We start from the raw sequence: 54846 nt of genomic DNA, 5'->3' as shown, positions 1-54846 counted from the left end.
CTCTGCCAAGTGATCAGAATCTGCCTGCAACGCGTCACCCACTACAACAAGTCACCATATAGAGCCGATCTGATCGAACCATGGCAAATGAAAATCAGGCTGGTATAAAAAAATGGGGGAATGCCAGTCCGCTTTTTCATTGACAGCATTGGGCGGGGGAAAACAATGAGCAAAAGAGTATTTGGTTCGAGGTGATCCGATGAAAAAGCCTGCCCTGATCTTCATGGCCCTCACGGTGGCCGTTCTGAGCGCCGCTCCGCGCGGGCTCACCAGCCGGGAAATAGTTATCGAAGACGCGATTGCGGTGGTGCAGCCGGAAGCGGTTTTGAGCATTCCCGATCCGGCGCAAACCTCCCCGGGAGCTGAGATCCGGGATGACTGGTGGCTTCTGTGGCAGATGCCGCTGGATTATATTCTGCCGGCCGGAGAGCAGTTCGGCCTGATCTTTGTCAACAATGAGCAGTTTGCCTATCCTTGGTTTTCCGGTGGCGCAGAATCGAACAACGTTGGTTATGTCCTGGCGGCCCTGGAAAGGGCGCCGGACTGGATCCGGGCCGAGCTGTACAAAACCTTGTCCCAGGTTGGCGAAATGCAGCAGCAGACCTATTCCCTGCTGATCGTGCAAGCGCCTGACCCCATCGTGGATGAGATCGCCTTCTGCGTGGCGACGGCCTCGCCGGAATACCTCAATTCGGATTTCGCCCATCCCCAGCTGTTCACGGAGAACGCCCAAAAGATCTATGCCGCGGCGGCGGAACTGCCTTACGTGGAGATCGTGGACACCGGTTCCGCTGACGCGGGAGGAGACTATTGGTCCACCACCCGCTACTGGAAAAAGGACGCCGGCGGGCAAATGATGCAGGTAACCGTACCCAAAGAGATCTATTACTGGTATCTGGTGAATCCCAAGCTCACAGACGAGATCCAGGCCTACATCGATCCCGCCATCGTGGAAAACAACAGCACGCACGCCAACAACATCGCGGCCCCCTGGGATGGGGGAAAGTTCTGGCGCTCATACCTTTACGATTACGATGACGACAGCCATCCGGTGCTGCGCGACACCCTGGTCCAGTGCCAGAGCGTGTTCAACCGCGACGGATCGCCCGGAGACGCCATCCGCGCCGCCACCTGGTGGATCAACCAGAACATGAGTTTCACCTCGAACAACGAGCGCCCGCATCAGCCGGTGCGCATCTTCGCCAAACGCTTTGGACGCTGCGGAGAATACGCCGACCTCAGCTCCGCCGTGGCCCGCATCGCGCTGATCCCCTGCACCAACATCAGTTCCGTCTCAACGGACCACACCTGGAACGAATTCTGGGAGGACGGCTGGGTGGCCTGGGAGCCGGTGAACGGCTATCTGAACAACCCGCTGGTCTATGAAAACGGCTGGGGCAAGGTGTTCGGCAGCGTGTTCGAAGAACGCAGCGACGGCCTGTTCTCGCCGGTCACAGAGCGCTATTCGGAGGGCTTGGCCACCATCAACATCCAGGTGGTGGACCAAAACCTGCAGCCGGTGGACGCCGCGCGGGTGGTTCTGGCCATTTTTGAAAGCCAGCCCCGCTTCGATTGCGAGGCCTATACCGACAACAACGGCCTGGTGAGTTTCAGCGTGGGCGAAAACCGCGATTACCGCGCCCGGGCGGAAACCATGTTCGGGCTTTATCCCGCCAATCCGGGAACCTACGCGCAACTTATCGCGAATTCGGTGAACGGCGAGATCTACAATTACCAGTTCCAGATCGCCGCGCCGCTGCCCCAGCCGACGATCGAGGCTTTGGCCCCGCCCTCCGACCCGGTTCAGGATTTCCGCTTCACGGCGGGGTTTGCCAGCCCCGGCTATTTCATCACCGGCAAAACGCTCTGGGACGACATCGACGTGCTGGGAGCCCCCGCCAGATTTTACGAGGCAGTTGATGAGCCGGCCACCGTTTCCTTTTTGGTGGTGGACGCTGACAATGCCATCTTCCTGGACCTGGACAACTTCTGCAGCGCCTACGCTTACACGGGCCCGGTGGCATCCGGCACCGCGGTTTTTGACATTCCCGTGGGCCAGGACTGGTATGCCCTGCTGAATAATTCCCACCGGCACGGCAACGCTGTGTTGCTATCCGGAGCGTTGGCCTGCGAATACTGGGGCACAGCGGTGAACGATCCCCAGCTGCCGGCGGCGGTTTTCAGCCTGGACGCCATCGCGCCCAATCCCTTCAGGGACCAGACCAGGATCGCTCTGGAGCTGAAAGAGGCGGCGGAGGTCAGCATCGGGATCTTTAACCTCCGGGGACAGCAGGTGCGCTGTTTTGAAGCGCTGAAACTGGCGGCGGGGCGGCATGGGCTGGATTGGAACGGCAAAGATGACCGCGGTGAAGCCTTGCCCAGCGGGGTATATTTCCTTCGGGCGGCGGCGGGAAAGGATGTCCAGGCCCGCAAGCTGCTGCTGCTGAAGTAGGCCTCTCCAAGGGAAACGGATCCGGGACCGTCTGTCTGACCAGAAGTTGACCAAATCATCCGGGAATGGTTCCACATTTTATTTGACAAAGACCGCCACCCTGTAAATGTGTTTTCCGTGCTCGCGGAAGTCTCAATCCCGCGGCGCGTGACCACTGAATCCATAGTCAAGGAGTCGCGATGGAACAGGACTTCAGCCGGCTGGACGCGTTGTTGCCAGCATACGAGGGCAGGCAGGGCTCGCTCATACCACTTTTACAAGCCGCGCAAAACCTCGAGGGATATCTCTCCCGGCCCGTTCTCAAACACATCTCTGAACGCATGAAAGTGCCAGCCGCCGAGATCTACGGCGTGGTGACCTTCTACTCGATGTTCCGCCTGGAGCCGCAGGGCAAACACATCGTTAGAGTTTGCAAAGGCACGGCCTGCCACGTTTCAGACGCCGACGGGATCAAGGACGCGCTGATCGAAAACCTGAAGCTGGAAGGCGGCAAAGTGACCACCGAGGACATGCAGTTCACGCTGATGGAAGTGGCCTGCCTGGGCTGCTGCTCGCTGGCGCCGGTGATCATGATCGACGACCAGACCTTTGGCAAACTCACTCCGGAAGCGATTCCCGGCATTCTGGACAAATTCCGCGACGGGGGGGCATGATGGAAGCGGTCACCATTAAAGTCGGACTCGCCAGCTGCGGCTTGGCCGCCGGCGCTGAGGACGTGTATCACAAGCTGCAGGAACACCTTTCCGCCCAGCCCGGGGCCTTCAAACTGCAGCGCACCGCCTGCATCGGCATGTGCTTTGAAGAGCCGCTGGTGGAGCTTTCCGGAAACGAACTCGGGAGCGTCATTTTGGGCCGCGTGGATCCGGACAACGTTTTACCTTTGGTGGAGGAATACCAGGGTGGAAAATTCCCCTCCTCGAACGTGATCCTGGCCGGAAAACACGAGGCCAGCCGCAACGAGCTTCTGGCCAACCAGATGCGCATCGTGCTGGGGAATTGCGGCGTGATCGATCCCCTTTCCATTGCCGACTACGAAGCCCGCGGCGGCTACCAGGCCTTGAATAAAGCTCTGGCCCTCACACCCGAAGAGATCATCGCCGAAGTGAAGGATTCCGGACTGCGCGGTCGCGGCGGGGCGGGATTTTCCACCGGGCTGAAGTGGACTTTTGCCGCGGCAGCCAAAAGCAACAAGAAATATGTGGTCTGCAACGCCGACGAGGGCGATCCGGGCGCGTTCATGGACCGCAGCGTGCTGGAAGGCGATCCGCACAAGATATTGGAAGGGATGATCATCGGCGCCTTCGCCATGGGCGCGGATGAAGGCTATATCTATTGCCGGGCGGAATATCCGCTGGCCATCGCGCATCTGAAGGTGGCCATCGCGGCGGCCGAGGAACGTAAGTTTCTGGGCAGGAACATCCTGGGCACTGATTTCAACTTTGAACTGCACATCAAGGAAGGCGCCGGGGCCTTTGTCTGCGGCGAGGAAACGGCCTTGATGCAATCGATCGAGGGCAAGCGCGGCATGCCCACCATCCGGCCTCCATTCCCGGCTGAATCTGGCCTCTGGGGCAAGCCGACCAACATCAACAACGTGGAAACCTGGGCCAATATCGCCTGGATCATCCTCAACGGCGCCAAAGCCTTTCGCGCGGTGGGCACCGAAAAATCGCCAGGAACCAAGGTCTTCGCGCTGGCCGGAAAGATCGCCGGCAGCGGCTTGATCGAAGTGCCGATGGGCATTCCTCTGCGCGACATCATCTACAAGGTGGGCGGCGGCATGAAGACGGAGAAACCCTTCAAAGCCGTGCAGATGGGCGGCCCCTCCGGAAGCTGCATCCCGGCGGAACTGCTGGACACCGTGGTGGATTACGACAGCATCACCGCCACCGGCGCCATCATGGGCTCCGGCGGCATGGTGGTGATGGACAGCGGCACCTGCATGGTCGATGTGGCGCGCTATTTCCTCAATTTCACCCAGAACGAATCCTGCGGCAAATGCACTTTCTGCCGCATTGGCACCCGGCGCATGCTGGAGATCCTCACCCGCATCACAGAAGGCAAAGGGGTGCTGGAAGACATCGCCAGGCTGGAGGAACTGGCCGTGAACATCATCAAAGGCTCGCTCTGTGGTCTGGGTCAGACAGCGCCCAATCCGGTGCTGACCACCTTGCGCTATTTCAAGCACGAATATCTGGCGCACATCGAGGAGAAGCGTTGCCCCGCCGGGGTTTGCACAGCTTTACTGCGTTTTGAGATCATTCCGGACAAGTGCATCGGCTGCACGGCCTGCGCGCGCAAATGCCCGGTGCAGTGCATCTTTGGGGAAGTGAAGCAGCCGCATGTGATCGATCAGGACAAATGCGTTAAATGCGGCGCTTGTTACAAGGCCTGCAAGTTCGACGCCATCAGCAAAGGATAGGAGAAGAAGATGATCGAAGTAACGCTGAACGGAACCCAGGTGCAAACCGAAGCCGGGATCACCATCCTGGAACTGGCCCGCCGCAACGGGATCGAGATCCCCACCCTTTGCCACGATGAAGAACTCAAACCTTTCGGCTCGTGTTGGGTCTGTGCCGTTGAAGTGAAAGGCCGCCGCGGTTTTGTGACCTCCTGCGGCACCACTGTGACCCCCGGAATGGAGATCGTCACGGACAGCGAGGACATCCGAGCCGCCCGTAAAATGGCGCTGGAACTGCTCATCTCCAACCACTATGCCGATTGCGAAGCCCCCTGCAAGATCGCCTGTCCGGACCACGTGGACATCCAGAGCTATGTTTCGCTGATCGCCAACGGCCAGTACCACGATGCCGTGAAAGTGATCAAGGACACCCTGCCGATGCCACTTTCCATCGGGCGTGTCTGCCCGGCATTCTGCGAAAAGGAATGCCGGCGCCAGATCGTTGATGATCCTGTCGCCATCCGCCAGCTGAAACGCTTTGCCGCGGATGAGGACCTCGGCGACGTCTGGAACTACGTTCCCGAAAAGGCGGCGGCCACCGGCAAGCAGATCGCCATCATCGGCGCCGGGCCTTCCGGACTTACCTGCGGATACTATCTTTCCAACCTTGGCCATGAAGTCACGGTCTTCGAAGCCGCGCCCGCGGCCGGGGGCTGGCTGCGCTACGGCATTCCCGAATACAGGCTGCCCAAGGCCACGCTGGAGCGTGAGATCGAGCTGATGTGCGCCAACGGCATGAAGATCGAATACAACGTGCAACTGGGCCGTGACCTCCAGCTGGAGAAACTGCGCGCCGGTTATGACGCGGTTTATCTGGCCCTCGGGGCCCAGAAAGCCGTGCCCATGCCGGTGAAAGGCTCCGACCTCACCGGCTGTTATCTGGGCGTGGATTTCCTGAAGGCCCACAGCCTTGGCCACACCCCGGTTCTGGGCAAAAAGGTGGCCATCGTGGGTGGCGGCAACACCGCCATCGACTGCGCCCGCACCGCCATTCGCCTGGGTTGCGAGGTGAGCGTGATCTATCGCCGCACCAAGGCTGAGATGCCTGCCGAACCCTTTGAGATCGAGGCCGCGGGACACGAAGGCGTGGTTTTCCACTACCTCTGCAATCCGGTGGAATATTTCGGAACAGACGGCCAATTGCGGGAAGTGAAGATAGAAAAGATGAAGCTGGGAGAACCCGATTCCAGCGGCAGAAGGCGTCCGGAGCCCACCGGCGAGTTTTTCACCGAAAGCTACGATTCCATCATAGCCGCCATCTCCCAGGTTCCGGATGTGGATATCTTCGCGGAGTCAGCCAACCGCGTGGCAGGAAAGGAGCTTCCCCTCAGCCGCTGGCAAACCGCTGTGGTGGACGAAAGCACTATGCACACAGGTTTGGCCAACGTTTTCGCGGGCGGCGATTTCCGCCGCGGGGCCGCCACCGCCATCGAGGCCATTGCCGACGGTCGTTTGGCCGCGGAAGCCATCCACCGCTATCTGGCCGGCGAGGAAATCAAAGCGGACCATTTCCGCTTCGACGCCAAAAAAGGCTACCAGGTGCAGGAAATTTCCCCGGAAGAATACGCCCACTATGAAAAGATCGCGCGGAAAGTGATGCCGGAGATTCCGCTGGAGGAAGCCAGAAGCACTTTCCACGAGGTGGAGACTGGCTTCGATGCAGCTGAGGCCAAGGCCGAGGCCGCGCGTTGCTTGGAATGCGGCTGCCAGGTGAATGAAACCTGCAAACTGCGTGAATATTGCACTGATTTCCGGGTGGACGCCCTCCGTTTCCCGGGCAGCATCAACAAACATCCCATCGATTACAGCCATCCCTTCATCGTGCGCGACACCAACAAATGCATTAACTGCGGACGCTGCGTGTGCACCTGCGCCGAGATCCAGGGCGCCGCGGTGCTGGGCTACGTTTACCGCGGTTTCGCGGCTGTGGTGGCCCCGGAATTTGGCGAATCGCTAACCCAAACCACCTGCGAAAGCTGCGGCAAATGCATCGCCGTTTGTCCCGTGGGCGCGCTGGTGGAGCGGAATCTGAACTACAAGCTCAATCCCCTACCGAAAGAAACCACTCTGCAGAGCTGCGGCATCTGCGGCACCGGTTGCCAGATCCTCTGTGAAACGCAGTCCGGTCTGCCCGTTCGCATCAGCACCGACGACAAAAAGCCCGGCTTCAACGGACGCAACCTCTGTTTCAAAGGCCGTTTCGGCTGGCAGGCCCTGTTTGGCGCTGACCGCCTAAAAACACCGCTGCTCAAGGAAAATGACGGCTGGAAGGAACTGACGTGGGGCGAAGCCCTGAAGGTTATGCAGGAAAGAGCGGAATCCTCCGGCAGCAAGCGTTTCGAGCTTTCGCCGCACATCTGCCTGGAGGAGATGCTGATCCTGCACAAAGCCGCCCAAAACTGTGGCGCGGCCTTGCATGCCAATCCCCGCTACCGCCTGTTCAGCAGCGCCTGTCTGGCCTGGCAGCCAAACCTTGATCCCTACGACAAGCTGGACAGCTTCGACGAATATGTGGTGGTCGGAGAGATCAGCCATACCCTGCGCACCATGCTGCGCCTCAAACAGCGCTCCGGCAAAAAGCTCCTGAGCGTGGTCAGCTGCGGCTCCAAACCCATCGGTTTCGCGGACAGCGTGCATTCCTCGCTAGCCTCGCTAAACCTTTCGCCGCACCAGCTCTTCATCTATAACCTGAACAAGACCCGGGAACAGAGCGTCGCCAAAGTGCTTAACGCCGCCTGCACGGTCGACCCGACCCTTGGTAACGTGCTGGAGACCTCGGATTATCAGAACTACCGCGGCTTGCAGCTCATGCAGCCGGATTTTGGCCTGCCTGCCGACGTGGACTTTGCGCTGAGTTGGGGAACCAGGACCATGAAAACCGCCAACCCCGGCTTCAGGGTGGAGATACAGCAGTTCGCGGACCCGGATTCCGATGCCGACCTGCTGTTGCCCGCGCCCTCCTATCTGGAGATCGAAGGAACCGCGCTGGGCAACAACGGAGGTATCACCAGATTCAAAAACCCGGCTCGTTCCAAGCTTGGCGCAGAATTGCTCCGCCTTTTTTACGAACTGGGCTGGATCTCTCCCGCCACCGCGGAGATCAATCACTGGAACGACGCGGCGGATCAGCTGCTGAAAACCGTTTCTGCAGCCGCCCCCCAGGCTTATGACCCCGCACTGGTCGAGATCGCCAACTTGCGCGACATGGTGTTGCCGCTGGACAATCTGCTGCAGCAACGCGTGATCATGCTCTACGAAAAGCGGAAATCGCCCACAGGGTTCTGACGCCCTCCCGGCTGCTTTTTGGTTGATCACTGCCCCCCCCCCCTCGGTTTGAAAGAGAGCCAAACATCAAGCCCGGCCTCAACCGCCGGGCTTCTTTACGCTCAAATTAGGCTCATGTTCAAATAGAGTGGATGTGTATGAATGGCACATCGGTACCGTCATCCCAGCGTAGGCTGGGATCCAGAAAAGCCCCGTGGCGCAGGATTCCGATCCTGCGAAAAGCCAAAACGCAGCATTGGCATGCTGCGCTACGAACCCGACAAAAGACTTGGATTCCAGCCTGCGCTGGAATGACGGAAGCCCCGTGGCGCAGGATTCCGATCCTGCAAAAAGCCAAAGCGCAGCATTGGCATGCTGCGCTACGAACCCGACAAAAGACCTGGATTCCAGCCTGCGCTGGAATGACGGATAGGATACTAGAGTTTACCCACCATACATGAACTTGAGCCTCAAATTATGGCTGGATGCTACTTTTTCCGCACCACGCGAAAGCCGATGTGATCAGCTTTGGCATAGGGTTTGCCGTGGGCGCGGGAGGTGACGCGGATGTTTTCGGCGGGATCCTTGTAGGAGCCACCACGGATCACTTTATCGGTGCCTTGGTCCAGTCCGGCAAAAGGCGTATCCATGATGCTTGTATAGGATGAATACCAGTTCCAGACCCACTCCGCGGCGTTTCCGCTGAGGTCGTGAAGTCCTATCTGGTTGGGCTGTTTTTGGCCCACGGGTTTGAGGCTGCCGCCGCTGTTGGCGGAATACCAGGCCACCACGTCCGCGACCGTGGAGCCGCTGTAGGGGGTGAAAGCGTTTGTGCGTCTGGCTTTGGCGGCATACTCCCACTCCGCCTCGGTGGGCAGGCGGTATCCGCTGGCGTTGAAATCGCAGCTCACGCCGTTGCCGAGATACTCGTAGCAGGGCTGCAGATTGTCCAGGCGGCTTTTCTCGTTGCAAAATGCCACCACTTCGTCGAAGGTGATGCCGGTGACGGGCAGGTCCTTTTCCTCCTCAGAAAACTCGAAGCCGGGATTGGCCATGGCCCACTGCGCGCGTGTGATCTCGCGGGGCGCGATCATGAACGAGGACAACTGCATTTGCAGCAGCGGATATTCATCGTTTTTGGCGTCTGGGCCGTTGTTGCCGATGATCGCGGTTTCGCCCAGAACATAGATCATCTCCAGAGGCACGTTCGTTACCTTCGGTTTCGCGTCTGTCACCTGCGCGGGAGCGCCACCGTCGTCAGCTTGGCCGAAGATGGCCCCGTCCTTGATCACGTGGTATTTCAGGATGATATAGACAAGAATGCAGGCCGATATGACGCCCAGGACGCGGAAGGTCTTCTGCAGTTTCTTGAGTTCCGGAGAGGTTTCCTTTCTCTTGATGGGAATTTTCTGGACCGGCCCGTCCACGGTGGTGTCGCCGGGGTGCTTGCCCAGCAGAGTGTTCACGCCTCGGGAAGGGATTCCGGGCTGGGTGTCCGCCAGGGAAGGTTTGGGTTCCACGGTGGGAACGCCGAGAGGGGAAAACTGGTTGTCTGCAGATAGGGCAGGTTGAGCTTTTGGAGGTTCAGAAACGGATCCGGCGCCGTCGTTTTCCAGGGTAAATTCCTGTTGCGTGACCAGCGCTTCCCGCATTTCTGCGGCGCTGGCAAAACGCCTGGCGGGATCGATTTGCAAAGCCTTGTTGAGAACGCTGAACAGCCAGGCGGGGATATGTTTGCCAGGCAGATCCGGGTTGAGGGGATATTGGCCGAAAGTTATCTGTTTCTGGGCGGAAGGGCTTTCCCGGCGGTCCAGTTCCCAGGGTAGTCTGCCGCGCAGCAGCAGCCAGGCGATCACGGCGGCGGACCAGAGATCCGAACGTTCATCGGGGTTTTCCTCCAGAAAAACTTCCGGCGGGGTGAAGAGCACGGGATGGTGGGCGTGCTGTTCCGGATCGGCGATTTTCCAGGCATGGGGTGATTTGCCGAAGCCCAGCACCTTGAGGTCGTAATCCGGAGTGATGATGATGTTGGTGGGGTTTAGGTTCAAATGCAGGATCAGATGCTTGTGCGCGTGTTCGAGAGCGGTCAGCAGTTGCAGGGTCCACTTGATGGCCTGGCTGTAGCTGATGTCCACGTGCGGGATGCGCAGAATGCCGTTGAGCGGATCGCCTTCGAGGAACTCGCTGACCATGTAAACGGTGCCGCCATTCTCGAACAGACCGATGGTTTCACGGATATTGGGGTGTTTCAGCCGGAGGCCGGTCTCCGCTTCCCCGCGCAGCTGGGCCACTTGGTCAGCGTCTGAGCGGAAGCGCTGCTCGTTCGTTTTGATGGTCACGATCCTGCCGCTGAAATAGTTGCGGGCCTTATAGACGCAAAACTGCCTCGATTTGTGCAGGGTCTCGATGATGGTGTAGGCGTTTTCGCCGCTGTTGCCGTTCATGCTGAGGAAGTGTGGACCAGCTTGCCACTGGCGTAAACTGCCGTGATATGTGAAGAACCCAGATGGTAGGGAATGAAATTCAGGGAGGGGATGTCCCAGATACAGAAGTTGGCCAGCTTTCCCGGTTCCAGCGAGCCCAGTTCCGTCCCCAGGCCAAGGGCGTGGGCGGCGTTGAGGGTGCAGGCGCAGAGGGCTTCCACGGGGGAAAGGCCCATCTGCAGGCAGGCCAGGCTCATGATGAAAGGCAGCGAATCGCAATTGCAGCTGCCGGGGTTGAAATCCGTGGCGATGGCCACAGGCAGGCCGCTGTCGATCATGTGGCGGCCGCGGGCATAGTTTTTGCTGGCCAGCGAATAGAGCGTGGCGGGCAGCAGCACGGGGATAACGCCGGCCGCTTTGAGGGCCTGGATGCCCACGTCGGATGCGGCTCCCAGATGGTCGGCGGATACGCAGCCCAGTTCTGCCGCGAGTTCCGCCCCGCCGATGGGTTCGATCTCATCCGCGTGCATTTTGAGCGGCAAACCGTGTTCTCTGGCGCAGTTGAGCACCGTTCTGCTGTCTTCAATGCCGTAAACGTGGGCCTCGGTGAAGATGTCGCAAAAGCGGGCGATGCCTTGTTCAGCCACAGCGGGGATCATCTCAGAGCAGAGGATCCTGATGTAGCCGGCGTGGTTGTCTTTGTATTCCGCGGGAAATTCGTGCGCGCCCATGAAGGTGGGAACCACGGTCACAGGCAATTCCGAGTTCAGCCGGGCGATCACGCGCAGTTGCTTCAGTTCGCTGGCGGTATCAAGTCCGTAGCCGCTCTTGGCCTCCACCGTGGTGGTGCCCAGCGAGATCATTTTGCGAACGCGTTTCGCGGCAAGCTCAAAGAGCAGGTCCTCAGAGGCGTCGCGGGTGGTTTTGATCGTGCCGCGGATGCCGCCTCCGGCTTGGGAAATCTCCACGTATGACTTTCCGGCCAGGCGCTGGGCGAATTCGTCCTCGCGGGTGTGCACAAAAACGGGGTGGGTGTGGCAGTCAACAAAACCCGGCAAAACCAGCTGGTCTGCCGCGGAAACCACTTCCGGGGCGGAATGGGCGGCCATGATCTCGTCTGTGGTGCCCACAGCCAGAATCCGCCCGTCTTTGATGGCCAGAGCGCCACCGGCAATGCAGCCCGGATCGTTCATGGCCGCTCCGGTGCGCGGCTCCGCGCCGCCCTGCAGGGTTACCAGTTGCCTGCAATCCCGCAAGATCAGGTCAGCCCGCACGTCTCATCCTCCTGTCCATCCGCCTGTGGCTCCTGGTGGTATGTCGGTCCCGTTGCGTGATTTGGGTCAGTCTTCGGGCTCCTCTTCGTAGTTTTGGAACAGCTCTTCGAATTTGGCAGCCACGGCGTTGAACTCAGCGTCATCCTCGATCACGCTCAGTTCCACGTTTTCGCCGTCCACTTCCCAGCTCATGATGTCGTATTCCATGGAATCCACTTCGGCCAGGGCCATGTACTGCTTGCCTTCGTGGGTGATCACGTCCAGAACGATGAAGTCCTTGCTGCTGCCGTCTTCCAGCTCAATGGTGATGGTGTTGCTTTCGCACTCTTCGCCTTCGCAATCGCAGGGCTCGTCGTGGTCGTGGCATTCTTCGCCGCATTTGCAGCCGTTCTTTTCTTTATCGGTCATGGGATAACTCCTTTGTTTTTCACATTTTTTGTCGCTTGAGTATTTTGGCAAGGGAAAAATTGGCGGCTGGCTTCACATCAGGCTGAGCGGGTCCACATCCGGATGGAAGTGGATGGCGCCGGGCGGTGTGTAAAGCTCAGATATCAGCTCCAAAGACTGCTTCAGGATGGAAGGTGTGCGGGCTTTGATGATCAAATGCCAACGGTGGAGGTTGTTCATTTTGGCAAAAGGCGCCGGTGCCGGTCCCAGCAGAAAGATGTCGGCTGCCCCAAATGTGGCTGCCACCAGCAGGGATTTTTCCTGCAGCAGGGCCATTTCCTGTTCCAGCAGGGGTCCGTCCGCGCATTGGAAGAGGATCCGGGCCAGCCTGTAGAAGGGAGGGTAATTGAGGCGCTTGCGGTGCTCCAGCTCTTCCTCCGCGAAAGCGCGGTAATCCTGGTTTCCGGCGTGCACGATGGCGTAATGGGTGGGATTGTAGGTCTGGACGATCACTTCGCCGCGTTTGTCCGCCCGGCCGGAGCGACCTGCCACCTGGGTGCAGAGTTGGAAAGTGCGTTCGGCAGAGCGGAAATCCGGCACGTTGAGGCTGATGTCCGCGCTGATGATGCCCACCAGGGTCACAGCGGGGAAATCCAGCCCTTTGGAGATCATCTGGGTGCCCAAAAGGATGTCCACATCGCGGTCTTTCATGCGGCGGTACATGGTTTTGTAGCTGTCCTGCTTCCGCGCGGAATCGGAATCGAGACGCAGCACCCGGGCTTGGGGAAATAGGATCTGGAGCAGCTGCTCCACTTTTTGGGTGCCGGGTGAGCCGTAGGAAAAAGTGTAGCTGCCGCAGTGGGGGCACTTGCGGGGACTGGGATAGGCATTGCCGCAGTAGTGGCAGTGCATTTCCTCGCGGTCGCGGTGGTAATACATGCTGATGTCGCAGTTGGAGCATTTGATCAGTTCGCCGCATTTCAGGCACTGCATGTAAGAGGAAAAGCCGCGCCGGTTCTGAAACAGGATCACCTGTTCCTTTTTCTCGAGGCGGGCGCTGATGGCGGCGATGAGTTCGTCGGAAAGCAATTGCTGCTGGTAATCCTCCTGCAGCGAGAGGATGCGCACTTCGGGCAGTTTGATGTCCAGCGGCCGGCTGCTCAGGGTGTGCAGAGTGTATTTGCCTATCTCTTGATTGTGCCAGGATTCCAGCGAGGGAGTGGCGCTGCCCAGCACGATCTTTGCGCCTTCGAGCCTGGCCCTCACCACAGCGAGGTCGCGTCCGTTGTAGCGGGGATTGTTGTCTTGTTTGTAAGATTGCTCGTGCTCTTCATCCACGATGATCAGCCCCAGGCGCGGCATGGGGGCAAAGACCGCGCTGCGGGCGCCGATCACCAGCCGGCATTCTCCGGTGGCGATCTTGTGCCACTGGCTGAGGCGCTGCCGGTCGCTCAGCTGGCTGTGGGAGATGGCCAGAGTGGAACCGAATTCGCCCTGGAAGCGTTCCACCATCTGAGGTGTGAGCGCGATCTCCGGGATCAGGAAGATCACTCCTTTGCCCTCTTGCAGGCAGGCCCGGATCAGAGGAATATAGACCTCGGTCTTGCCGCTGCCGGTGATGCCGTAGAGCAGATCGACCCTGAATCCATCCGCCTGCCGCGAGATCTCCCGCACCGCCTGCTGCTGCTCTGCGTTCAAGGTGACGGCCTTGGGGCCGGCGCCGCTTTCGTAGCTGAAAAACTCGCGCTCCACCTGCTTCGGGGTGATGCTGAGCAAGCCTTTCTTCTGCAGCGCGTGCATCACGGAATAGGATACGGTGGCGCTGATCTCGGAGAGGGGAAACTCCTCCTTGGGGATGGCCAGCATCAGTTGCAGCGCTTCTTTTTGCTTGGGCGGAAACTGCCCCAGATCGGGCTCGCGGTCCAGCAGGCGGACAAAATTGACCGTTTTGGGTTTGTCGCGGGAACTCAGTTTGCGCCTTACTTCCAGCAGGCCCAGGTCCGCGGCCTGTTCGATCAGATGCAGCACCGGTGCCCCTTTCAGCAGCTTGCGCAATTCGGATACTTTTCTGGCCTCGCCTCCCCCCAAAGCGGGTTCCAAAACCCTGAATGATTCTGGAAACTCCGCTGCCAGCCATTTCACCTCGGCCTCGATGTCCGGCACCAGCCAGGCCGGCAGCATCGCGAAACAGGCGCTGCCCAGCGAACAGGCGTAATATCCCGCCATGAACCTGGCAAGTTCCAGCAGCCGGGGTCCCAGCACCGGGACGTCGTCCAACACTTCCAACACAGGTTTGTAGCGGATCTTGTCGGAAAGCTGGCCCTGCATTCGCTCACCGCAGATGCCGATCATGTCCTTGCGGTTGAAGCTCACCAAGACCCTCGCTCCGGTGTTTATCTCCACTTTGGAGCTGTAATGGAATTCCCGGGTGAGGACCAGGGGCAGGTGCACGGCGTAGTAATACATGGTCAAAGGCTGAAGGGAGGGGCTTTTGTGTCAATGGAAATCTGCCCGGTGCGGCCTGTGTTCCTGAAAATCCCGCCCTTAGCCCTTTCCTATCCGCCTCTTGTCCGCCTCCCGCTGACTTCCCCCCTGCCAGGCGGGAAGTTAGCGGGAAGTGAATGGGATGTGTACGGGAAGTGTGATAAGGGCGGAGCCTGCCGGAAGCCATTTGTTTGAAAAGGTACTGTTCACCCTCAAGCTCCATTCATAGTGGGTAACAGCCCTGGGAACGGTCAAGGGGAAAACTTGCGCATCCGGATCAGAGGTAATAAAAAACCCCGCCGGTGGAGCGGGGTTGGATATGTTCTCGTAGTTGTTTAGGCTTGAGTGAGGTTCATTTTGAACTGGTATTTGGTGGGTTTGGAGACGTTGAAGCGCCAGGATTCCACGATCCGCTGGATATCACTCAGGAAACTTTGAGTGAAGGTGGCGCTGTTCGAAGTTACGCGGGCCGACACGCTGCCGTTCTCCGCTATGTCCATCAGCACTGTGATGGAGCCGGTTTGCTTCTTGATGGCAACGTTCTTTTTGTAGGATTGCTCGATCTGGCCTTTGCGGGCGGCGATCTGGTTGTAGATGACGTCGGCGTCCGGAACGGAGGAAGCGGGTTTGGGGATCTTCACTTCCGGAGTGGGTATCTTGCTGATATCCGGGGCTTTGACCACAGACTGGGTAACCCTCTCAGTTTCCTCCCGGGCCGATGGCACGGTGGGCCACTGGCTGGTGGAGGGGGTCTGAAGCTTGGAAGCGTCGCCGGTGAACGTCTGGGTGGGCAGGTTCGGCCGGGTGGTCGATCCGGGGCCGCCGGGCTGGGTTGTGGCAACCCGGCCCACATCCGAGGCTGAAGCATTGAAGCCGGAAGTGGCTTTGGGATCGAAGGAGCCGGTAAAACCTGATGAGGCTTTGGGATCGAATGTTCCGGAGCCGGGTCTGGTGCCGGTGGCGGAACCTCTGGCGCCGGGACGGGCGGTGACAAAATCCTGCAGGCCGGTCACGGCATAAGCTGTTTGAGGCCTGCTGGTGCCGGAGGTGGCTCCGGGCCTGTTGGTGCCGAAGATCTGGCCTTTGTCGGGAACTCCCTGGTCCTGCCGGGCGCCGGTTGTGCCGGTGGTCCGGGTGGTGGGTTTGGCAGGTTGTTTGCCGCCGGGTTTCTTTGGCTCTGCGGTATCGCCGGCTTTCGGTTCTTCCGGAGGTGTATCCGGCGTGGTGGCTTGCGGCGCGGTCAAACCCAGCTGCGGTTCTATCCTGCGCACTCTTTCCAGTTCCGCCAAGGTTTCCGTGAGGGTTTTTTCCTTGTCCATCCTGGGTTTGATCACGAGGTCGTAGATCAGCACGAAGGCCAGGCCCAGAATGAGAAAGAGCAGGATCAGTCCAGTTTCCGTGCGTTCCGACGCGGAGGGAGTGGCCGGCTGCAAGCTGCTGTTCACCACAGCCTGTTCTTCCGGGCGCAGAACCGTTTTACGCGGTTCGGAGTAGCCGAACTGGATCTCGTAATCCGGATTTATCTGCACGGTTCCGCTGAGGTCGTTGCGCAACTTGAGCAACGAGCCGGAGAGGATGCCGTTCTGTTTCAGGAAATTGGCGTCCAGCGGGTTTCCGTCCTTGCTGCAGCTGAGGTGGGAGCCGTCCGGCAGCTGCAGATGGAAGTCATTTCCACGCTTGACCAGGAGCTTATGTTTGCTGGGGAATTTTTGGGTGTCGTCCAGGATCTGCCAGAAGAGATGCTTATCTGTTCCGATCTGCCATTTGTTGACAAAATCGGTTCCCTGGCGGATGGTGTCCAGATGTTTTCCCCGGTAGTTGAGGCTTAGGTTCAGTATCGTCTTTGCCATCATACCTCCTTACCCACTGGTGTTCGATTTACTTTTTTCAAGCCAATCAGTTTCCAGGAGGGTGGCAAAATAGATGTATTCATAGAAGGAACTGGTTCCCAGGCTCACAAACTCCGTAATGTACCAGCAGGGGATGCTTTTATCCGCCTGGATGAGCAGGGCTGTGGGGGTGGGATTGCCGCTGGCGTCCGAAGTTTTAACTATTTCCGTGGCTGTGCTTTGCAGATACGAGAGGATCTCGGTGCGTTTGTCAGGGTCAGAGGCAAATTCTTCCAGACTGCCGAAATGGATGCCCTGTTCGCCCAGGAGGATCCGGTCCGGGTAGATCTGGACCACGGTGGTGCCTTTGTTTTCTAGCAGATCGCGCTTCTGCATGGTTACCGGGAAGGTCATGTTGTTTGGCATGGTCTGTTTTTGCACTTCCATGGAAACGTTTTTGAGCAGAAACACCAGCAGAATGGTGAGGATGTCCACCAGGGAAATGATGGACAGCGGAGTTCCATCCGGGAACTTGCGGCGCACCCTGCGGTTGAGATTTTGGGGATTCAGGTTTTTGCTCATTGTCCCCCCATCACGTAATAGCGCACCTGCGGGGCTTTGTAGTGAACATTGGCAAAGTCGTTGCTCCGGCAGATATCGATGGTTTTGATCAGGACATCGTATTGAACGTCATCATAAGGGGCCACGCTGATGTCCCGCAGATCCGGAAACCTATCCCGGATGGTCTTGAGGCCGGCATCGAGCATGACATAGTTGTACTGGCCAAGTGAAAGTCCCACGATACCCGGGTCGCGCCCTGGTTCCCTGATCTCAAAACCAGGGATGGTGGTGCTCAGGGAATCCTGCGAGGCCGTGATGATGACGGTTACTTCCGGAACATCCTTTTTCAAGCCTTCAGTGCCGTCGACCGTCGCGGGCTGGCCGGGAGGCGCGGCAGAGAAGTTGAAGGCCACCAGCGCAACCTGCGTGATCACCAGCATCAGCAAGAGAAAAGGGATGACGGTGAGAAACAAGTTCATGATCGGCACCAGGTCCGGAACTTTCGGAACTGATACTGGATGCTGGTTCCTTCCGGCTGAAGGACGGTATGCCATGATCTTATCCTTTAGCTGAAATATTGATGTGATTGATGAGTTTTACGCTGTATTCGTCGATCTCGTTGATAAGCTTCTGAGCTTTGCCTATCAGCCAGCCCTTGATCAGGGTGAGCGGGATGGCGGCCATCAAACCGAGGGCAGTGGTGCCGATGGCGGTTTTGATGCCGGCTGAGAGCATGATGTTTTTCTGGCTGTCAAGCACGTCGGGACGGCTGAGGGCGTTGAAAGCGGCCAGCAGGCCCCAGATGGTGCCCAGCAGACCGAGGTAGGTGCAAACCTGGGCCAGGGTGTCAAACCAGAAGAGGCCGGCATCGATCTTGTAAACTTTCTGCAGCACTGCTTCGTCGAGGGCGTTCTGCACCTGGGCGCTCATGTCTTCCTTGGCGGCGGTTCTGCGCACGTCCTTATATACGGACAGGCCGCTGAAGAAGATGAAGCCGAGGGTGGTGCCCTTCATTTTTTCCGTGATCTTGATGGCTTCTTCGATCTGGTCGTTCTTGATATAGCCTTTCAGGCTTTTGTATAGATTTTGGGCGTTGATCCGTTCTTTGTGGAACAGCTGGATGTAGCGGATGACCGCGTAAACGATGCCGACGATGAAAACCAGCAGGATCAGATATCCGAAGAAACCTTGCTGATTGCTATCCCTGAAAATGGTGGCAAGGTTCACGGGGTCTGTTTTAACTTCCGCTGCCTGCGCTTCCTGCGCCGCCAAGGCCCCAAGGCCGATCACCAGGGTTAGGATTACGAGAACGATGTGCTTAGCATTCATTTTGACTCCTCTAGCCATGTTAATATTTCTTGTTTCCAATTTGTAAGTTGTTTGTTGCTCTCAGCCTGGATCGCGGCCAAGCTGATGGTAAAATCGTATTTTGCCGCCGGAGCGTAGGTATCTGTTTTGATCTGGATCACGCTGATGTCAGGCATCATGGTCTTGATCTGGATCTGCAGGTCGCGTCCTTCGATCACTTCTGTTTCCACGGGCTCTGTAACGACCGTCTCACCGCTGTCCACCTGGGCAAGGCAGACAGAAGCTCCCAGCAGGATCAGAAGGCTGATCAGGAATGTCTTTTTCATCTCTTCACTCCTTGGCGGATACTGTGAAGCCCAGTTCGGCGATCATGCCGCGGTTGGGCGAATTGTTCTGAACTTCGATGCGCAGCTTGTTCAAGCCGGGTTTCAGATGCTCAGCGGGCAAACTGGCCCGCACCGGATACACCAGGAAGGGCTCTGTATCGTAGTTCAGTTCGTAAACAGGGCCCAAGGGCTGGTCGTTAAGGAACAGCCTGGCGTTGTCCGGGGCTACAAAATCGAGATATCCATCCACGAAACCGGCGGACAGCTCAAATTCCTTTTCAAATACTACCGCCGTCTGCTGGCTTTCCTGCGTCTCATATGCCCAGATGGGCTGCGCGGAGGCATTTTGCAGGAAGGTGGACCTGTCCATGGGAAGTTCGAAGTTCGGGGCCAAACTGGCGTAGGACCTGATCTCTTCTCCAGTATCAGGATCAGTTCCGATCACAGTCCAGTCAGTATTGGACACCAGGGTGATAACTTCGGTGGGGATTGTGGTGGACATTTCCGCTGCGTCGAAGAAGAAACTCGTACTGAAATGGATCGGTTCTTCTGAGATCACGGCGTTGGGGAAAACTCCGCGGAAGCTGTTCACTCCGCTTTTCCAAGCCTCTCCGTCGACGCGGATCGCGAAGACGGTGCCGAAATCCTCTTTGTAAACGGGGATGAAAACAGGATCGATATCGTTGCCGTTTACCACGATCCGGGGATCCTGCTCGTAAGCCAGATAGACATAGGCAAAGCGGGGAACGACCTCAAACTCGAACTCGCGTTCCAAAATCAGCTCGTGCTGGGAGGGAACGCTGTAAGTGGAGAGCATCCTTCCGTCATCCAGGATCAGGGAACCAAAAGTGGAGTCGATCTTCTGAGACCCGCCTGCAGGTTTGGCCAGCCAGGCGTTCCAGGCGTTATCCAGCGCATGGCGGACCTCGGTGTATTCCGGCAGCAAGTTGCGTTCGATGAGCTTGTCCTCAGCCTTGGTGGTGTACTGGTCGAAGTAGCCGGCCGTGAAATATTTGTTGTAGATGTCCTGGTAGATCAGGTTCGAATTGTTGTAATATACGTCAATATAGGGCTGGGAATAAGGCCTGATCTCGGTGCTGACCATATTGTCAAATTCTTGTTGGCTGAACCTCTTGCGGTCGCGGAAGGGGGCCAGTTCATTGGAGACCTGGATGTATTTATCGATCTGGGTTTCCACCACTTGGGCGGCGCGGTCGTTTATCTGGCAGATCAAACTCAGCGCCCTGAGGCGGCGTTCGTTATCCAGGTTATCGGCCTCTGTCTGGTCCAGCAGCTTGACGATCTTGGCCACCTCGAGCTCGGATCTGGTTTGGAAAGAAGGCACCAGGTTGGGCGTGCCGCCAAAGAGATGTTTCTGCCAGGTGGTTCCGGCGCCCACTGGCAACAGCTGGTTGGCAGACGCGGTGAGGAAATTGCCGCGTTCGATGCTGTTCAGCTGGCGGTCGAAGCCGTCCAGAAAAGCCTGGCGGGCTTGCAGGATGGCGTACTCGGATTCTGCGAAGGCAAAGGCCTCATGGGCTTTTGTGCTTTCCACGGGCAAACCTTCGCCGCGGTATTCGGCTTCCAGGCGCTTGAATTCGTCCCTTTTCTGGAAAGCCAGGTCCCAGTTCCTGGCGGCGTAGGCAGTGTCAAACTCTTGGGCCAGGGTTCCCAGCTTGCGGTTGGCAACTGTGAGATAGCGTTCAGATTTGCTGCTGTCGCTCAGATAGAGTTCCCGCGCGTAGTATTCAAAGCGTTGCTGATCCTGGCGGGCAAGGTAGGAATCAGCCAGGATGGTGAGGAAACCGGGCGTTTCTTTGTGTTTGGGATAGGTTTGGGTGAAGTAGGTGAGGGCCTCGACCACTTTTTCCTGATCGTCTTCGCTGCTGTAGATCTCCACAGCCCAAAGATAGATCTCTTCCGGCTTGATGTCGCCGCTGTCGATCCGATCTGCTTTCACGTCGTTGTGCAGGTCGATGTAAGCCGCTGCTGCGTTGCTGCGCTGCGCGGCATCTTGACGCATTGCCTCGATGAGGTCCACCCTGAGGAGAAAGGCCAGGTTGCTGGCAGGAAACTGCTGGATGAAATCGTTTTTCAGGTCTCGCGCCTTGGCGGAGTCTTTCATCTGGGTCTGGGCTATGGTCCAGCTCTGTTCGTAGAGCGCGTATTTCTCGTCCATGGAGGTCTTCACCGCGGCCAGATCAGTTTTCAGGGCGATGGCTTCATTGTACAGCCCGGCTTTGACGTAAGCCTCGGAGGCCATAAACAGGTAGCCCTGGCTGCGGGAAGGTTCGTCGTTAAATTTATTCGCCAAACGGATCAGTTCTGTGGCAACGGTCTGCTGGTCACCCTGTTGTTCCGCCTTTTCATAGTTGTTCTGGATCTGCAGCCGGACCAGGTTTTCGATCTCCCCGGCATCGGTAGCGTTGTTGGAAAAGCCCTTGGCGGCGATGTACATTTTTTCAGCTTCGCTGAAGTTGCCGTTGTCTTCCTCGATTTTGGCCAGGTTCAGATAAATGCTGCGGCTGGTGGCCCTGTCGATCTCCATCCCGCTTGCCAGGATGGTGTTGTAGTGAGCTTTGGCCTGGTCGGGATGGCCGTGGTGCAGTTCAACCGCGGCCAGGTCCATCAGGATCGCCGGCGCGCCGCTTCTGGCTTCCGGGTTTTGGGATGCCTTCAGCACATTGTAAAATCTAAGCGCGGAACCACGATACTGTGAGTAGGTCGCGTCATCTTCCGGGGCGGGTTTGGACAGCGAGTAGATCCGCTGGTTGTATTTGTAGATGAGACCTTCGTTGTTGAAGTAATCTGGGTTCCCCTGGAAATCCTGATTGTAATCCGTGAGCTTGGTTGCCGCAAAGTTATAGCTTTCGATATCGTTGCGCTTTTCAGCCAAAAGGCTGGCCAACAGAATTTCCGTTAGCCTGTTCCCGTCTATGAAAGCTTGCAGGACAGTGGTGTTGGGGAACAGCTGGGTGTACTGCTGATATGCTTCGATGTGAAACTCGTAAAGCTGTTGGTCAGCTTTGGAGGCAGAATCGATCAGGTTGTTGTAATGGCGGATGCGGATCTGTTCATAGGCATCGCGGATGATTTCCAGTTGCGCCCTCAATTCCGGCGCTGCCGCGTCCGCATCCTTAACATTTTCCAGGTACCACGGCGTGTCTTTGCCATAGGTGGCTTTGATGAAGTCGAGCTTGTCGTCGCGAATCCGGGTAAGGTCCATGCCGGAACGGAGTTCCAGGCCGGGGGTATAATAGAGCTTGATGATCGAATCCACCACAGCCGGGTTCTGCAATTCATAAGGAGAGGTCTGAAGCCGGAGTTCCATGAAATCTATGGCCTGCAGCGGAGCTTCCATATCCACTTTCATGCCCGCGGCCTTGTCCAGGATGAGGGTTTTCACCTTGATATCGGAATATTCAGCCAGGGCTCTGCGGATTTCTCCCACGCCCTTGGATTCCTGGTTGAAATCGATGCCGTCGAGGGCGATGAGGGAATAGGCGATGTTGTCGATGGAGTTATCCCGGTAATCCTGAGCCAGATAGGCATCCGTGATCTCTTTGTTGTCAGCCGCTCCGATGAGGGTGACAAAATCGGCCAGGGCCGATTTAAGGGATTGTTCGTCGCCTTGGTTCAGGTTCACCCAAGCTCTCTGGTACAGGGCATCATGATGGTAGACGCTGTCGGGATCGTTCACCAGCGAGTCGAAACGGCGGTTGGCTTCGGCATAGTGGGTGACGGGCTCATTCGCGTCCGAGCCGATCAGGAAATGGAGGATGCCCAGCCTGTACACGGCCTCGTCGTAATAGGGCGAGTCGTCGTACTTGCCTGAATCCACCAGCTCTGTGTAGGCATCCAGGGCTTCGCGGAAATCAGCCTCAGCGAATTTGAGCCGGTCCGGTCTCTCCTGATTGGGGTTGGCGGCACGGAACTGCTCTATCTGGGCGTTTTTGGCAACTTTTTTGGCCTCGCTGCTTAAGTAGCCGATGTTGTATAGGGCGCGGTCCCGCAGGTAGAAATCCGGCTCGATCTCCAAGGCCATTTTATAATGGGCGAGGGCTTTCTCGGGATTGTCCAGATCAACCGCGTACTGCAGTTCGGCCATGTTGTAATAGATGATGGCATTGTTCAGCAAATATCCGCCGCTGGGCTGCTCCATGGCTTGAAAATATGGATTGGCGGCAACAAAGGCCTCATATCTTTCCAACAGCTCAGCCTTGTCCTGCACGATCTTCTGATATTCCGCCCGCTGCTGCTCGTCGCCCAGCGAATCAGCCTTGGCCAGACGCTGCTGCTCCTGATAGCGGATCTTGCGATAGTCCACCATCAGTCCCAGGAAATCCAGGTTGGCGATGAAGGTGTCGTTAATGGGAAAATCTTTCAGGCCAACCTTGTGGGTTTGCGCGTACTGCTTTTCGATCACGCCCTGCTGGTCTTTGGGATAATTTTCCCGGATCATGGTGAGCATCACGTCTTCCACTTCCGGCAGCAGTTCGTCCAGGGAGCGTTTATCGCGGTAAGTGGCGTAGTATTCGTCTAAAAGTTCCGTAAAGATCGCTTCCTCAACGCTGTCCTGATGCTTGCGGAAAGCTAGGTAGCGTTCCTTGCGGTTTTGCAGGTCGGCGATCTTTTCCACATATTCCTGCCGCTCGGGACCCAGATCGAGGTTCAGGCTGGCATAGTTCGGCTCGGCCATGATCTTGTCGATCCCCGCCACGACATCGGTGTAGATATTGATGTTGCGTTCGATGTCCATAAGGCGTTTCAGCTCCATGTCACTGAAGCCTTTGCCCACCACCGACTCGTCTTCGTTCACAAAAAGTTCATAGCGCCGCTCGAAAAAGCGGTCCATCACATCCAGCACCCTGCCGTAAAACACGGAGGTGTCTTTAAGCTGCTTCAGCAGAATAGCGCCCTCGCGGTAACGGGTGAAGGCGGCTGATTCGGGTCCGGTGTAATCGGGCGAGGCCAGTTGGGCGAGATCGATCGGGGGCAGCGATTCGAACGGCCTGATCTGGGCCTTGAAATTTTCCAGCAGCCGCATTTCTTCTTCCGCGATCCTGTTCAGAGCTTCGGTGAACTGCAAGCCGGGCAGGGATTTAAACTCGTTGTAAAGGTCTTGCAGGTCCCGCTGGATGGAGGAAACCTGCTCTTTCAGGACATTGGCCTTGCTGGTGTCTGGGTCCGCATAAAAAGAATCCAGATCGAGAGCGTCCAGGCGGCCGATCACGCTCCGCCGGCGGTTCACGAAAGTGTTTTTGATCCAGTCTTTGTTGTTTTCATAGGCGTCAACGTAGCCCTGGATCCTGGCCTCTTCGGCATCCTCTGCCAGGAGGTCCGCCCACAGGAACATGTAGGTGGGGTAATATTTGCCGGTGGAAAAACGGTTCATCACGTCTTCCAGGAAGGGAGCCGCGGTCTCGATATTCTGATTCTGGATGTAATCCACAGCCCTGTAATACAGCAGCAGATTGAGCATCATCCTGGCGTCGTCACCGAGCTTGGGGTCGTTGATCAAAACGTCGAAATATGGGATGGCCTGCGTGGGGTCGTCCACAACAGAGTAAAAATGCCCCACCAGATAAAGAAGGTCAGCCTCGTCCAGCTTGCTCAAACTTTCGTAATGCTGCAAGTATTCTTCAACGGCCTGGGACTTGTTCTCCTCCACCAGTTGGGGAAGCCTGTCTTTCAGGAAATCTATTGCCTCTATGACTTTGGGATCCGCGTAAATCGCGCTCCGGACATCCGGACTGACCACCGCATCTTGAGCATGCGCCAGCGCAATGGGAACCATTGTCAGCGTTAGCAACAGATATAGTTTGATGAGTTTTTTCATAACCCCGCTCGCTTATCGTCCTGTGTTATCAATCCTGCCAGTTATAAGCAGGATTCAGGATGCAGCCGGGGGTCGCATCCTGAATCTCAACCTTGACCAAGGGAAATATGTACGTATTTACCTGCACATTCACCAGACGGTGATCAGTGCGAAAACTATTTATTGGTTTTCTTCCTTAAGCTCCTGCAGCCATTTGCGCAGATCTTCCAGCGCTTTTTGCGCTTTCTGGCGTTCTTCGCGAAGGAGGCGCAACTCCGCCAGCAGGTCTTTCACTTCCGGGGAAAGTTCTTTGTAGGCGCTGGCTTCGACGATGCCGGGAGTGGGAAGCTGGGTGCCGGGAGTAACGATGGCCACTTCAGCCGGCTGGCCGGTTTCAGTGGTGGCCACGGCCACGGGCTCCGTGGGAACGATCACGGGTTCGGTGCCGATGTTGGTGGCGTAGAGGCCGAGGTCCGGACGGATGGAGGCATTCTTGTCCGAAAATCTGTCGAACAGGTAGGAAAGCCCCAAGGCGATACGGAGATTGTTTTCATATCCGTTGCCTTCGGAACCTTTGGCCAGGTCTTCAACCGCTTCCGCGCCCAAACGGATGCCAAAATTCTTGATGGAGTACTTGAGGCCGGCATTGAAGTCTTTGCCGTCGTATTCGCCCTGAACGGCAAAATTGTCCCAGGGCGATATCTCCACTGAGGCAAAGAGACCACTAAACCAGCGCGAACGATCCACTTGACCAATATAACGATTAGCTCCGATCCCGAGGTTGAACATCCAGTCGATGCCGCCCATCACCACTTGCTTGGAGGCAACGAGATAAGGGGAAAAATACTCATAGTCGGTTTTGTCTGGATGGTCAATCCAGCCTAAATTCAACGAATCCCTTAGGCTGGAGTGAATTACAGCCTCTTGCTCTGGGTCCCAATAGTAGTAGGGCTTGTAATCTTGGGCCCGGCGCCGGTTAACCGGGGAGAGGATGTTGTCCATGCCGACGGCGATCTGCGGGATCTTGGGCGTTTCCTGCAGAAGCTTGACTTTGGCGTTTAGGAAATAGACGTAATCTCCGCCGAAGAAATCCAGCTGGACGCGGTCGAACAGGCCTACCCCCAGCATGCCGTAGAAATTGAGTCCATTTTTGTCCGGGTCAACGTAAGAGGGTCTTTCCACGTTTCTGTAATAGCCAGCCAGAACCAGTTGCGCCGATTTGTGAGGAATAACATACGCGTCTGGCGTGCGCAGCAATCCCATCGTCTGGAACGGCGCAGCTTCGATCATGCCGATCACGGCTGCCAGAACAATTACGCTCAATATAACTTTTTTCATACTTCCCTCCACCTTTCGGTGTTTTTCTTAGTCTCGGGTCATTAATATCATTGACAGATTTTCCGTCAAGCTTTTTTTTGCCATATGCAGCGACAAAAAGCAAACGAAATCTTTCATGTGGGAGAGGACCTGGCCGCCAAATTTCTGGCCAACAAGGGCTATGCCATCGTGGCCAGGAATTTCCGGGCGAGCACTGGCGAGATCGACATCATCGCCATTCAGGAAGACACGCTGGTCTTCGTGGAGGTCAAAACACGCTCCAAACACTCTATCAGGCAGGCCATGATGAATGTGTCTTTCACAAAGCGAAAGCGCATCACACTCACGGCTCAGCGATATGTTATTCAACATCCCGAATGTGTCAAGTCAAGAATTCGGTTTGACTTGGTGATTGTGTTGTATTTTTGCCACACCGACAGCTATAAGCTTGAACACCTTGAAGATGCGTTCCTGCCGGAACTGTGATATTTTTCAGGATCTGATCGCTTAGACGCCGTAACTGCCATATGTTACGCGATTTGGCTGTCCATCTCATGGAAATCTGTCCAGTTTGATTGGCAATCGTGGGTCCCCAGCGCCAGTTAATTCCGCTGATAAGAGGCTCAGGGTCACGTAACATGTTTGTAAATATTCAGTTATAGAGTTTGCTGGTGTCGAAGTCGTCCCCCAGGTAATACAGGTAATCCGGGTTCGAACTTTCCCTTTGATCCCCTTCAACGTAGATCAGGCGGGAGTTGCCGTTCATCTGCATGTCCAGAAAGAGGTAAACGGCTTTTTGACGGCCCTGGTACTTCCAGATCTGATAGTCTTTGCGCACAAAGCGGGCTTCGTCGGAAGACGTGCCTTTTTCGATCTCATCCGGTTTTCCCTGGCGGATGTGGATGCGCCCCATGTCCGAGGTCCAGCCCTGCTCGAAATGGCTATAGTAGGAGTTGGCGTAGTCCACCCTCTCGCGGATCTGGTCCAGCAGGGTCTGGGTGTTCATGGCTCCCGCCGCGGCCAGGGCTTTCCAGCTTTGGCTGAGGTATCTGCGTTTGGTTTCCAGGTCGTAAGTTTTCCAGTCTGCGGTTGAGGTGGCCCCAGTGAAGTATTTGAGCAGTTTGAAATCATCATCCGGATCGGGAAAGACGAAGAACTGCTCTTGTTTGGGTTCGGTGAGGAAGAAAATGAACTCCCTTTCCTGGCTTTGTTCTCCCAGTTGAAACTCCACCGATCCGGTGTACTTGCCGGGGCTCAGCTTTTCCAGAGGTATGCGCAGGGAGATTCCTTCGTTGTGGGATAACGGGGCATAGTCCAGAAAACGGTCAAACACCATTACGCTGTCCTTTTCCACGGTCAGCACCAGCAGGCCCGTATCGCCGGCCAGGTCCGCGGGAGCGTAGGTCTCGAAATAGATGGTGAGGTCTTCGCTCTCGGTTTTGTCAAAGATCAGGGAGGGCTGGGTCTGATAGAGGACATTTCCGCGGTGAAACCGCTGCAGATAACTGCTGCTGTCCGGCCGTACAAAGCTGCATAATTCCAGATCGCTGAGCAGGTCCTGCGCGCCCAGCGGTTCAGCCTGATAGGTCCAGTTGGCGGTTTTGCGTGAATTGAGGTCTTTGGCGCTCACGCGCAGCAACCAAGGCTCGCTGTTCAGGCTGAAAGTAAGCCGGTTGAGATAGCTTTTGTTGGAGCGGGAATCGTTTTTGTCCGAAATGCCGATGTTGTCGCGATAGGTTTGGCTGTAAACAACGCTGTCCCCAACCACCACTTCCACCTGCAGGTCCAGTTCGGCAAAGTAGCCGCCTTTTTGGGCCAAAAACCAGAGATTGCCGTAAGGTATCTGGTAATCCACGTTGAGGATGGTGCTGTTGTCCTTGTTCAAAAAGCGCTGCGGAGCCACGTGCATGGTAAAGGTTTCGGCCGCGGCGGCCGCTCCCAGGCCGGTCAGGGCCAGGCAGAGCAGCAATGCTCTAATATTCTTCATCTTTGTTCCTCAGTCTGTATTGGCCGAAACCACCGGTGTCGGCGAAGATGAACTCCAGTTTCTGGCTGTAATAGGTCCAGATTATGTAAGGATACAGGTCCAGCGGATGCACTTCGCTGTGCGTCTCGTCCGGCTCACCGTACTTGATGTAGATTCTTCCCCGGTCGCTCTTCCAACCCTGCAGTTTTTTATGGATGGTGAAGCGCTCGTCGGCCGTCATCACGCGCTGGTAAAATGCTTCGCGGGCCTCATTGCGCAGGGTTCCCGGGCTGGGATCGTGCACCTGCCAAAATCTGTCGATCACTTCGGGCATGTTTTCCGCCGGAACAGCCCGCAGGCTTTTCCATTCGTTCTGAGTGGCGATGTAGCGCAGCTGCTGGATCTGGTCTTTGTAGCTGTAGCGGGCGTTGTAGTAGAACAACTGGCTGTAGAGGAAGGGGGCCATGTCGTAGCGGATGTTGCCTTCATAGAGGCTGAGGCGCAGACCGGCCAGGGAATCCGCGTTGGCTGGGGCGGTCAGGTCGGCCGTGTATGAACCTTGCGGGTAAGTGAACACGCGGGGGTCAGCAATTCCGGCGATGTGGACGCTGTCCGCGGCCAGGCTGAACTTCTGGGTAAGCACGCAGCTTTCCAGCGGGACCGGCAGGGGGTGCAGAATCGCGGGTTGGAAAGTGACGCCCTCTTTACGGAGCAGGAAATAGGGCTGGCCGATCTCCGTGTAGTTTTCTCCCACGGTGAAATTCCGCCTCAGATCAACCTTGTCGCCTTGGGTGAGGTTGCGCAGGCGCAGGTCAGCCTGGTAATTTCCCGGCCCGATCTCCGCGCTGAAAGTCACCGGGATGGCCGTATCCTGTAGCCAGTAACGCTTCGGCACCACAAAGGCCCGGTCGAAACCCAGCGTCTTTTTGGTCTTGGTGTTTTTCAGTTCCATCACCAGTTGGAAGTTGGATTCGGTGACGCCGGATTTGAATACCAAGGCGTTGTAGGGGATCAGAACCCACAGGTCCACCCCCGTGCCGTAGTGCTCGAAGATGATCTCCTGGGCCGGCAGCAGCGTGGCCAGCAGGAGCAAAAGCAGCGCAAGTTCAGCCGCTTTTACCATTGAGGGCCACCCTCAGGCTGAATTCGTATTGCTTTTCCTCCAGCCATTGCAAAAACTCGTTGCTGGGAAAAATCTTCCTTTGCGCGTCCAGCAGGTAGCTGTCGCCTTCATTCGTTGTGATGCCGGCCTTGATCGAGAAGCCGCCCCGGTTTTTTTCGGTGAGGGTTTTATAGGCATCCACAAATTCCTCCGAAAGCCTGGCCAGGGTCAGGTTCAGGCGGATCTCGCCGCGCAGGTGCTGGGGCAGCTCAGCCAGCGGGACCAGGTCCGTGGGGCTGATCCGCGGCATGCTGTCTTCATTGCCGTTGTAGCCAGAGCGGTTGCCGAACACGAAGAAGATGCTGCCTGTGGCCAGTTTGGAAAAATGCCTTTCGTAGTCCTGGTTGAAGAGCGCCACTTCAAAGCGGCCGCTGAGGTCTTCAAATTCTATGAAGGCGTAGGGATTGCCTTTGTTGTCGCGTTTGCGGGAAATGCCGGAAACGATGCCGGCCAGCACCAGATCTTTGCCGCTGGAGCTTTTGATGTTCTGGGAGCTGGTGTTGGTGAGGTGTTTCACCAGGCTGCGGTATTCGTAGAGCGGATGCCCGCCCAGGTAGAAACCCAGCACTTCCTTCTCTTTCTCCAGCTGATAGGCATAGTTCCAGGGTTCCTCCACCGGCAGGGGGGGATAGTATTCTTCGCCGCCGCTGTCGGTGGTGATGAGGTCAAAAAGCGAGGTCTGGCCTATCCTCTTGTCCCTTTGCGCGCCGGTGTTGAAGGACAGGGCCTGTTCGATCACGGCCCATTTTTGGGCCCGGCTGCCTTCCAGCTCATCCATCGAGCCACTGGCGATCAGGCTTTCCAGCACAGTTTTGTTCACCGCGCTGCTGTCCAGCCGGCTGCAGAAATTGAAGATGCTGGCATAGGCACCGTTTTGCCGCCGGTCTTCGACGATCGCGTCGATGGCGGCGTCGCCGATGTTTTTGATCGCTTTCAGGCCGAACATCACCTCTTTGCCCCGCACGCTGAATTCCTTGTCACTGCGGTTCAGGTTGGGCGGCAGGATCTTGATCCCCATTGCCTTGCAGACCTCGATCTTCACCGGCACCTTGGCCGGATCGTCTTCCAGCGAGAGCAGCGCGGCCATGAATTCAACCGGATAATGCGCCTTCAGCCAGGCTGTGCGGTAGGCCACCAGGGCGTAGCAGGTGGCGTGGCTCTTGTTGAATGCGTATTGCGCAAAATCCAGCCAGTCGTTCCAGATCTTGTCCGCCACCTTGTCCCGCACGCCGTTGGATGTGGCCCCGTCGGCAAACTGCTGTTTGAACTCCATCAGCATGTCCAGGCTCTTTTTGCTCATCGCCTTGCGCAGCGTGTCGGCCTGGCCCCGCGTGAATTTCGCCATCTCGATGGAGATCCGCATCACCTGTTCCTGATAGACGGTTACCCCGTAGGTTTCCTTCAGCGTCTTTTCCATCACGGGATGGTCGTAAACCACCTTTTCCCGCTTGTGTTTGCGGGCGATGTAGGTATCTATGAACTTCATCGGCCCGGGCCGGTAGAGCGCCACCATCGCGATCAGGTCTTCGAACTGGTTTGGCTTCAGGTCGATCAGATATTTGCGCATGCCGTCGCTTTCAAACTGGAACACGCCGTCCGTGTCGCCTTTGCTGAGCAGCTGATATACCTTTTTGTCGGTGAGGTCGAGCTGGTCGATGTCCAGTTCCACCCCGTGGGACTGGCGCACCAGATCCACCGTTTTCTGGATCAGGGTGAGGGTTTTCAGCCCCAGAATGTCCATTTTGAGGAATTTCAGTTCATCCAGCCAGCGGCCTTCATACTGCACCAGGATGTTGGTGTCGGAATCCTTCTGGGTGCTGCAGGTGAGCGGGATGTATTCTTTCAGGTCGCCGGGCGCGATCACCAGTCCGGCGGCGTGGATGCCGGTCTGGCGGATCAGGCCTTCCAGCACGATGCTGTGTTTGTAGATGCTCTGGTAGAGCTCGTTATTGTCGATCAGATGGCGGAAATCAGGAGATTCCTTGTAGGCCTCCTCCAGATTCTTGTTGAAGGGGATGGTCTTGGTGATGTTGTTGGCTTCGGTGGCCGGCACCATCAGAACTCTGGCCACATCCTTGATCACGGATTTGGCGCCCAGGGTGCTGAAGGTGATGATCTGCGTAACGCTGTTGCGGCCATATTTCTGCACGATGTAGTCGATCACCAGGCCGCGTTTCTGGGCGCAGAAATCGATGTCGAAATCCGGCATGCTGATGCGGTCCGGATTGAGGAAACGCTCGAACAGCAGGCCATAACGGATGGGATCGATCTGCGTGATGTTGAGCAGATAGGCGATGATGCTGCCGGCGCCGGAACCGCGGCCAGGACCCACCGGAACACCCTGCTTGCGCGCGTTGTCGATCAGGTCCTTCACCACCAGGTAATAGCCATCGAAGCCCATGCGGTGGATCACGTCCAGTTCAAAATCGATCCGGTTCTGCACTTCTTCCGTCATTTCGGGGTACTTCAGCTTTGCCGCTTCGTCGCAGAGCGCGCGCAGATAGCAGCCCATATCCTCAAACTCCTGAGGGGTCTCAATCTCAGGCAGAAGAAACTTGTCGTATTTCAGCTCCAGGTCGATCATGTCGGCGATCCTCAGCGTGTTGGCGTAGGCCTCCGTCTCTTCCGGGAACAGGGTTTTCATCTCTTCGGGGCTCTTGAAGTAAAGTTGGTCCGTGTTGTATTTCATGCGGCCGGGGTCGTTGAGGGTTTTTCCAGTCTGGATGCAGAGCAGGATGTCGTGGGCCTCGTGGTCTTCCTTGCGCAGATAGTGGCAGTCGTTGGTGAGCACCAGCGGCTGGTTGAGCTCTTTGGCCAGTTTGATCAAGGCCGGCATCACGTCGCGTTCCAGATCCAGCCCGTGATCCTGGATCTCCAGGAAATAGCGGTCGCCAAACACCTTCTGGTGCCAGATCACGGCTTCCCGGGCCTCGTCTTCCCGGTCGTTGGCCAGCAGGGAGGCGATCTCGCCCTTAACGCAGGCGCTGAGGCAGATCAGGCCTTCGCTGTGTTTTTCCAGCAGCGATTTGCTGATCCGGGGCTTGTAATAGAAACCGTCGATGAAAGAGAGGGAGGAGAGCATCATCAAGTTTTTATAGCCGGTGTGATTCTGCGCCAGCAGCACCAGGTGGTAGCGGGTATCGCTTTTGTTGTGTTCGCTGTCCAGCTCGCCGTTGATGATGTAGGCTTCCATGCCTATGATCGGTTTCAGGCCAGCTTTGGTGGCCCGCTTGTAAAAATCTATCACTCCGTACAGGTTGCCGTGGTCGGTGATCGCCACGGCTGGCATGCCGTATTCCTTGGCCAGCGCCACCATTCTGTCAACCCGGCAGGCGCCGTCCAAAAGACTGTACTGGGTGTGGTTGTGCAAGTGTACAAATGACATCTCGGTCTCTCCCTTTCTCTGGAAACATAGATTTGCCGCCGGCGGTATTTTGTCAAAGGATAATTTGCCGGGCGGGCAATCCTTTGCGGGACAGGGGATCGCGTTTCGCCGGGACCTGAAGTCACCTCCACGGAACCTGATCCCAGAAACCAAGCGCGGTTTTCAGGCTGCGATCAGACCGGGTTTCTGCAGCTTATTGTGAAAGGGCTCAAACTGGTCCGCGATGCTCCAATGCCTTTCTATGAGGGGATTCTAAAGGGGTGGAGGTCCGCCCGCCTCCGCCAAAAGCCGATGAAAGGTGGAGATGCCGGCATGTTTTGACCTGTTCTCTTCGTAATCGCACAGCAGGTCATGCATCATCCGGGTCTGTGGGGCCCGGTTGGCTTCGGCGTTTTTGAGCATCCAGCTGATGTCCTGCGTGGAAATGATCTTTTCCCGCGCCAGCAGCCTGATGTTGATCGCCCAGATGATGCTCTCGTTCAAGGCGCAGCACCACTCCGCCTGCGCGTCATTTATGGAGTCAATATCATCAAACAGCCCATAGGTTAGCGGGTTGATCACATGGTGGGAAAATTCGTGCCAGATCGCCGAAAGCAGGACCCTCTCCAGATTGCCGTGCTTTTCAGCGATCTCCAGGCCTCTCTGGCTGCACAGGCAAAACACGGTCTCGCCCTGTTTACCGGAAACCGTGATCGACAGAAATGGCTTGGTGAGGGTGCTAAGCAACACCTCCGTGGCCGGAAAGTCCACCCCCAGATAGGCTTCCAGGATGCGCTGCACCGGTCTTCGGTAGATCAGTTCGTTCAGTTGCCCCAGCCAGGGCTCCAGGCGCGACTGAAGCTGTTCGAAGTGCACGGCGAAATCCGCGGTGCGGTGGAAGTCGCGCAGGCAGGCTGTGAATTCTTCCAAGTCCTTTCCGGAAGCCAGGCATTCCTGCACCCGGGCAGGGTCGAAAACCTCGTCCAGCCTGAAGTCTGGCGTTAGGATCAGCGCCAGATTGGGCAGAGTGTCCCAATCGATCTCCGTTTTCCACAGCCGGTTGAAGCTGGCCACGGCAGGATGGGTTGCCAGCCGGCCAAATTTCTCCCGCGCGGCGCGAGCGAACTCGTCTTCAGCCTCAACGCAGATTCCACTCGCGTCAAGGCCGCAGAGCAACATGACCGCATAGAGCAATTCTAGCCGTTGGTCCAGTCTGATCCGCATTTTCCACCTCGTTTGTTAAATTTGTGTTGTTCGGTGACAAAAGTTTCGCTCAGGAAATCCTGTCAACACATATTCCCTGTCCGGACCGCCTTCTTCCCCAATATCAATACGGTATCAATACGGAATCATTACGGATGAAATCCGTATTGATTCCGTATTGATACCGTATTGATATTGGGAGCCACGCAGGCAATGAACGATTTTTCTGGCTCAAAGGCCCGGGGGAATTAGCTTGTTTTCAAAGTGAAAAAACACACGGGAGAGATAACTGACATGCCAGAATTACCAGAAGTGCAAACGGTGTTGGATGGAGTGGCGAACGAGCTGAAAGGGAAAGAGATACGCGGTCTGGACTGTTTTTATCCGGGCACGGTGGTCAGGGACCCGGAGCTGCCTGGGCAGGTGTTCCCGGCGAAATTCCTGTCCCACCGGCGGCGCGGAAAATACATGATCCTGGAGCTGGAGGGCGGGATCAGCGTGATCATCCACCTGCGGATGACGGGTAAGCTGGTCACGGACGAGGCGATGACAGGCACATCGACCCACGAGCGGGCCTGTTTTCTGCTCTCGGGCCTGGAAAAACTCCATTTCATCGACATTCGCACCTTCGGCAAGATCGTGCTCTGCAAAACGGACAACCTGGGCAAATTTATGCCCGAACTGGGCGTCGAACCGCTCTCCGATGAGTTTGGCGGGGCGTATCTGGGGAAAGTTCTCAAAGGAAGAAAAACCCCCATCAAGAACGCGCTGCTGGACCAAAGGCTGATCGCCGGGCTGGGCAACATCTACGCCTGCGAGATCCTGTTCCGGGCCAAGCTCGATCCCCGCACCCCGGCCGGCCAACTGAGCCTGGCCAAGCTGAGAAAGCTGGCGGCGGAAACCAAATCCGTGCTGCAGGAAGCCATCTCCATGAACGGGACCTCGATCTCGGATTTCAGGAGGGTGGATGACAAAACCGGCCAGTTCCAGCATTTCCTGCGGGTTTATCAAAAGGAGCTTTGCCCCAAGGGACACAAGATCGCCAAGATCAAGCAGGGGGGTCGCGGGACCTTTTACTGCCCCGTCTGCCAGAAGTGATAGGGGCGGAACTGCATTGTCAGGGCGGGCCCGAGGGTTTTGTTTTCAAGCGGATGAAATAGTTTCCACCCGGCGGTATATTTTGCCACAGGGAAACATTTACAGCCCGCGACAGGTGCTGATCGAACAGCTGACCTATTGAGCATCCAAACTCGGTTTGGGGCGGTTATCAGCAGAACAGGTGGTTTTGACTCAAAATTTATCCAAATAAACAAAAAAATCACTTGACAAATAACACGCGGCGGTAAGATCACATCATTGCCGGAAGCAATGGCTCGATCATCCGGCGAGATAAAACTTCCAGGGAGTTTAAGATGCGAAAAATGATCTTGATGGCAGGGTTGCTTGTCTGCGGGGGCGCGGTTTGGGCGGGCTGTCCACCAAAGCCGTGGCTTCCCGAAACCGGTTTTGACCCCACTCCCCGGCAGTTCCTGGCAGCGTTGCCCGGGGCGCGGGGCATGGACAGCATGCTGTATCAGGATTTCGAGGACGGGTGGATCGACAATCAACGCTGGGAAGCCAGTTATGACAGCCTGGGCAGGATCGAGTGCATCAACGATTATTATGCCATGGAGGTTGGCGCCCCGCTGGAATTGACTGACCGGATGAGCTTTGAGTACAGCGACGACGGCTGGCCCCAGCATGTGATCATTGAGTATTACTCTGAAGGGGAATGGTATCAATTTGGGGAAATGCTGTATGAGTATGAGAACGGCCTGCTGCAAGAGATCAACTCCAACCTGGACATGTTCGGGGGGATGATGCATTATCAGCAGATCATGTTCATCTATTGGCCCGATACCAACATCCTGAAAAGGGTGGTGGAATTCACTTATTCGAGTAACTCTCCCGCGCCATCTGCGAAAAAATACGACTACAGCTGGGAATCCGCCAGCCGGCCCAGCGAGATAGTGGTGTCCGGGATCAGCGCCGATTGGGAAGATTGGTATGTAGAGGAACGCAGGAACTATGTTTACCACAATGATGACCAGACCACCCAGGAATCCTACCTGCGCCAGCTGGCGTTTTCCGTCTGGCCGGTTTACGGCACCTTCTTCATCGGGGTCCAGCCCTCCAAACTGCTGGAGGAAAGGATCTACGACTTCGTTGTCGATGACACCTGGTACGAGCAATACCGCAGGTTTCACAGCTACAACAGCGAGGGGCTTCTGAACACGATAGAATACTACACCCGGCTCTATCCTCTCGACCCGGAACGGTGGACCCTGAGCCAATACAAGGACTACACTTTCCAGGAAGGCTATCCCATCGTGGAAACCACCTTTTATCCAAACATCGGGGAAGAGGACTTTATGCCTCAGTTCAGATTCTGCCTGGGATATCAGGAGATCGTTCCCGCCGAGGATCCCATGCTGCCGGGAGTGGGTGTCGCGCTGAGCGTGTTTCCCAATCCCTTCAATCCCAGCGCCGGCATCAGTTTCAGTTTGGAAGAGGCTGGCCACGCCGAGATCGCGGTTTACAACCTCAAAGGCCAGAAAGTGCGGACCCTGCTGGACGCCGGGACAAGCGCCGGCACACATCAGACCGTCTGGGACGGCAAAGACGGGGAGGGAAGGTCCCTGGCCGCGGGGATCTATCTCATCCGGCTGTCCTGTGGAAAAGAAAGCCGCACGGTGAAAGCAGTGCTGGCAAATAGGATCTGATCCCCATCACAGAAAAGGGCATTCCTGCTGCTTCAGCCTGTCCGTGAGGGCCGGGGAGCAAAGTTTTTTTTGCCCGGACCACTCGGAGAGGGTATACTATAAAGGTAGGATATACGGGAGGCACAAATTTTTGAATGATGAGGCAAAATCATGAAAGCGTATAAGTTAAGAGACAATATCTGGTGGGTTGGCGGCATCGACTGGGACCTGCGTAATTTTCACGGCTACCTCACCCAGCGGGGCTCCACCTACAATGCCTATCTGATCATAGACGAGAAGGTCACGCTGATCGACAACGTGAAATATTACCTCTACGACGAGATGCTGGCCCGCATCAGCGATGTGATCGATCCCGCCAGGATCGACGTGATCGTGCAAAACCACGTGGAGATGGACCACTCCAGCGGCATGCCGATGCTGATGAAGCTGATCCCCAACGCGAAGATCTACACCAACGCCAACGGCATCAAGGGCTTGAAGATGCATTACGGGCAGGACTGGAACTTTGAGCAGATCAAAAGCGGTGACAGCATCAACATCGGCCAGCGCGACCTGAGCTTTCTCACCACGCCGATGGTGCACTGGCCGGACAACCAGGTGACCTATTGCCCCCAGGAAAAGATCCTCTTCTCGAACGACGCCTTCGGCCAGCACATCGCCTCCAGCGAACGCCTGGCCGCGGATTACCCCTTCAATATCGTGATGGAGGAAGCCAAGAAGTATTACGCCAACATCGTGCTGCCTTATTCCTCGCAGGTGCGGAAAGCCCTGGAAGCCGCTTCGCAACTGGACATCGACATGATCGCCCCCAGCCATGGGCTCATCTGGACCGAACACATCCCCCAGATCCTGGCGGCTTACACAGACTGGTCGAACAACGTGGCCGATCCCAAGCGCGCTTTGGTGATCTACGACACGATGTGGGGCTCCACCAAGAAAATGGCCCAGGCCATCGCGCAGGCCTTTGAAAACAAAGGCATCAAGGTGAGCATGCTGAATCTGCAGACCAACCACATTTCAGACATCATGACCGAAGTGATGGATGCCAGATTCATCGCCGTGGGCTCGCCCACCCTGAACAACTCCATTCTGCCCACCGTGGCGGCCTTCATCTATTATCTGAAGGGGCTTTCGCCCCAGCAGAGGATCGGCCTGGCCTTCGGTTCCTACGGCTGGGGCGGGCAAAGCGTTCCCATCCTGCAGCAACTTTTGGGCGATCCCAAGGAATGTGGTTTTGAGATGCTGGAGCCGCTGAAAACGCAGTACATCCCGGACGCCGCCACCCTGGCAGGCATTACGCAAAACATTGAACAACAACTAAGTAAACACATATAGGAGATACCCATGATCAGCAAGACACTGGAAAAAGCCATCAATGAACAGATCAACAAAGAACTCTTTTCCGAATACCTTTACGTTGCGATGCAGGCTTGGTTCGCCCATGAAAACCTGGACGGCATGGCCAACTGGATGAAGGTGCAGGCCCAGGAAGAACATTTCCACGCGATGAAGTTATTCGATTATCTGCTGGAACGGGGCGGCAAAGTTGAACTGCTGGCCATCGACAAGCCCACCGTGGATTTTGGCAACCCCCTGAAGGCCTTCAAAGCGGCCTACGAACACGAGCAGTTCATCACCAAGAGCATCAACGAACTGATGGACATCGCCATCACCGAAAACGACCACGCCACCAAAGGATTTCTGCAATGGTACGTGGACGAGCAGGTGGAGGAAGAGGCGAGTGCCGACCGCATCGTGAGCCAGTTGGACATGATAGGCGACAACATGCACGGCATCTTTATGCTGGACAGGGAATTGGGCACCCGGACCTTCACCGATCCAGCTGCCGAGGAATAATAATCATCCCAACTCCAAAATGGCGCGGAAATCCCCTCAGCGGGTTTCCGCGCTTTCTTTGTTGGGCTGGCAGGCGTGTTTTGCTTGACAATTTGTTTCCTTCCCCAAAATGGCGTTCATGAAAAGGGAAGCCAGACTGATCCTGGGAGGCGGGGCCGCCTATGGCCTTGCGCACATTGGCGCCATCGAGGCCATCCGTGAGGAATTTACAGTCACCGGGATAGTGGGAACCTCGATGGGGGCGATCGTGGGCGGTCTCCTCGCCATGGGCAAAAGCCCGCAGGAGATCCTGACCCTGGCTTTGGACAGCAAATCCGCGCTGGTCTTCAACCCAGGCTGGGTGCCTTTCCAGCCGCTCAAACTTTCTCTGGACCTTATCAAGAGCCTGCACAACAAGAAAAAGATCATGGACCTCTTCGCCAAATGGATCGGGCCCGTGAAAATCGAGGAACTGCCACTGCCCTTTGTGGCTGTGGCCTACGACCTCAACCTTCGCAAAACCATCCTCATCGACAAAGGCCCCCTCACCGGCGCGCTACGCGCTTCATCGTCTTTGCCCCTGCTGTTTTCACCCCACGAAATGCAGGGCCATCTCTTTGTGGACGGCGGCATCGAACATCCCCTGCCGATGGCCTTCAAAGACATGGTTCCGGGGGCTTTCACCATCGCCATCAACGTGTTGCCACCGGTATCCCGGGAAGCCGAAAAGATCGGCGTGGCCACACCTTTGGCCGATAATGACCTCCGCGCCCACGAGGTGGTGATCCAGTCCATCCTGCAAAATCAGAGCTTCGTGGCCATTCAGGCCATGCTGCAAAACCCGCCCGACCTCTTCATCGACGCCCACTACCCCCGCAAAAACATGTTCGACCTCGCCGATGTGCAGGATTTCTACGATTTCGGCTACCGGGCCGCCAAAGAAAGCCTGGGCGGAATGTCTGAACCGAGCTTCATGGCCCAAGTCCTGAACCGCTACCAGGGCCTGATCTCCCGCCTCATGAAACGCGGCCACGGCGCGGTGGAACCATCCACCCCTCCGCAACCGTAAACAAACGTGACAATCAGTTTAAGGTATATGAAGGAAGCATGGAAAAAACTGTGACCATCACCAACATGAGCAAATCCTTTCCCTCCGGGGAAGGGGATTTTCTGGCTTTGAACAAGATCGATCTGGTTTTCGGCAAAGGTGAGTTTGCCGGGATCGTTGGGCCCAGCGGCAGCGGTAAAACCACCCTGCTCAATGTGATCGGTTCCCTGGACACCCCCAGTTCCGGCGAAGTTGATGTGCTGGGCTACAAGGTGAGCCAACTCAGCCAGAATCAGTCCAGTGAACTGCGCAGCCGCCATCTGGGCTTCATCTTTCAAACCTACAACCTGCTGCCGGTGTACAACGTTTACGAAAACGTGGAGTTTCCCCTGCTGCTGCTGAAGCTGAGCGGTCCTGAGCGTGACAAAATGGTGCGCGACGCCCTGGAATGGGTGGGTCTCACGGACAAGCTCAAGAGCCGCCCTGCCCAGCTTTCCGGCGGACAGTGCCAGCGGGTGGCGATCGCCCGGGCCATGGTGAAAAAACCCGCGCTGGTACTGGCTGACGAGCCCACTGCCAATCTGGACACGGAGAATTCGCTGCACATCCTGGAAACGATGAAAAGCATCAATTCCAGCTTGGGAACTTCATTTATCTTTGCCACGCACGACGACAAGGTGATCAAATACCTCCGCCGGGTGATCCGGCTGGTTGATGGCGAGGTGGTTTCCGATGATCTTCAAACTGGCGCTTAGAAACATAGTTGGCAACGGCTGGCGCAGCCTGATCAACATCTTCATCATCGCCGCCGTGCTCATCAGCCTGATCTGGATGGAGGCGATGTGGTACAGTTGGCTGGTGCTGGCCAGGACAGAGCAGAAGCAGTGGGAATTCGCCTCCGGCCTGCTGCGCTCTGAAAATTACGACCCTTACGACAGCTTCACCTGGGAAAAAAGCTACGCCCCCATTCCCGCGGAAGCAGTTCCGCACGTGGCCTCCGGAGATGTGGTGCCCATCCTTTTCGCGCCCGGTGTGATCTTTCCCGGCGGACGCCAGCTCAGCGCGATGGTCAAAGGCATTCCCGCCGGGCAGAATGTGCTCAAACTTCCCTCCTCCAGTTTGGCTGGCGGGGAGCGGGGCCCCGTTCCCGCCCTGATCGGTACCGGTATGGCCAAGACCACGAAACTAAAAGCCGGCGACGTTTTCCAGCTGAGGCTGAAGGACAGCGCCGGTGCCTTCCGGGCCTTGGAGCTGCGGGTTTCCGAGGTGATGGACTGCCCTGTTCCCTCGCTCGACGCGGGCACAGTGTGGGTGGACCTTAATGCCCTGCGGGAGGCCCGGCTGCTTCCGGATGTGGCCACCGTGCTGGTGTTGAGGGACAGATCCCTGCAATCGATCTCCGCGCCCCGATATGAACTGATCACCGAAAAAGAGTTCTTTGCCGATCTAAACGAAATGGTGATGACGAAGGCCGTGGGCCAGGCTTTCCTGTTCGTGCTGATGATCTTTCTGGCGATGCTGGCCATCTACGACACCCAGGCCCTGGCGATATTCAAGCGCCGCAAAGAGATAGGGATGCTTTCAGCCCTGGGGATGACCAAGGGCCAGATCACCCGGCTGTTCACCCTGGAAGGCGCCCTTTACATGCTTTTCGCGTGTGTGGTCACCCTGGTGATGGGCTTCCCGCTGTTTTGGTATTTTGCCGTCAAAGGTTTTTCCCTGCCGGGGGACGCAAATTTTGGCATGGTGGGCTTCGACAGGCCTCTGCTTTTCGTTTATCCCCTGCCCCTGATCCTCTTCACGCTGGTGCTGATGTTCATTCTCACCGCTTTTGTGAGTTGGCTGCCCGTGCGCAGGATAGCTTCGTTAAACGTGGTGGAATCGCTGAAAGGTGGACGTAATGCTTAAGTTTCTGCTCAAGGGTGTGTTCCGAGACCGCCACCGCTACCTTTTTCCCCTGCTGATCGTGAGCACCGGCGTCTTTATCATCGTGTTCTTTCAGGCCTTTCTGCGCGGCTACATGGGTAGCTTCATCCGCCAGACCTCCGGTTTCGAGACCGGCCACCTCAAGGTGGTCACCCGCGCCTACGCGGACCTCATCGGCCAAAAACCTTACGATCTGGGTTTCGTGAACGTTGAGGACCAGATGCGGGCCTGGAGCGAAGCCCATCCGCAGTTGGACTGGGCGCAGCGGATCCATTTCACAGCACTTTTGGAGGTGCCCGGCGCTGGGGGTGGGACCCGCGAACAGGGCGAGATCGCCGGCTTTGCCAGCGACCTGATCGGCTCCGCTGCCGAACGCCGGAGGATGGGCTTGGAAAAGGGCCTGGTGGAGGGCCGGATACCTTCCCGGCCCAACGAGATCCTGGTCAGCGACAAGGCCCTCAAGAGGCTGCAGCTCAAGCTGGGTGATCCTGTTACCCTGATCGGAACGGACGTCAACGGCGTCCTGACCCGGGCCGCCTTCACGGTGAGCGGAACTGTCCGCTTCGGCGTGGAAGCGCTCGACCGGGGGGCTGTGATCGCCGATCTGGCAGACGTTCGCGCCATGCTGAACATGCCCGGGGGAGCCTCCGAGATCCTCGCTTTCCTCAAGGACGACAACTATGAACCAGCCCGGGTGGAGGCCCTCCGCGACAGCTTCAACCTGCGTTTCAGCCAGGCAAACGATCAGGCTTCACCGCGGATGCTCACCATGGGCGAACAGAACGATCTGGGTTTTTTACTGGCGATGATGGGCAGCGTCTTTGGCGTAATGAGCTTTGTCTTCATCTTCATTCTCGGCATCGTGCTCTGGAATTCCGGCCTGATGAATGGCATCCGCCGCTACGGCGAATTCGGTGTGCGCCTGGCGGTGGGGGAATCCAAGCACCACCTGTACCGAAGTCTCTTACTTGAAGCGTTGATCATCGGTGTGATCGGCACCCTGATCGGGATATTGCTGGGAGTGGCCGGAAACTGGTATTTCAACCTCCACGGACTTGATACGACCGTCTTTGCGCGCAACACCACCCTGATGACCGAAGACGTAGTCTACACCGAGCTTCGGTTTGCAGACGCCCTGGCCAGCCTCATCCCCGGAGTGCTATCCACTCTGCTGGGAGCCGCTTTGGCTGGACGAGCCATTTACCGGCGCCAGACCTCGCAGCTCTTCAAGGAACTGGAAACATGAACAATATCCTCCTCTATATGCCGGCCTGAAAAAATGATTGACGCGAAACAGCCACATGGCACAGAGGGATGCAATCAATAATTTCAGGGGAGTAACGATGAATGCTAAAAAGGACCAGAATCAGCGCATAGGCTTGTTTGACGGACTGGACCAGGACGTGGTGGAAAATTTCACACAGGAACTGAACCGGCTGAAACTGAAGAAAGGAGAGAGCCTGGCCCTTGATTATGACGGGGAACAGGCCCTGTACCTGATCGAAAAAGGCCGCCTCGAAGTGGCGCTGAAGAATGCCACAAGAGGCGAAGCCGAGCCAGCCCTGATCGTGGGCGCGGGGGAATTCTGCGGCGAACTGGCCCTGCTGAGCGAAACTTCCGGGACAGCCACAGCCACAGCGCTTGAGCCCTCCGAACTGCTGGAAATTCCTCACGATAAGTTCAGCCAGCTCAGTTTTTCCCAGCCTGCCGTGATGCTCAACGTGATCCGCGCCCTTTCCGCCAGGCTGCGCGAAACCAACCTCAAGTTTTCCGACCTCATGGGTGACATGATCCAGCGCAACCGCCTCACCGCCATCGGCATGACCGCCAGCAAGATCATTCACGACATCAAAACGCCCCTCACTGTGATCTCGCTCACAGCCCAGCTGCTGGAATCCCTCTATCCGGATGCCTCGGAATTCACCCAAAGCATTGTGCAGCAAACCAAACTGGTGGATGAATTGGTGCGCGAGGTGCTGGATTACGTGAAAGGCACCCCCAACACGATCATTCATCGCAAGGTGGACATGAACAATTTCCTGATGGAACTGAAGGAAACCTACGGGGCTTCGCTGCGCGGACGCAACATCTCCCTCAAGATTGACAACAACTGCTTCGATCCCGTCTATTTCGACGAAGAGCGCATCCGCCGCGTGATCACGAACCTGCTGCGCAACAGCTCGGAAGCCATGGATGACACGGGCGAGATCAGTATCATCGCCTCCCTTGCCTCAAACTGGCTGCAGATCAGCGTGATCGACAACGGCCCCGGCATCCCCGAAAGCGTGGCCACCCAACTCTTCAAGCCCTTCTTCACCTACAACAAACCCAACGGCACCGGCCTCGGCCTGCCCATCTGCCAAAAACTGGTGCAGGAACACAACGGGCGCATGGAATATTCGCCGGTGAAACCACACGGCTCCCGCTTCGACATCCGCCTGCCCCAAAACATCCCCCTCGAAATCTCCCACTGAACAGGGGGGCATAAAGGAGATTGGTATCGATCCGGCCAGGTAGCCCAACCAGTGAACCGGAACCGGTTTTTGCGGCCTCAAGGTACTAAATGGGGCAGAACCATGGACTTCATGCAGGCAACTTTTCTGTTCTGCATAACTCTTTTGATTGCCACTCCATTCCCCTCGTCCCTTCGTGTCCCGCACCTGTCCAGGCAAGGTCCAGGCAAGGTCCAGGCCATGTCCGCATCCGGACGGGCGCGGGAAGCCAGCAATACAACAATGAACCATGAACGCTTGAGGAAGACCGGAGAAAACAAGACCCTGCAGAAGTAAAAAAATATGAAAGGCAAGCTGGGCGGCGATGTCAGGCGCAAGGGCAAATTAACATTGACGCCAATGGGGTGCTGGATTAAATTGTCTTCAGAGAAATAACTTAAACATTGGGATGATCTTCCAAACTATACTATCAGACCCGCTCAGGCGCCACGACGGCATAGCAATCCTGAAAATCATTCGATCTCTGAACAAACCAAACAAGCGCATCAGTCCGCCATACCGGATTGTTTGCCTGAAAGCGAGGTACAAGATGCTTAGTGGAATGCCCCAGTTAAAGATCGGCGATCTGATTGCCCGCTTGCCCGTCATCCAGGGCGGAATGGGAGTGGGAATATCGCTTAGCAAGCTGGCCGCGGCAGTGGCCAATGAAGGCGGGATCGGCACCATCTCTTCAGTGGGCCTGGGCATCCTGCATTCCCAGGCGGGAAAATCTTACAAAGAGGCCAACGCGGCCGCCCTCAAACAGGAAATACAGGCCGCGCGCCGCGAAACCAGCGGGATCATCGGGGTGAACATCATGCTGGCGATCTCGGATTTTGATGAAATGATCAAGGCCGCCTTTGAGGCTGAGGCGGACATTGTGTTTTTGGGCGCGGGCCTGCCCCTCAAGGTACCCAGCACCATGACCCTCGCCTACCTGCAAAACACCAGGACCAAGATCGGGATCATAGTCAGTTCCAGCCGGGCGGTAAAGATCGTGCTCAACCACTGGGCGGACAATTTCCACCGGGTTCCGGACCTGGTGGTGTTGGAAGGCCCCAAAGCCGGCGGCCATCTGGGCTTCAAGCTGGAGCAGATCTTCGATGAGGACTTCAGCCTCGAGAACGTTTTGCCGCAGGTGAAAGCTGCGGTGAAAGAGGTGGAGCTTAAGCACGGAAAAAGCATTCCCGTGATCGCGGCCGGCGGTATTTTCAGCGGGGAACAGATGTACCGGATCATGGAACTCGGCGCGGATGGGGTTCAGATGGGCACCCGTTTTGTGGCCACGGATGAATGCGACGCCGATCAGGTTTTCAAACAGCTGTTTGTGGATTGCCGGGAAAATGACGTGGTGATAATCAAAAGCCCCGTGGGCATGCCCGGCCGGGCTATCAACAACCAGTTTCTGAAAGACGTGGCCCTGGGGATCAAGAAGCCCTTCGTTTGCCCCTGGAAATGCCTCAAGACCTGCGATTACCGCGAGGCCCCCTATTGCATCGCCCTGGCGCTGCAAAATGCGCGGAACGGTGTGATGACCGAAGGTTTCGCCTTTGCCGGGGCCAATGCCTATCTGGTGGAAAAGATCATCAGCGTCAAGGAACTTGTCGCCGACCTGATCCGGGAATTCACGGACTACCGGCAGCAGCGCCTTTGCCCGCAAAGTTGAAATGCCGGCGAGCGAGGCCAGCCGGCGCAAATAATCCTTGTCAAAAAAGCGTGGGCGAAAAAGATGGCTTCAAAGAAAACAATCTGGACGGTGAAAGATGTCAAGAATATGCGATATATGTGGAAAGCAAGCCCAGGTCGGCAATCACCGCAGCCACGCGCTGAATGCCACCAAGCGGCGTTTTTATCCGAATTTGCATGAAGTTCGCGCCTTCATCGGCAGCGGAGTGAAGAAAGTGAAAGTCTGCTCTTCCTGCCTGAAGGCGAACAAGGTCCGCAAGGCGGTTTAACAGCCACAGCCAATGTCTTCGTGGAGCCGATAGACAATTTAACCTGATCGGGAATACGGTATCTGCCTGTTCCCGGTTTTTTTTCGGAGGGGAAATCTGGAGAAATGATGAACATCGATGAGATAAACCTGCGGGTGGAGCAGAGTTCGGCGGTTCTGGACACACTCCGGGCCGAGATCGGCAAGGTGATCGTGGGGCAGCAAGCAGTGATCGACCGTCTGCTGATCGGTCTTTTGGCCAACGGGCACGTGCTGATCGAAGGTGTTCCCGGCCTGGCCAAAACCCTCATTCTGAGTACCCTCGCTGGCGCTTTCGACGCCAGCTACAAACGCATCCAATTCACCCCTGACCTACTTCCGGCAGATATCACCGGCACTTTGGTCTATAACCAGAAAACCGGGGAATTCACGCCCAAGCAGGGCCCGGTCTTTGCCAATTTCATCCTGGCGGACGAGATCAACCGCGCCCCCTCCAAAGTGCAATCAGCACTGCTGGAGGCGATGCAGGAACGCCAGGTGACCATCGGCGACACCACTTATCCTCTGCCCAAACCCTTTTTCGTGATGGCCACCCAGAACCCGATCGAGCAGGAAGGCACCTATCCCTTGCCGGAAGCGCAGATCGACCGCTTTCTGATGAAGCTGAAGATCAAGTACCCCAGCTTCGAGGAAGAAAGGCTGATCCTGGACCGGATGGTGGTGGAGCGCGAGCTTAAAGTGCGACAGGTTCTGCGTCCGCAGGATCTGGAAGCCATGCGGGGCGTGATCGCGGCGCTGCACATGGAGGAAAAGCTGAAGGATTACATCCTGCACCTGATCCAGGCCACGCGGCATCCGCAGCGCTATCCGCGGGTTTCCGCGCTGAACGGCCTCATCCAATACGGCGCCTCCCCCCGCGCCACGATCTATCTGGCTCGGGCGGCCAAGGCGCACGCCTATCTTCAGCATCGGGGCTATGTGATCCCGGACGACATCAAAGCCGTGGGCAAAGACGTTTTGAGGCACCGCATCATCCTCTCCTACGAGGCTGAGGCAGAGGCCGTGAGCACGGAAGAGATCATCACCCGCATTTTTGAGGAAATCGAGGTACCCTAAGCCAGCCATGCCAGCCCGCACACCGGCGGAAATCCTGGCCCGGGTGGAACGGATCGAGATCCTGGCCCGGGGTAGCGTTAGCGAAACTTTCAGCGGCGAGTACCACTCCAGCTTCCGGGGACAGGGACTGGAGTTTGCCGAGGTGCGCGAATACCAGAGCGGCGACAACTACCGCGACATCGACTGGAACGTTTCCGCCCGTCTGGGCTTCCCCTACATCAAGAAATACCAGGAAACCCGTGAACTGAACGTGTTTTTCATCGTGGACGTTTCCGCCTCCCAAAGTTTCGGCACCGCAATCGCTCTCAAGCAGGAACGCGTGGCCGAGATCATTGCCCTGCTCTCCTTTTCCGCGCTTTCGAACAACGACAAGGTGGGGCTGATCATGTTTTCCGACCAACTGGAGAAGTATCTGCCAGCGCGCAAAGGCCGAAACAAGGCGCTGGAGATCCTCCGGGACGTCCTCTACCTGGAGCCGAAACATACGGGTACCGCTCTGGGTGAAGCTTTCACCTTCGCCAGCCGCATCCTTAAAAAACGCTCGGTGGTCTTCATCCTTTCCGACCTGCTGGATTCCGGCTACCAGAAAGCCCTGCGCCTGCTGGCCCAAAAACACGACGTGATCGCCGTGCAGGTGCTGGACGAGGCCGAGCTTAGCTTGCCGGACGCTGGGATCCTGAACCTGCGCGATCCCGAAACCGGTGCCACGCTTTATGTGAACAGCTCCCATGGCAGCGTGCGCAAAGCCTTTGAAGCCGGCGTGACGAAACAGCAACAAGCGCTGGCCCGGGAACTCAAATCGATGCAGGTGGACCATATCCTAATCCGCAACCGCGATTCGGCGGTGAAAGCGCTGCTCTCTTTCTTTGAAAAACGGAAGCGGCGCCGGAGGCCGCGCGGATGAGCAGGAGTCTGGCGCTGCTGATCACGCTTTGGATGGCGCTCACCGCCGCGGAGGGACTAATCCAGAAAATGGTTGGGGCGGATGACCTGAGCGTGGGGGACCGCTTTGAACTGGAGATCAGGCACACAACCGACCTGAAGAGTGTGGCGGTGCCTGACACGCTTACCAGATTCCATGTTTCCAGCTGGCAACTGCAGAAAAGCCCCCGCGGTGAGGATTGGCTGAAAGTGACCATCGTGCCGCTGTATCCGGGTTCCCACAGTTTTCCCGCCCTTAAGGTGAGCACGGTTGACCCCGCGGCGGAACCGCTGTTCACCGATCGTTTCCGGCTGAACATCATCCCCGTGCGGGCGGAGGCGGACACGCTGCTGGTGGACCTGAAACCCCTGCGCAAGTATCCTTTACAGCTGCCCTGGTGGCTCTATCCGTTGCTGTTGGTCGTAGCTTTGGCCGGCATCCTCTTTAGCCTGCTGCGCAAGCACCGGGAGGCCAAAACAACCGCTCCGGAAGCCGCCGGATCCCAACCCGTCATTCCGGATCCGGCCTGGAAAATTGCCCTCAGCAGCCTCGACGCCCTCCGTGATGAGCAACTGATGCTTCACGGCCAATACAAGCTTCAGCACTACCGCCTGTCAGAGATCCTGAGGCAGTTCCTGGAGCGCAGATACCGCTTTGCAGCGCTGGAGATGTCCACTTCCGAGATCAACTGGGTCACTCAGCGTATCCGGGTGGATTCAGCGGATGAGGTTCTGGGCTTTCTGCGGCTTTGTGACCGGGTGAAATTCGCCAAATATGTGCCCGGCTTTGAAGAGGCCGCTGAAGCGGAAGAATGGCTGCGCGGTTGGCTGCGTTCTTTTGAGGTGGAGGAAGCGCGGCGGAAACTGGCTCAGGTGGGAGGCGGCGATGCTTAAGTTCGCGCATCCCTGGTGGCTGCTGGCCTTGCTGCTGATCCCGCTTTACTGGCTGTGGCAAACCCGTTGGCAGAGCGCTCGTAAGCCGCGGCTGCCCTTCACCCGGCTGAGCCTGCTGCGGGAGGTTGCCGGCGAGAGCAAATTCTGGAGACACTTGTTTCCCGCGCTGCGCGCCCTCACCCTCCTCTGCCTGATCCTGGCGCTGGCCCAGCCCCGCTGGGGACGCGGCACGCGTGACATCACCCAGAAAGGGGTGGACATAGTTTTGGCCGTGGACATCAGCGGCTCGATGCTGGCGCTGGATTTTGCCCCGCAAAACAGACTGGCGGCAGCCGTGAAAGTGGCCCGGGACTTCATTTCCAAACGCCCCAACGACCGTTTCGGCCTGGTGGCATTTTCCGAATACGCCCTCACGCAGAGCCCGCTTACCTACGACCACATCTCAATGCTTGAACAGCTGGGACGCCTGGAGGTGAACCAGTCTGCCTCCGCCACTGCGATCGGATTGGGCCTGGCCAAGGCCGTGGCCCGCCTGAAGGACAGCAACGCCAAAAGCAAGGTGGTGATCCTGATCACAGACGGGGTGAGCAACACCGGCGAGATCGATCCCGCCACCGCCGCGCTGATGGCCAGCTCTTTCAAGATCAAAGTGTATCCGATCGGCGTGGGAACCAACGGCTATGTGGATTTTCCCATCACCGATCCCCGCTTTGGCACCTTCTACAGCAAGACTTTTGTGGAACTGGACATGGAAACGCTGGACCGGGTGGCACAGATCACCGGCACCGGAACTGCGGCCCAGGCCAGCGACAGCGAGCAGCTGAAGCGGATCATGGACAAGATCGACACCTTGGAAACCACGGAATACAAGGCGCAGGTGCGCTATATCTGGATGGAGCAGTTCATGCCGCTGCTGTGGGCGGCTTTCGCGCTGCTGTTGCTGGAGCTAGTTCTGCGCCTGTTGGTGATGCCGGTGCTGCCGGAGTGATCCGATGAACGTATTCTTTCCCCGCCATCTCTGGTTGCTGCTGGTTCTGATCCCGCTGGTGCTGTTGGTGGTGCTGCTGGAGCGGAGGCGGCGCAAACGCTTTGCCCGCTTCGCTGAAACTTCATTCTACACGGAATACCTGCGCAACCACTCACCCTTTTTCCAAGCCCTGAAAGCCGCCCTGGCCATCCTGGCCCTGGTCTTCATCGTGCTCGCGCTTTTGCGCCCGCAATGGGACTACGAGACCAGGGATTTTGACAGCAGCGGGCTGGACATCATGATCTGCCTGGATATCTCCAAAAGCATGGACGCCACCGATATCACTCCTTCGCGGCTGCAAAGGGCCAAACTGCAGATCAGCGCTTTCATCGACAGGCTCAAGGGCGACCGGGTGGGCCTGATCTCCTTCGCCGGGGTTGCCACCATGGAATGCCCGCTCACGGATGATTACGAGAGCGTTTTACTGATGCTGGGCGGATTGAGCACCAACTCGGCGGCGCGGCCGGGTACGGACATCGGCGAGGCGCTGGCCCTGGCGGAGAAAGGTTTTCTGGGTGCGGGAGGCAGTAACGTGCTATTGCTGATCACCGACGGGGAGGACCTGGGCCAGGAAGCCCTCACAAGGGCCAAACGGCTAAGCGCCCAGGGTGTGAAGATCTATACCATGGGTGTGGGCAAAGAGGAAGGAACGCTGGTGCGCAATACCACCACGGGCGAGCAGATCCTCTCCAAACTGGATGCCCGCAAACTGCGTGAGATCGCCGCGACCGGCAAAGGCGGGTACTTCACCATCACGCCGAGACAGGGAGAACTGGACAGCATTCTCCAAGACATCTACAATGCGGAAAAAGGCTGGGACCGCAGCCGCAATCTGACCACGCTAAAGGACCAGTATTCAATTCCCGCGGCGGCAGCCTTGCTGTTGCTGCTGGCCGAAAGCTTCATCCTGCCTTTGCGCAGAACCAGGAAACGCAAATGAAACCGCAGCGCCTCACCCTGTCCATGAAGATCATATTGATCGTCAGCCTCCTGATCTTGGCGTTTCTGCTGTTCGAACTCCTCTTTCGCCCCGGGGTGGTCCGCCATGCCCTGGCTTCAGCCGCTTACAAGCGGGGTAACTACAGGCAGGCAGAGAAAACCTGGTCTTCTTTGCGTGACCCCACGGACGGCGACCCCATCCCGGAAAACAGCCTGGGCCAAGCTCAATTCAAAACCGGAAACTACGACGAGAGCGTGAACAGCCAGGCCGCTGCGCTGAAGGAAAAAGGGAAGGTGGCTCAATTCCATTATGACCGGGGCAACGCCCTCTACCGCGGCGGAAAACTGGATGGCGCCCTGGAGGCTTACAGATCTGCCATGCTGCTGGACCCGGATGATCAGGATGCCAAGTCCAACTACGAACTGGTGCTGAAACGCCAGGGCTATAAACCGCCACCTCCGGCACCAACGTCTGACAAGAAGCAGGATCAGCTACCGCCTCCGAACCCACCATCAGAGGAAGACCAGGAGCAGTATCGCAACCAGCTGGACGCGCTGGACCAGCAGGAAGCTCGCGACCGGCAGCAGCCGGGCCAGGCAGGCCCCCAAGGATCAGGCAAATGGTGGTGAAAAAGTATCTCGCCGTTCTGCTCGCGCTGCTCTGCTGCACGGCGCTGGCGGCCCAAAACGTGAAAGTCTCGTCTTCTCTGCGCGATGGCACCATTGGGCTTTCCGACCAGCTGCAGCTGGAACTGAAGGTCAGCAGCGATAGAAAACTCGATCTGGCGGCCCCCGCCGCGCCACAGGTTCCGGGCTTCAGTTACCGCAATGTGCTGAGCAGCTCAGGGGTTCAGAGTTCCTGGATCAATGGCGCGTTTTCCAGCTCCCACACCAAAACCTTCACCTACATCTATCTGCCGCAAAAGGCAGGCGTCTTCAGGGTCCCGGGCTTCAGGCTCCGGATCGGGGGAAGGGAATACACCACCCCTGACCTTTCTGTTACCGTGGAAGACGCCGCCACCACCACTCCGCCGCCCCAGCAGCACAGTCTTGATCCCTACTACGACCCCTTTGGAGGCATCTATCCAGACCGCAGTCGCGGCCAGGGTGAGACGGTGCTCCTCTGCCTGCCGGAAAGCCAGAGCGTCTGGCTGGGCGAGCCGGCCATCGTTTCCTATTACATATACACCGATCAGCGGATGGATTCCTTCTTTTCGGAAAACGAAACTGACTATCCCGGCTACGGCAAGTCAGTTTACGATCAGCCTCAGAACCTCGATTACGAGGACGTCCAGTATAAAGGCCGCCTCTTTCAGCGCGCCCTGATCAAGCGTTCGGCGATTTTCCCCCAGACCGCCGGACGCCTGCAGATGCCCACTCTCACCGGCAGGATCCAGTTTTCCGGCTACTACAGCTATTTGAACCGCAAGGTGGATTCCTCACCGGCCTATGTAAACGTGAAACCGCTGCCCGCAGGCAAGCCGGCAGGATTCACCGGCGCCGTGGGAAATTTCAGCGTGAGCCAGGGCTATTCCAGCCCCAGAATAACTTTGGGGGAGGCCATCACCTGCAGTGTCAAGGTCTCCGGCAAGGGAAATTTCAGACAATTCACCTCGCCGCCATTCCCTGCCGTGGACAAGTTTCAGGTCTCGGAACCCAGTGTGGATGACAACCTGCGCAATCCCCTGGAAGGCACCCGCCAGATAAATTATACCCTTTTGCCACGCGAGACCGGGGAATACACCTTGCCCGGAGTAACTTTCAGCTGGTTCGACACCGCCAGCGGCAGCTTTAAAACTTTCCGGGGCCAGGCGCAAACGGTGAAAGTGAGGCAGGGCAACGTGCTTTCATACTTTTCCGGATTGCTGGAAGGAGAAGCCCCGAAAACCATGAACCCTCTGCTGAACCGTCCCGCTTACCCGGATTTCCGGCCGTTCAGCTTCCGGCCCTGGTTCTGGATGATCCTGGCGGCCATGCTTGTTTCCCTGATCGTCTCAGGCATCATGGCCTACAACCTGCGCCTGAGCAGGGAAGATCCAGCGGCCTTCGCGCAGAAAACAGCCAACCGTGTATTGAACAGGTATCTGCGCCAGGCCACGGACGCCGCCGGCAAGCTATCCCCGGAATTCTATCCCCTGGCCGAAAGCGGGCTTACGCTATATCTGGCCAAAAAATTTGGGGTATCCCGCAGCCTGGGCACCGAGGAGTTGGTGAGCGCCCTGCGGCAAAAGGACCTGCCGCCGCAGCTGATCGACCGGATCGAGGATTTCCTACTGCTCTGCCAAAAGGCGCGCTACATGCCTGGCGGAGCTGACGCGGCAGGCCTGGACGGGGCTCTTATGAAACTCCGCCTGTTGGTTCAGGCCCTCAGCCGCCACCGCTTTGGCAACGGAAAGCCCCGCAAATTTGAGGCAACGGGGACTGAGGCACATGAGGAGACGCAGTGAATAAGCTCCCCACAATGCTTCTGCTGTTGCTTGCTGTCTTCCTGGGCGCGCAGAGCCAACCCGCTTCGCTGCAAACGCTGCCCAGCGATTCCCTTCAGGTTTCTCACCCCGGTTACGCGGCCACCCTCGCCAGGCTGGCCCCGCTTGCGGAGCAAGGCATTCAAAACGCAGACCTGTATTACGATCTGGGCGTCTGCCATCACCACCTGGGCAACCAAGGCCAGGCCGTGCTCCAGTTCCTGCGCGCCCTGAACATCGATTCCAGCCACTCCCCGGCCCGGGAAAACCTGGTTTACATCCACGCGCTCGATCCCACCCTGCCCCGGGAACCACAGCAGCCTTATCTGGTGCAGCTTTTCCTTGGCGTTTACGCTTTCCTGTCACTGGACCGGCTGGCTCTGATTGTCCTGATCACAGCTCTGCTAACCACGCTCAGCCTGCATCTGCTCTTTCACTATCCACCGGACCGGGAACGTGGCCTTCCGGTGCTATTGGTGCTGATCTTTGGCCTGCTGCTGCTGGTGTTTGGCGGCACCCTGCTGGTAAAAATCAACCGCTGGCAGCACAATCCCAGGGCGGTGGTTTTAAGTTCAGTTGCCCTGCGTTCCGCGCCCGCCGCGGGCAGGACGTTGAAAGAACTGGTCCCGGCCACCACTGTAACTGTCAAGACGGAAACAGGTTCACAGCTTCAGGTTGTGCTTCCGGACGGGCTAAGCGGCTGGATCGACCGCCAAGCCGTTGAACTTGTGGTACCCGGCCAGTAATTTTAGGAGTTTGACATGCCCAAACCTGGAATCTTTGTTACCCGAAACATTCCCCAGCCGGCACTGGACCGTCTGGAGGAAGTATTTTCCCTTTCCATCCACGCATCCGACCAGGCCATAACCAGAGCACAGCTCTTAGCGGCCGTGAAAGAATCAGAGGCATTGCTCTGCCTGCTTACCGACACGATCGACAGGGAACTGCTGGACGCGGCTCCGAAGCTCAAATGCGTTTCCAACCTGGCCGTGGGCTACAACAACATAGATCTTGAATATGCCAGCAGCAGGAACATCGTGGTCTGCAACACCCCCGGTGTGCTCACGGAATCCACTGCCGACCTCACCTGGGCGCTGCTGCTCGCTTGTGCCAGACGCGTGGTGGAGGGAGACAGCTTTGTGCGCGCGGGCCGCTTCGAGGGCTGGGGCCCAATGCTGATGCTGGGTGTGGATGTTTTTGCCAAAACCCTCGGGATCATCGGCATGGGCCGCATCGGCAGCGCCGTGGCCCGACGTGCCGAAGGTTTCGGCATGAAGGTGCTCTGGTTCGATCCCCTCATCGATCCCCAAACCGTTTCTGCCAAGTATGAACGCACCGACCTCCGCCATCTTTGCGCCAGTTCTGATTTCATCAGCATCCACGCTCCTCTGACCCCTGCCACCCGGCATCTGATCAACGCTGAACTGCTTGCCCTGATGCGGCCTCATACCGTTCTAGTCAACACCGCCAGGGGTCCGATCGTCAACGAGGCCGCGCTGATAGAGGCATTGCGGGACAACGGGATCTTCGCCGCCGGACTGGACGTCTTTGAACACGAGCCGGAAATCCCGGCTGAACTTCTTGCGCAGGATAACGCCGTATTGCTGCCCCATATCGGTTCCGCGTCGGTGGAGACTCGCACCAAAATGGCCCTCATGGCCGCGGAGAACGCCATCGCGGTGATCCAGGGAACAGAACCGCCTGCCCGGGTCAACTGAGATCCGGGTTCACCCGCCGGATACCATCCCTGGAACAAACCGGGTAAGACCTTTGCGTAATACCAAAGAGTCCAGCTTTCCAGGATCTACTTTGTAGTTATCCACAATTTTTTCAAATATTCTCAACATGAACCCTGAAAAAGCTCAGTTATCCACACATTTTGCGCTTT

Annotated in this window: 40 protein-coding genes; 25 read left to right on the top strand and 15 right to left on the bottom strand. The window is 57.1% G+C overall.

The features are described 5' to 3' along the window. The first annotated feature begins 199 nt into the window (after nt 1-199). From LHW45_06115 to LHW45_06100, 4 genes are all read left to right on the top strand, one after another. Complete coding sequence (locus LHW45_06115) at nt 200-2452, top strand: T9SS type A sorting domain-containing protein (GenBank protein MCB5285148.1); 2253 nt, start codon at nt 200-202, stop codon at nt 2450-2452. A 179-nt stretch (nt 2453-2631) separates the two neighbouring features. After that, complete coding sequence (nuoE, locus tag LHW45_06110) at nt 2632-3105, top strand: NADH-quinone oxidoreductase subunit NuoE (protein ID MCB5285147.1); 474 nt, start codon at nt 2632-2634, stop codon at nt 3103-3105. Continuing rightward, nucleotides 3102-4874 carry an NADH-quinone oxidoreductase subunit NuoF gene (locus LHW45_06105; GenBank protein MCB5285146.1) on the top strand — a complete coding sequence of 591 codons (1773 nt, stop codon included), beginning with the start codon at nt 3102-3104 and terminating at the stop codon, nt 4872-4874. Before nuoE ends, LHW45_06105 begins: the two co-directional genes overlap by 4 nt. A gap of 9 nt (nt 4875-4883) precedes the next feature. Then, nucleotides 4884-8198 carry an FAD-dependent oxidoreductase gene (locus LHW45_06100; GenBank protein MCB5285145.1) on the top strand — a complete coding sequence of 1105 codons (3315 nt, stop codon included), beginning with the start codon at nt 4884-4886 and terminating at the stop codon, nt 8196-8198. A 467-nt stretch (nt 8199-8665) separates the two neighbouring features. On the opposite strand, the gene LHW45_06095 is transcribed toward LHW45_06100, so the two are convergent. The 11 genes from LHW45_06095 to LHW45_06045 form a co-directional block, all read right to left on the bottom strand. Further along, nucleotides 8666-10621 (bottom strand): SUMF1/EgtB/PvdO family nonheme iron enzyme, encoded by a 1956-nt coding sequence (locus tag LHW45_06095; GenBank protein MCB5285144.1) that lies wholly within the window; start codon nt 10619-10621, stop codon nt 8666-8668. Further along, a complete protein-coding gene (hutI, locus tag LHW45_06090; protein ID MCB5285143.1) occupies nt 10618-11874 on the bottom strand; it encodes an imidazolonepropionase in 1257 nt (418 codons plus the stop codon). The genes LHW45_06095 and hutI overlap by 4 nt, the downstream gene beginning before the upstream one ends. Nucleotides 11875-11940: 66 nt before the next feature. Beyond that, the gene (locus tag LHW45_06085; GenBank protein MCB5285142.1) at nt 11941-12282 is read right to left on the bottom strand and encodes a DUF1292 domain-containing protein; all 342 of its coding nucleotides are present in this window, start codon (nt 12280-12282) and stop codon (nt 11941-11943) included. 72 nt (nt 12283-12354) lie between these two features. After that, nucleotides 12355-14727, bottom strand: coding sequence for a primosomal protein N' (priA, locus tag LHW45_06080; GenBank protein MCB5285141.1), 2373 nt, complete (start codon nt 14725-14727; stop codon nt 12355-12357). A 353-nt stretch (nt 14728-15080) separates the two neighbouring features. After that, nucleotides 15081-16595: a hypothetical protein gene (locus tag LHW45_06075; GenBank protein ID MCB5285140.1), complete on the bottom strand. Its 1515-nt coding sequence runs from the start codon at nt 16593-16595 to the stop codon at nt 15081-15083. A 9-nt stretch (nt 16596-16604) separates the two neighbouring features. Further along, nucleotides 16605-17156: a biopolymer transporter ExbD gene (locus LHW45_06070; protein MCB5285139.1), complete on the bottom strand. Its 552-nt coding sequence runs from the start codon at nt 17154-17156 to the stop codon at nt 16605-16607. After that, nucleotides 17153-17614 carry a hypothetical protein gene (locus tag LHW45_06065; GenBank protein ID MCB5285138.1) on the bottom strand — a complete coding sequence of 154 codons (462 nt, stop codon included), beginning with the start codon at nt 17612-17614 and terminating at the stop codon, nt 17153-17155. The genes LHW45_06070 and LHW45_06065 overlap by 4 nt, the downstream gene beginning before the upstream one ends. Nucleotides 17615-17693: 79 nt before the next feature. Next, nucleotides 17694-18464 (bottom strand): MotA/TolQ/ExbB proton channel family protein, encoded by a 771-nt coding sequence (locus tag LHW45_06060; protein ID MCB5285137.1) that lies wholly within the window; start codon nt 18462-18464, stop codon nt 17694-17696. After that, nucleotides 18461-18769, bottom strand: a complete 309-nt coding sequence (locus tag LHW45_06055) for a hypothetical protein (protein MCB5285136.1) — start codon at nt 18767-18769, stop codon at nt 18461-18463. The genes LHW45_06060 and LHW45_06055 overlap by 4 nt, the downstream gene beginning before the upstream one ends. Before the next feature lie 4 nt (nt 18770-18773). Further along, nucleotides 18774-24608, bottom strand: coding sequence for a tetratricopeptide repeat protein (locus LHW45_06050; protein ID MCB5285135.1), 5835 nt, complete (start codon nt 24606-24608; stop codon nt 18774-18776). Nucleotides 24609-24767: 159 nt separating this feature from the next. Beyond that, nucleotides 24768-25925 (bottom strand): YjbH domain-containing protein, encoded by a 1158-nt coding sequence (locus LHW45_06045; protein MCB5285134.1) that lies wholly within the window; start codon nt 25923-25925, stop codon nt 24768-24770. An 84-nt stretch (nt 25926-26009) separates the two neighbouring features. Here LHW45_06045 and LHW45_06040 point away from each other — a divergent pair, with 84 nt between their 5' ends. After that, nucleotides 26010-26390, top strand: coding sequence for a YraN family protein (locus tag LHW45_06040; GenBank protein ID MCB5285133.1), 381 nt, complete (start codon nt 26010-26012; stop codon nt 26388-26390). Between the two features lie 166 nt (nt 26391-26556). Here the strand turns inward: LHW45_06040 and LHW45_06035 are convergent, their stop codons facing one another. The 4 genes from LHW45_06035 to LHW45_06020 form a co-directional block, all read right to left on the bottom strand. Then, a complete protein-coding gene (locus LHW45_06035; GenBank protein ID MCB5285132.1) occupies nt 26557-27891 on the bottom strand; it encodes a GWxTD domain-containing protein in 1335 nt (444 codons plus the stop codon). After that, a complete protein-coding gene (locus LHW45_06030; protein ID MCB5285131.1) occupies nt 27878-28993 on the bottom strand; it encodes a GWxTD domain-containing protein in 1116 nt (371 codons plus the stop codon). Before LHW45_06030 ends, LHW45_06035 begins: the two co-directional genes overlap by 14 nt. Next, a complete protein-coding gene (locus LHW45_06025; GenBank protein ID MCB5285130.1) occupies nt 28977-32417 on the bottom strand; it encodes a DNA polymerase III subunit alpha in 3441 nt (1146 codons plus the stop codon). The genes LHW45_06030 and LHW45_06025 overlap by 17 nt, the downstream gene beginning before the upstream one ends. A gap of 252 nt (nt 32418-32669) precedes the next feature. After that, nucleotides 32670-33620, bottom strand: a complete 951-nt coding sequence (locus LHW45_06020) for a DUF4932 domain-containing protein (protein MCB5285129.1) — start codon at nt 33618-33620, stop codon at nt 32670-32672. A gap of 273 nt (nt 33621-33893) precedes the next feature. On the opposite strand from LHW45_06020, the gene mutM reads away from it, so the two are divergent. The 20 genes from mutM (at nt 33894) to LHW45_05920 (ending at nt 54676) form a co-directional block, all read left to right on the top strand. Beyond that, entirely contained in the window at nt 33894-34697 is an 804-nt protein-coding gene (gene mutM, locus LHW45_06015) for a bifunctional DNA-formamidopyrimidine glycosylase/DNA-(apurinic or apyrimidinic site) lyase (GenBank protein MCB5285128.1), read from the top strand. A gap of 314 nt (nt 34698-35011) precedes the next feature. Continuing rightward, the gene (locus LHW45_06010; GenBank protein MCB5285127.1) at nt 35012-36361 is read left to right on the top strand and encodes a T9SS type A sorting domain-containing protein; all 1350 of its coding nucleotides are present in this window, start codon (nt 35012-35014) and stop codon (nt 36359-36361) included. A 150-nt stretch (nt 36362-36511) separates the two neighbouring features. After that, nucleotides 36512-37696 (top strand): FprA family A-type flavoprotein, encoded by a 1185-nt coding sequence (locus tag LHW45_06005; GenBank protein MCB5285126.1) that lies wholly within the window; start codon nt 36512-36514, stop codon nt 37694-37696. 9 nt (nt 37697-37705) lie between these two features. Then, nucleotides 37706-38218, top strand: a complete 513-nt coding sequence (locus LHW45_06000; GenBank protein MCB5285125.1) for a ferritin — start codon at nt 37706-37708, stop codon at nt 38216-38218. A 118-nt stretch (nt 38219-38336) separates the two neighbouring features. Continuing rightward, nucleotides 38337-39266, top strand: a complete 930-nt coding sequence (locus LHW45_05995) for a patatin-like phospholipase family protein (protein MCB5285124.1) — start codon at nt 38337-38339, stop codon at nt 39264-39266. A 38-nt stretch (nt 39267-39304) separates the two neighbouring features. After that, nucleotides 39305-40000 carry an ABC transporter ATP-binding protein gene (locus LHW45_05990; GenBank protein MCB5285123.1) on the top strand — a complete coding sequence of 232 codons (696 nt, stop codon included), beginning with the start codon at nt 39305-39307 and terminating at the stop codon, nt 39998-40000. Further along, nucleotides 39978-41153, top strand: coding sequence for an FtsX-like permease family protein (locus tag LHW45_05985; protein MCB5285122.1), 1176 nt, complete (start codon nt 39978-39980; stop codon nt 41151-41153). Before LHW45_05990 ends, LHW45_05985 begins: the two co-directional genes overlap by 23 nt. After that, on the top strand, nt 41146-42417 hold the full coding sequence (locus LHW45_05980) for an ABC transporter permease (GenBank protein MCB5285121.1): 1272 nt from the start codon (nt 41146-41148) through the stop codon (nt 42415-42417). Before LHW45_05985 ends, LHW45_05980 begins: the two co-directional genes overlap by 8 nt. A 97-nt stretch (nt 42418-42514) precedes the next feature. Then, nucleotides 42515-43645, top strand: coding sequence for a cyclic nucleotide-binding domain-containing protein (locus tag LHW45_05975; protein MCB5285120.1), 1131 nt, complete (start codon nt 42515-42517; stop codon nt 43643-43645). 580 nt (nt 43646-44225) lie between these two features. After that, nucleotides 44226-45329, top strand: coding sequence for a nitronate monooxygenase (locus tag LHW45_05970; protein ID MCB5285119.1), 1104 nt, complete (start codon nt 44226-44228; stop codon nt 45327-45329). A gap of 97 nt (nt 45330-45426) precedes the next feature. After that, nucleotides 45427-45618 (top strand): 50S ribosomal protein L28, encoded by a 192-nt coding sequence (gene rpmB, locus LHW45_05965; GenBank protein MCB5285118.1) that lies wholly within the window; start codon nt 45427-45429, stop codon nt 45616-45618. A 107-nt stretch (nt 45619-45725) separates the two neighbouring features. After that, a complete protein-coding gene (locus tag LHW45_05960; protein MCB5285117.1) occupies nt 45726-46712 on the top strand; it encodes a MoxR family ATPase in 987 nt (328 codons plus the stop codon). A gap of 7 nt (nt 46713-46719) precedes the next feature. Beyond that, the gene (locus LHW45_05955) at nt 46720-47616 is read left to right on the top strand and encodes a DUF58 domain-containing protein (GenBank protein ID MCB5285116.1); all 897 of its coding nucleotides are present in this window, start codon (nt 46720-46722) and stop codon (nt 47614-47616) included. Next, the gene (locus tag LHW45_05950; GenBank protein MCB5285115.1) at nt 47613-48527 is read left to right on the top strand and encodes a hypothetical protein; all 915 of its coding nucleotides are present in this window, start codon (nt 47613-47615) and stop codon (nt 48525-48527) included. Before LHW45_05955 ends, LHW45_05950 begins: the two co-directional genes overlap by 4 nt. Beyond that, a complete protein-coding gene (locus LHW45_05945; protein ID MCB5285114.1) occupies nt 48520-49515 on the top strand; it encodes a VWA domain-containing protein in 996 nt (331 codons plus the stop codon). The genes LHW45_05950 and LHW45_05945 overlap by 8 nt, the downstream gene beginning before the upstream one ends. Nucleotides 49516-49519: 4 nt before the next feature. Next, complete coding sequence (locus LHW45_05940; protein ID MCB5285113.1) at nt 49520-50494, top strand: VWA domain-containing protein; 975 nt, start codon at nt 49520-49522, stop codon at nt 50492-50494. Beyond that, nucleotides 50491-51123, top strand: a complete 633-nt coding sequence (locus tag LHW45_05935) for a tetratricopeptide repeat protein (protein ID MCB5285112.1) — start codon at nt 50491-50493, stop codon at nt 51121-51123. The genes LHW45_05940 and LHW45_05935 overlap by 4 nt, the downstream gene beginning before the upstream one ends. After that, on the top strand, nt 51120-52940 hold the full coding sequence (locus tag LHW45_05930; GenBank protein MCB5285111.1) for a BatD family protein: 1821 nt from the start codon (nt 51120-51122) through the stop codon (nt 52938-52940). Before LHW45_05935 ends, LHW45_05930 begins: the two co-directional genes overlap by 4 nt. Then, nucleotides 52937-53704 carry a tetratricopeptide repeat protein gene (locus tag LHW45_05925; protein MCB5285110.1) on the top strand — a complete coding sequence of 256 codons (768 nt, stop codon included), beginning with the start codon at nt 52937-52939 and terminating at the stop codon, nt 53702-53704. Before LHW45_05930 ends, LHW45_05925 begins: the two co-directional genes overlap by 4 nt. 15 nt (nt 53705-53719) lie before the next feature. After that, nucleotides 53720-54676: a D-glycerate dehydrogenase gene (locus tag LHW45_05920; GenBank protein MCB5285109.1), complete on the top strand. Its 957-nt coding sequence runs from the start codon at nt 53720-53722 to the stop codon at nt 54674-54676. Nucleotides 54677-54846: the final 170 nt, after the last annotated feature.

It is taken from the genome of Candidatus Cloacimonadota bacterium (assembly GCA_020532085.1).
In the GTDB taxonomy this organism is placed as follows: domain Bacteria; phylum Cloacimonadota; class Cloacimonadia; order Cloacimonadales; family Cloacimonadaceae; genus Syntrophosphaera.
Note: the sequence above shows the minus strand (reverse complement) of the source record. Positions and strands in the feature narration are given on the sequence as shown.

Bases quoted from the DNA above. Each gene is read 5' to 3' on its own strand.
- LHW45_06115 (MCB5285148.1), top strand. From the start codon at position 200: ATGAAAAAGCCTGCCCTGATCTTCATGGCCCTCACGGTGGCCGTTCTG.
- nuoE (MCB5285147.1), top strand. From the start codon at position 2,632: ATGGAACAGGACTTCAGCCGGCTGGACGCGTTGTTGCCAGCATACGAG.
- LHW45_06105 (MCB5285146.1), top strand. From the start codon at position 3,102: ATGATGGAAGCGGTCACCATTAAAGTCGGACTCGCCAGCTGCGGCTTG.
- LHW45_06100 (MCB5285145.1), top strand. From the start codon at position 4,884: ATGATCGAAGTAACGCTGAACGGAACCCAGGTGCAAACCGAAGCCGGG.
- LHW45_06095 (MCB5285144.1), bottom strand. From the start codon at position 10,621: ATGAACGGCAACAGCGGCGAAAACGCCTACACCATCATCGAGACCCTG.
- LHW45_06085 (MCB5285142.1), bottom strand. From the start codon at position 12,282: ATGACCGATAAAGAAAAGAACGGCTGCAAATGCGGCGAAGAATGCCAC.
- priA (MCB5285141.1), bottom strand. From the start codon at position 14,727: ATGTATTACTACGCCGTGCACCTGCCCCTGGTCCTCACCCGGGAATTC.
- LHW45_06075 (MCB5285140.1), bottom strand. From the start codon at position 16,595: ATGGCAAAGACGATACTGAACCTAAGCCTCAACTACCGGGGAAAACAT.
- LHW45_06070 (MCB5285139.1), bottom strand. From the start codon at position 17,156: ATGAGCAAAAACCTGAATCCCCAAAATCTCAACCGCAGGGTGCGCCGC.
- LHW45_06065 (MCB5285138.1), bottom strand. From the start codon at position 17,614: ATGAACTTGTTTCTCACCGTCATCCCTTTTCTCTTGCTGATGCTGGTG.
- LHW45_06060 (MCB5285137.1), bottom strand. From the start codon at position 18,464: ATGAATGCTAAGCACATCGTTCTCGTAATCCTAACCCTGGTGATCGGC.
- LHW45_06055 (MCB5285136.1), bottom strand. From the start codon at position 18,769: ATGAAAAAGACATTCCTGATCAGCCTTCTGATCCTGCTGGGAGCTTCT.
- LHW45_06050 (MCB5285135.1), bottom strand. From the start codon at position 24,608: ATGAAAAAACTCATCAAACTATATCTGTTGCTAACGCTGACAATGGTT.
- LHW45_06045 (MCB5285134.1), bottom strand. From the start codon at position 25,925: ATGAAAAAAGTTATATTGAGCGTAATTGTTCTGGCAGCCGTGATCGGC.
- LHW45_06040 (MCB5285133.1), top strand. From the start codon at position 26,010: ATGCAGCGACAAAAAGCAAACGAAATCTTTCATGTGGGAGAGGACCTG.
- LHW45_06035 (MCB5285132.1), bottom strand. From the start codon at position 27,891: ATGAAGAATATTAGAGCATTGCTGCTCTGCCTGGCCCTGACCGGCCTG.
- LHW45_06030 (MCB5285131.1), bottom strand. From the start codon at position 28,993: ATGGTAAAAGCGGCTGAACTTGCGCTGCTTTTGCTCCTGCTGGCCACG.
- LHW45_06025 (MCB5285130.1), bottom strand. From the start codon at position 32,417: ATGTCATTTGTACACTTGCACAACCACACCCAGTACAGTCTTTTGGAC.
- LHW45_06020 (MCB5285129.1), bottom strand. From the start codon at position 33,620: ATGCGGATCAGACTGGACCAACGGCTAGAATTGCTCTATGCGGTCATG.
- mutM (MCB5285128.1), top strand. From the start codon at position 33,894: ATGCCAGAATTACCAGAAGTGCAAACGGTGTTGGATGGAGTGGCGAAC.
- LHW45_06010 (MCB5285127.1), top strand. From the start codon at position 35,012: ATGCGAAAAATGATCTTGATGGCAGGGTTGCTTGTCTGCGGGGGCGCG.
- LHW45_06005 (MCB5285126.1), top strand. From the start codon at position 36,512: ATGAAAGCGTATAAGTTAAGAGACAATATCTGGTGGGTTGGCGGCATC.
- LHW45_06000 (MCB5285125.1), top strand. From the start codon at position 37,706: ATGATCAGCAAGACACTGGAAAAAGCCATCAATGAACAGATCAACAAA.
- LHW45_05995 (MCB5285124.1), top strand. From the start codon at position 38,337: ATGAAAAGGGAAGCCAGACTGATCCTGGGAGGCGGGGCCGCCTATGGC.
- LHW45_05990 (MCB5285123.1), top strand. From the start codon at position 39,305: ATGGAAAAAACTGTGACCATCACCAACATGAGCAAATCCTTTCCCTCC.
- LHW45_05985 (MCB5285122.1), top strand. From the start codon at position 39,978: ATGATCTTCAAACTGGCGCTTAGAAACATAGTTGGCAACGGCTGGCGC.
- LHW45_05980 (MCB5285121.1), top strand. From the start codon at position 41,146: ATGCTTAAGTTTCTGCTCAAGGGTGTGTTCCGAGACCGCCACCGCTAC.
- LHW45_05975 (MCB5285120.1), top strand. From the start codon at position 42,515: ATGAATGCTAAAAAGGACCAGAATCAGCGCATAGGCTTGTTTGACGGA.
- LHW45_05970 (MCB5285119.1), top strand. From the start codon at position 44,226: ATGCCCCAGTTAAAGATCGGCGATCTGATTGCCCGCTTGCCCGTCATC.
- rpmB (MCB5285118.1), top strand. From the start codon at position 45,427: ATGTCAAGAATATGCGATATATGTGGAAAGCAAGCCCAGGTCGGCAAT.
- LHW45_05960 (MCB5285117.1), top strand. From the start codon at position 45,726: ATGAACATCGATGAGATAAACCTGCGGGTGGAGCAGAGTTCGGCGGTT.
- LHW45_05955 (MCB5285116.1), top strand. From the start codon at position 46,720: ATGCCAGCCCGCACACCGGCGGAAATCCTGGCCCGGGTGGAACGGATC.
- LHW45_05950 (MCB5285115.1), top strand. From the start codon at position 47,613: ATGAGCAGGAGTCTGGCGCTGCTGATCACGCTTTGGATGGCGCTCACC.
- LHW45_05945 (MCB5285114.1), top strand. From the start codon at position 48,520: ATGCTTAAGTTCGCGCATCCCTGGTGGCTGCTGGCCTTGCTGCTGATC.
- LHW45_05940 (MCB5285113.1), top strand. From the start codon at position 49,520: ATGAACGTATTCTTTCCCCGCCATCTCTGGTTGCTGCTGGTTCTGATC.
- LHW45_05935 (MCB5285112.1), top strand. From the start codon at position 50,491: ATGAAACCGCAGCGCCTCACCCTGTCCATGAAGATCATATTGATCGTC.
- LHW45_05920 (MCB5285109.1), top strand. From the start codon at position 53,720: ATGCCCAAACCTGGAATCTTTGTTACCCGAAACATTCCCCAGCCGGCA.